This window comes from Litchfieldella qijiaojingensis (genome assembly GCF_014651875.1).
Classification (GTDB): Bacteria; Pseudomonadota; Gammaproteobacteria; order Pseudomonadales; family Halomonadaceae; genus Litchfieldella; species Litchfieldella qijiaojingensis.
This window is the reverse complement of the sequence record NZ_BMXS01000005.1, coordinates 114,566-170,791: the sequence shown is the minus strand read 5'-3', so window position 1 is coordinate 170,791 and position 56,226 is coordinate 114,566. Positions and strand designations below refer to the sequence as shown.

Below are 56,226 nucleotides of genomic sequence, written 5' to 3'. Positions count from 1 at the left end.
CGCGGCTTGAGGGTGTCGTCCTCGCTGAATGCGGCCAGTAACTGGTCGTGAAGAATCTCGACCTCGCGCAGCGCACTATGCGCGACATGGAAGCGCAGCGAGGCATCGCGTGCAGGATCCACTGCCGGCCAGATTTCGCGGGTTTCGTGCAGCGGACGCAGTTCGCGGATGTCCTCCTGCAACTGGTTTAGCAAGCAGTCGTCGCTCTCACCTTCAATATGCGACTCGAAAAGGTCGATACGCAGCGCCTCGCGCTCGAACAGACCTTCGTAGGCTTGGCGCTCGTCGAATTCGTCGAGCAGGCGCAGGTAGTCGCGGCCCTGCTTGCCCCAGGCGGCCAGCAGCGGCTGAGCATGCAGGTGCAGATCGCTGTCGTCCAGGCGCGAAGGCATGCCGGGCTTGGTGCGCTGGCGACGACTCGCGGCTCTCAAAAGCTCCTTGTGTTCGATGATATCGGCCCAGTAGTGCTGGCAGGGGTTGTGCACGCACAGCACCACCTGGCTGACACGCGCCATGGCGGCCAGGGCTTCCAGGGTCTGCTGTGGCAGCGACGAGATGCCGAATACCATCACTCGGCGCGGCAGGCCAGCGGGACGTTGATCCGGTGTCAGCGCCCGGCCGGCGTCGAGAAAGCGCCGATGCACGGCGGCGCGGCTGCTCTCCAGGCCCTGGGTACCGACGTCCTCGCGTAGGGTACGCCACAAGATGGCTTGCCAGCGCTGGTCGTCGGCCAGCTGCGTGGCCTGGCCGCGGGCATCGATCAGTACGTCGCTGCCTTCGGCCCAGGCGTCCAGCCAGTCGGCACGGTAGACCTGGTACTGGTCGAACAGGTCCGCCAGCCGCTCGGCAAGCTGGTGGCGCTTGCGCAGGTCGTCGTCGTCCTCCAGGAAACGCGCTAGCGGGGCGAAGGCATCATTGGCAATCAACTCCGGCAGCAGACGCATCAGGCGCCAGGTCAGATGCGCCTTGTCGAACGGCGAACTGGGCGGCACGGCATCCTCGCCGAGCACGGAACGATAGGCCTGCCAAAGGAAACGTGCCGGCAGAGTCACGTCGAGCGAGGCGGCAATGCCGCAGCCGCCCTGGGCCGGGTCCTCGGCCAGCGCCAGTTTGAGCCACTGGCTGATGCCGTTGCTCTGCACCAGGATCACTTCGTTTTCCAGCGGCGCCAGGGGATGGCGTTTCATCCACTCCACCGCCAGTTCGCGCAGATCCTCCAGGCGGTTGCCATGCACCACCATGAAACCGGGTGGCAGGGCGGTGTCCTGGGCAGCATCGGCAAACAGCGGCATGGCGATTCCTTCGCGGCAGGTAATCGGGGCTTAGGCAAGCAGGCTTACATGGTGCCGTAAAACGCTGGGGGGATAAACGTGATCAGAGCCTCTATATCAACGATGTTAGAGTTCCGTAGACAGACACTGGGCTGGACTGGCGGAATGGCACGATGAGCGTACCGACTTTCGATATCGACACCCCGGTCGGGGTGATTTCCGACACTCACGGCAAGCTGCGTGACGAGGCGCAGGCGATGCTTGGCGATTGCGCGCTGATCGTGCATCTCGGCGATGTGGGCGGCAAGGTCGAGGACGAGGCGATCCTCGAACGCCTCGCTGAGCTGGCGCCGCTCTACAGCGTGCGTGGCAATATCGATACTCAAGAGTGGGCCGAGCGGCTGCCAATGACCCAGGATCTGATCGTCAATGGCTGGCGGCTGCACCTGGTGCACAATATCGCCGACTTCGCGCCCGAGACACCCTGCGATGCCGTGCTGCATGGCCATTCCCACAAGCCGCGCAACGAATGGTGCGACGGGCGCCTGCTGTTCAACCCCGGCAGCGCCGGCAAGCGCCGCTTCAAGCTACCGATCACGCTCGGTAAGTTATGGGTTGGCGAGCGGGGCTTGCGGGGTGCGATTGTTCACTTGCCGCTTTAGGTTCTGTCTGAAAAGACGGCGAGCGAAGTCCAGGCAAGGCAAAAATCAGCGAAAAAGCGGAGTTTACGGGGGTGTAAATGAGCATTTTGAGATGATTTTTAACGCCGCATGGGCAAGCGCAGACAGTTTTCGGACAGAACCTAGGAATGACTCAATCCACTAGCTCATCCAATTTCTTCGCATACCCCAATTCATTGACACAGTCCGCCGCTGCCAGGCGCACGCCGGTTGCCGATTCGGCGGTTGCGTCTTCCAGCGACGAGTCGATACAGGTGGCCAGGGCGATTGCTTCGGGCTTCATCTCGGCTTGCGGCTTATCGAGGGAGAGGTATCCGTCATCGTTCAAGCGCTGCAACCATAGGCCCGCCGTCGCCACCTTTACGTCGAGTGACGACGCCTCCCAACGCGCCTGATCCACATCGTCGTCGAGCGCCGCCTTCATCCACTCGGGCCGTCCATCGCTGCAACCCGCTATCGACAGGGCAAGCAGCACTACCGCAAATCCTTTGAGACGCATAAGGGCTCCCTATTCAGCGCTTCCTTTGATTTTTGTGCCCAATGGTACCGCAGAAGGAAGAAAGTCGCCTGAGCGAGAAGCCGGATGCCTCATTGCTTACCCGCCTGTGCCAGCCGATGGCGCATGACATGATCGAAGGCCGTGTTGTAGGCCAGGGCGTATAGTAGAAAGAACAACATGAAACCGACATCCAGCCAGAAGGCCTCGAGCAGTCCGATGCCGAGCCACCAAGCGACGGCGGGCAATGTCAGGATCACCAGCCCTGCCTCGAAACCGAAGGCCTGGGTTAGGCGCTGTACCAGGGTGCGCTTGCGCGTTGGCACCCAGTGATCGAAGAACCGGTTCCAGATCAGGTTCCAAAGCATGGCGGTAGTCGCCAACCCGACGGCCAGGGCGCCGATCTCGCCGATACCGTGACCGGTAATCTTGCTGGCTAGTGGCGTCACCATGACCAGGCCGCCCAACTCGAAGAGCACGGTATGGGTCAGACGTTCTTTCCAGGAGCGCATCGACACCTCCACGATATGCCGATTCAAGGCCACCTTGGCCTCGACAACACGCCCCAGTCTAGCCAGGATAGAGATGGATGCGAGTTGGATTCCATCAGTTTTTCAGATAGATGGAGAGTGATGTGCGCTGGAGCCTGGATCAGTTGGAGACCCTCATCGCAGTCGCCGAGTGCGGCTCCTTCTCGGCGGCGGCGCGCCATCTGGGTCGGGCCCAGTCCGCGGTCAGCACCGCCATCGCCCATCTCGAGATCGACCTGGGCTGTATCCTCTTCGATCGCTCAGGTCGTCTGCCCCGGCTGACCACGGCGGGGAAGGCCCTGGTTCACGAGGCGCGGGTGGTACTCCACCAGTCCCAGCGGCTGGAATCCCGGGCGAAGTCCATCGTTCAGGGTGAGGAAGCGAGCATGGTGGCGGCAGTCGACGAAGCCCTGATAGAGATGCCGCCGGTGGATGAAACCCTGGAAGCCCTGGCCCATCGCTTCCCGGCCCTGCAGCTTACGCTGCTCTATGGCTCTCAGGACGACATCGCCGGTTGGGTGGAGGAGGGTACCGCTGACCTGGGCATCCTGTTGCGCCAGCCGGGTCAGGGGGCCCAATGGGAGGGAGTGCGCCTCGCCCATCTCCAGCAGTCGCTGGTGGTCGGGCGTGATCATGCCCTTGCTCACCTGGCGGTCCCAGACGCAAGTGACCTTGCCGCCTATCGGCAACTGATGATCGCTTCACGGACTCGCGGTGGCTCCGATGCTCCTCTCGGTGCCCGGTTCTGGCGCCTGAACAGCTTCTATTCCATGGGGGAGTTGGCTGCCCGCGGGCTCGGCTGGGCAATAGTGCCTCGGCACATTGCCCAGTACCCGCCTTTCCGCGACCGGCTGGTCACGCTCTCCGGTGAGGCACTGGGCACGCCACCGATCATCGAGGTGGAAACCATCTCGCGGCGTGACAGCCCACGTGGGCCCATTGCCAACTGGTTGCGCCGAACTCTGGGAGAGCGCTTTCGCGATCGCCGGAGGCCTAAGTCATAGAGAGCATTGGACCCGGAAGACCTGGAACTCGCCTTTGCGATCGAGGCGATGACGAACGACCGGTTGCTCGAGGAGGTCGGCCAGCTTGCCCCGGGTTCCGCTGGATGACCGAATTTCAGGTTCCGGCTCCTCTCCGGTTGGCCATCGCGCTTCACCGATGGCAACCATGGGTCTACTACTGTGCCAGCACCCTGGATGCGGCCATCGCCGAAACCCGTTACCACATGGCCGACTATGGTCTCGGTAGTCAATGGTTTCGGCATCCTGCGAAATCGCCTGTACCACGGGAGATGGGGGCGATGTCAGCGATAGCTACGGATGTCTTGGGCAGGGCGGCAATCAGGCACTGGAAGATGCGCTTGAGTTGGCCCGTGCTTTGGATGACCGCGCCGAGGACGTCACGTCTGCGCTGCATTTGTTTGAAGAGCGTCGCCGCGACCGCGTGGACCCGCTTGTTTCCGCATCACGTGAAAAGGTCGAACTGTTCCGTCCGGCTACGCCGCATGTGCTGGAAAACTGGTATGACGGGATGGACGACATTTCGGCGCCGTCTTCCATGAGTGTATTTGACGACATCATGCAAGGCCAGACGGCGCGCAGCAAAATGCCTGTAGGTCAAGCCCTTGCAAACAATCGTACATTCATGAACGACATTTGAACGACTTGGTGGACTGATGACCGACACGACTATGATCGAAACCACGCTTGCCGCTTTGGCTGACCAGCCGGACTTTGAACTTTTGCGCGTCGGCAACGACATGCAAACCGCAGGCGTTCTTGTAAATCGCGGACGCCAGATCGCTGCCAAGCTGTCTGGCCTTGGTCTGGATCGGGTTTTGGCGGTTACTGCGGTCAGCCCGTTCGACGCGGCGGCGGGACTGTTGGGAGGTCTGCTATCGGGTACGCCCGTATCGCTGATCAACCCTAAACTGACGGATGCAGAGCGTGCGGCGCAGCTTAGCCTTTTGGGATCGGCAACAATCATGGATGACGGTTTAGCACGAGCCTGGCAGGAGGACGATAGCGCCAATTCGCCCTCGGACGGGGACGCTGTCATTCGCCTTACTTCGGACGCACCTGGCGTGATCGTCTTTACTTCGGGCAGTTCTGGCGCACCCAAGGCGATCGTTCACAGTTATAAGTCCATGTCAGCGATCGTCGAGCGGTCTTATGACCTCTACCCAAAAGGGATCGACATCATTTCGATGCCGATGCATTCGCTTGGCGGCATTCAGTCTCTGCTGACCAATCTTGCGATACGTCGCTGTCTGTGCTTGCCGGAAGCCGGAGATCGTCCGGCTTTTATCGCGGCGGTCAAGCGTGAAGACCCGGTGACGATCTTGTGTTTCCCCAGCTATGCGGCAGCGCTACTTTCAGATTCCGATATCAAGGCGAAAAACAGGATTGAGACGATCCACACAGGCGGCGAAAAAATGGATGCCGATCTGCGTCAAGATCTGACTCAGGGCCTGAAATGCGAGGTGTATCCCGCCTATGGCCTTGCGGAATACGGCCCAATTTCAGTGAACCGCTCGACCAAGGCCGACGAACAGGATGTTTTGGGTGACATTCTGCCGGGCGTAGAAATTAAGCTTGAACCTCTGTCCGCCGAGGCGTCCAAGGCGACGGTGGGCGAATTGCTAGTGCGGGGCGCGTCGCGCATGCTGGGCTATCGCCTGCCGCCCAACGGAGAGTTCCAGCCGGCAGACGACTGGTTCGCCACAGGAGACATTCTAAGTGAAACGCACCCCGGCCATTATCGCCACCTTGGCCGTAAGAGTGATTTTGTCCGCCAAGGCGAACATTATGTGTCTCTGGCCGAACTGGAACGGCACCTGACCAAGCTGAACATCGTGCAGACAGCGGCGGCTGTGAAATACTCGAGAACACAGGAGGAAAGTGTCGCGGTGTTTGTGAATGTGTCAGGCGGTTCAGATAATCAGGATGCACTGATTGCTTTGAAATCGCATCTGGATGCGTTCTGCCCCGGTCTCGTGTCGCAAGAGGATCTGGAACTGATGGACGAACTGCCTCTGAATGCGGCAGGTAAAGTGCACAGGACAATGCTGCGGGAACTGGCGCAGGCGCGTAGCTTGGGTGGGGCATGATGGCCTCCTGCAATTCGCACCTGCCGCGTGGACTACGTCTAACCGATGCCGAGGTCCTCAGCTTGGTGCGCGCCGTGGCCGACTATACGGCCTTCTTTGGGCTATCCGAACCGAACCCTGCTGGTGAGATGCCGGTGGGTGATGCGTCACTTTCTCCTATCGCTGTTCGGTCCTGCCCCAGTGATCCATTCTGGCGTCTCGACATCCTGCCTGCTGGCAACGGATCTGAGCATTTTGTCTGTGCCTTCGCCAACACCCTGACTGGTGATCGCTATCCGCTTGAGATCGGTGAGATGGGGCCTGACGCAACCATGCGGCGCGACCACTTATCAGTCATCTTTGCGGCCACAAACGACAAGGGCTTTCGTAACACCGTGAAAGAGGCGCAGTTCGATCCTCAAGCACAGAATTTCGTTCGCGTCAGCATTCTGTACAAAGCCCAAGATCCCCAGTCGCAGATTCGCATCGTTGCGCCGCCCCAAGGGGGTTATCTGCTGGCGCTCTGTGTGACTGCCGAACGGGCCATTGTTCTGCGCATTGCAATACAGGGGCCGGAGGAAGTGCAAACCATCGGCGCGGATTTTCATCCTAGAGTTCTGGCAACAGGCAATGGATCAACCCTGATCCTGGGCGATCTGCGGGATGGCAAGGCGCAGGCCATTACCCATGTATTGGAAGTCGTTGAGCGGTGAATATAGCAACGGGCGATGTGTGTGACACACCGCCCGTATCGGCCTTGGAAGGACCCCCTTATTGCGGCACGTTGGAGCCGCCCATTTGCTGTTGCAGCATGTCCTGCATGGTCATGGCGTTTTCCGGCAGTTCGAACATGGTGGCGTCGGGCGAGGCATCGGCCATCTCGACGATCCTGAACTTGTCGCCGAATTTGAGCATGCCCAGGTCTCGCTCGAGCAGGGCGGTACCGATGGGGTCGGGTTCGTCCATCACGATCTGCACATAGCTCTGGAAGGCCTGCAGCATTTCCCGCCCGAGCGGTTTGTCGCTGAGTACGATTTCATCATCGTGGTTGGTGCCGCCGTGGTCGGTCCACTGGATCCGATAGACGTCTCCCTCGATGCCGGCAATGGTCTCCTTCTCGCCAGTGGCTTCCAGGTTGTCGACGGATTTGGCCTGGTTGGCGTTCACCTCATTGGCCTCGCCCATGGCATCGGCCATTCCTTTCAGCATCGCCATGTCCATGACGATGGTCTGTCCAGCCTGCTCGGTGACCATGTAGCCCTTGCCATCGCGCATCAGCATGTAGCCTTGCTGTTGAGCGGGAAAATCCATGCGCATGCTGTCATCGGTCCAGTGAATGACCATCTGCATGGCGTTCTGCGTGTCGGTGGTGGCGATGGTGGCCTTGCCGTCGGCGAGAGCGGGCAAGGCAGCGGCGAACATCATCCCTGCGGCGAGATATTTCATTGAGTGACTCCTGATTGATGTCTGAGACGGGCGCATTCCGACACGGGGTAAACACACCGTTACCGTGCCTACACTAGCTAAGCCAGCCGCTGCGGCCAAGATGGAATTCAAAGTCAGGACCGGGAGTGCCGTGGAGGCCAGGCTATCGCCGGGCTCAGGTCACGGCAGTGATTTTCTTGAACTGCGGTTGATCCCACTCCTTCTTGGCCATGATATCGGCCAACGCGTGGACCGTGTCCCAGATATCCACATAGCGGGTATAGAGCGGAGTGAAGCCGAAACGCAGTATGTTCGGTGCGCGGAAATCGCCGATGATGTTGCGGGCAATCAAGGCCTGCATGATGGCGAAGCCCTGTTCATGGGTGAGCGATACCTGGCTGCCGCGTCTGTCGGCGTCTCTAGGGGAGGCCAGCTCGAAGCCCTGGCCGGCACAGTGTCGTTCGACAAGCGAGATGAACAGTTCACCCAAGCGTTGGGACTTGGCACGGACCAGTGCCATGTCGGCGGAGGCCATCAGTTCCACTCCAACCTCCAGCACTCCGGTGGCAAGCACACCAGTGGTGCCACATAACCCCCGTTTGATAGAGGGGGCTGGCTGGTACTCGTCGCGCATGGCGAAGGGCTCGGCATGGCCAAACCAGCCGCTCAAGGGTTGGTGGAACTCGGTCTGGTGGCGCTTGGCCACGAACAGGTAGCCGGGAGCGCCGGGGCCACCATTGAGGTATTTGTAGCCACAACCCACGGCGAAGTCGGCATCGACGCCCTTCAGGTCCACCGGCACCGCGCCGGCACTATGGCTGAGATCCCACAGCATCAGCGCACCTACCTTGTGGGCCCTGGCGGTGATGGCCGCCATGTCGAACAGCTCGCCTGACTTGTAGTGCACATGGGTCAGCACCACCAGGGCGGTGTCTTCGTCGATCGCGTTTTCCAACCGCTCGCGGGGTGCCGTTTCCAGGCGGATCTCGCCTGGCAAGAAGGCTTCCAGCCCTTGCAGGATATACAGATCGGTAGGGAAGTTGCCCGGCTCGGAGACGATCTTGCGACGCCCGAGGCGCATGCGCACCGCTGCTGCCGCCAGCTTGAACAGGTTGACCGAGGTGGAATCGGCCACCACCACCTCTCCCGGTGCGGCACCAATGATTGGGGCTATCTTGTCGCCGACCCGCTCGGGAAGGGAAATCCAATCGTGAGTGTTCCAACTGCGGATCAGCCCTTGGCCCCACTCGTGCTCCACCAGCTCGGCCGCCCTGGCCTTGGCGGCCTTGGGCAAGGCGCCAAGGGAGTTGCCGTCGAGGTATATCAGGCCCTCTTCCAATTCGAACTGGTCACGGTAGTGGGCCAGGGGATCGTCCCGATCCAGGCGGGCCAACGCTTCACGGCTCAATGGGGTGTCGTTCATAGGAGGCTCCTTACCTGAGGAAGCGCTGAATAAATCGACGAGCATGCTCAAGCGCAAGGCGCCCGGAGCGCAGCAACCGGAGCATATGGGGTATCTGTGAGGCTTGCGAGCACCGCGTAACGCAGCGATTGAGTAGCGCAGACATTTATTCAGTGTTTCCCTTACATGGCCGTTCTGACCGACCACAGCTCGGGAAAGAACTTCAGATCCAGCGCCTTGGCAAGATATGCAACGCCCGCGGTACCGCCGGTGCCCCGCTTGTAGCCAATGATGCGCTCCACGGTTTTCATATGGCTGAAGCGCCATTTCTGGAAGTTGTATTCCGTGTCGACCAGCTTTTCCGCCAGCTCGTACAGATCCCAGTACTTGTCCGTATGGCGATAGATCTCGGCCCAGGCCTGCTCCACTTTTGCACTCGGCTGGTAGGGTTGGGACCAGTCGCGCTTCACGTAGGCGGCGGGAATGTCGAATCCGCGCCGCTTGAGCAGTTGCAGGCTGATGTCGTAGATGCTGGGCTCGTGCAGCACCTGGGTCAGCCGCTCGTAGTGCTGGCGGTGGTTGCGGTGAACCTCGACCATCCTGGGGTTCTTGTTACCGAGCAGGAATTCCAGCTCCCGGTACTGGTAGGACTGTAATCCCGAGCTTTGCCCCAGGCTATCGCGGAAGCAGGCGTAATCCGACGGTGTCATGGTGACCAGCACTTCCCAGACATGGATCATCTGCTCCTGGATGCGGGCAATGCGTGACAGCATCTTGAAGGCGGGCTTGAGCTCATCCTTACGGATATGGTCAGCGGCGGCATGGGCCTCGTGCAGGCACTGCTTGAGCCACAATTCAGATACTTGGTGGAGCACGATGAATAGCATTTCATCATGCTGTCCGGAGTTCGGGTGCTGACACGCCAGTAACCGTTCCAGGTCCAGGTACTGGCCATAGCTCATCTCTTGATCCCAGTGCACGGTTTCTCCTTCCAGATCCACCGTGTGTGGGGTCATCTTTTCCCAGTCGCGATTGGCCATCCTGTCCACCTCATCGTCACACCTCATACGCAAAGTATGGTCGGCATCGGCGAGGTGGCCCAGCAGCTCAAGCCTGTCCCGTAATGCCTCTCTGATTACAAGACGCAGAGTACCCGCTGGAGGTAAGCGTAGGCCTCGGCATGCTTCTCATCGCTCATTCTGGTCAGGTTATGCAGCTTCCAGCGAACTGCTGGTAGCTGCTCTACACCTTCCAGCCCCAGAAGCGACCACTCTGGCGCTCGGTTCTTGAAAGACAGCAGGAAGTCTCGTTCCTGGTCGGTAAGCGAAGCGTTGATGACTTCGACCAGTTGCTCTCGTGCAGCTTCCAGCTCTTCCAGAGGCACATCCTGTTCCGCCATGCTTTCGAACTCGCCATGATACAGGCCAGAAATGTCCTTGAAGCGGGGGCGCAGCAGCTCGGCAATCGGCCGGTTATGGCTGATCATGTATACGAGCAGGGCTTTGCGCAGTTCGTGTGTCAGCCCTTCGTTATCCAGCAGCCATTTCACGTCGAACAGGTCTCTGGGGTGCTGGCGATCCAGTGCAGCGCAGATCTTTCCAGCGTATAGATCGGCAAAGGCAACGACCGACATTTCCGCAAAACCAAACTCATCCTCAACAGCTTCGCTCACGGCCATTATTTTGGGCTCATAAACCGTACCTCTCAGTACAGGCGAGAGCTCAATTTTGATTTGAACCCCATCCCTACCAACTGTGAGGCGGAGCGCATCATCCTTTTCCTGGAACAATTCCACGACTTCCGCGCCCTTGATGCCGTTCCTGATAGCGGTAGCCAGTTTCTCCAAATTGGTGCGTATCGTGGCCAATGCCTCGATGCGTTCCATCATGGACAGGAACACCAGGTCGATATCCACCGATAATCGGGGAAAGTCTCGAACGAATAAATTAATGGCGGTGCCTCCCTTGAGCGCAAAGCACTCATGGCGGGCGACAAAAGGGATTAGCTGTAACAGTAGCTGGACCTGCCGGTAGAAACCGCTTTTCCTATCCATCCTGATTCTCACATCTCTTTGGGCACGGTGATATGCCACTTCTTGTTCAAGCGACCCCCTTCGGCAACGACCCGCTTACCAGAGCCGATATCGTAATCTTCCGGTTTCAATCGCTTGAACCAGGCATGCCCCTGCCGCTCGGCCAGCCAAAGGAAAAGCCTTTTCACCTTGACGTTGTTACAGGCAGTTAGCAAGGTATCCAGCTTGCGAGGAGACAGGTTGTGCAGTCCTTGCATCAGTTCATCGGCATGCTCAAAGCTCATGGCTTTGGGCACCTCCATCAGAGCTTCCAGGGTGGCCTTTTCAGGGCACGAAAAATAAACCGGTGGCAGCCCTTCCCGCCAAGTATCCTCGCGCAGGAGCCTAGTGTCGTTCATCACCGTTTCAGGCCATAAGCGGCGGGTACCATGCCATACGAACTTTGCCTTTACCGGTACCCTTGTCAGCCACCGGGGCAGTGGGTCTGCGGAGTAGAGCTGGATACGTGGCTCGGAACCCCTGGAGAGGTACTGTCCTAAACCTGCCAGGTTAATGGCCGTCAGCCCACCCACATGCACCGGCTGCTCAGACATCCTCTGTAACGATGCGATAACGCCTTGCCAGCTGACTTTGGCCTCCAACAGGGCATAGACACCAGCGGCAAGAGGCTGCAACGTTCCGCTGCGCACGGCGTTATCCACAAAATGCAGGTTTAACCCCTGGTCAAGCAGCCACTGCTTAGTGGCCACCATCTCCAGTGGCAAGAGCTCTCGAAGCTGTTGTCGGGCGTCTGTGTTCAACATGGTTTATAAATCCAGCTATATACGGCAATTATTGCCGTATATAGCTGGATTATCAAACCTTTCTCGCAGATATGGTTTACGTATTTTTATATATACGGCAGTTGACGCCGTATTTTTATGGACTTATAAACCAAGCTTGCTGAGTCTGTGCATACATGTATCCAGTGTTTTCTCAGGAATTCAGTGAATAAGGGAGATGCTCCTGCTCATGTAGCAGCAGCCAGCGCTTCCTTTCGAGCCCGCCGGCATAGCCGGTGAGCTGGCCGTTTCTGCCGATCACCCGATGGCAGGGAACCACGATCGCCAGCGGATTGCGACCGTTGGCGGCGCCGACGGCGCGCATGGCTGTGAGCTGGCCGATGCGCTCGGCGATCTCCGCATAGCTGCAGGTCTCGCCGAACGGGATCTTGGTCAGTTGTGCCCACACGTTTTGCTGGAACGGCGTGCCTTGCGGTGCCAGCGGCAAGTCGAAGTCCTGGCGTTGGCCCTCGAAGTATTCCGCCAATTGCTCACAGCAGCGCTGGGTGTGGGGATGTGGCCGGGGCGGTTCGTCGCGTGTTTCGACGAAGGTAACCTCGGTCAGGCCTTCCTCGCTGGCGCGAATGCGCAGCAGGCCAAGAGGCGTTTCACCCGGCGGTTGGTAGTAGTCGAGGTACGGGGCGGATGTCGTGTCGTGGGACATGTCGGCGGCTCCTGGAGTGACTTATCGAGACCATAGCTGCAAGGTGAGATAGCTGCGCCACGGGGCGGCGCCAGCAGGGTCGTGGCCGTTCAGCGAGGGCAGGGCCCTCTTGACGCCGAGGTCGCCGGCCAGCCAGATATCGGGGTGGCTGGCGCCGCGCATGGCGGCGTAGTCCGCTGTCCACTGACCGACCCCCTTCAGTGCCGTCCAGGTCGACGGTTCATCGAAGTTTTCAGTTTGCTGCCTATGAAAAGTAGCGAAGCGGTGCAGGGTTTCGCGGCGCGCTTCAGGCATCTTCAGAAAAGCCAGGTCGCTGTCGGCGATTCGGGAGGAGGTGGGAAAGTGGTATCGGACTTGCCCACCCGCTTCGCCTACCGGCTCGCCGAGTGTCGTGACCAGTGTGGTAACCAGCCGACGAGCGGCGACGATCGTGACTTGCTGGCCGAGAATGGCGCGTACGCCAGCCTCGAACAGGCTCCACACACCGGGCAGGCGCAGGCCTTCTATCAGTGACAGGTCGGGTAGCGCATGGCTCAGGTGCGCTTCGATCACTGCGGTATCGGCATCCAGGTCGAGCAGGCGACGGATCCGCCGGACCACCGGTGACAGCATGCGCAGATCGTTGAGTTCCAGCATCACCAGGAAGTCATGCCGGTCGGGTCTGTGCTCGGCGGTAAAATGGCCTCGCGCCTCTCCCCAGGCGACGCAGCGACCGTAATGCTGGTCGCCGACCCACTCCAGGCCTTTGATCTGGCGGCTGATGAAGAAGTCGCGCAGGCTTTCCCAGGCATAGGGCGGACGGTAGGCGAGACGCAGGGTCAGGGCTGAGGAACGCTCGGCCGGTTCGCGGCGCACGTCTCGTGGGGTGAGCCCGATGTGCGACTTGAAGGCATCATTGAAACGGCGCAGGCTGCGAAAGCCGCTGGCGTAGGCGATGTCGGTGATGGGCAGCGTCGTCTGGTGCAGCAACTGCTTGGCGAACAGGCATTGGCGGTAAAGGGCGTAGGTCTTCGGCGCGACGCCGAAGCGTTGCTGGAATAGCCGGCGCAGGTAGCGCTCGCCGATTCCCAGACGCTCGCAGAGGCTGGCCAGGCTACCTTCCTGCAGGGCACCTTCGTCGATCAGGCGCAGGGCACGCTCGAGTGTGGTCTGCGTGCCGCGCCAGGCCGGGGAATCCGGGGCGCTGTCCGGGCGGCAGCGCAGGCAGGGGCGAAAACCCGCCTGCGCTGCTGCCACGGCGCTGTCGAAGTAGACGACATTGCTCTCCAGCGGTGGCGTGGCCGGGCAGATCGGCCGGCAGTAGATGCCGGTGGTCTTCACCGCAGTGAAAAATTGGCCATCGAAGCGAGCATCCCGCGACAGGCGGGCCTGACGGCAGAGTTCGCGATCCAGCATAGTGGCATCCCTCTCATACCCGATTTCCCTTGCTTTCCATTTCACCAGTGTATCCCCGCGGATGGGGAAAACTAGCCGGAATCGGAACCGAAGGAGATGCCGAATAGTGTTCACTTGTAACTTGCCGCGGCAGGGCGACGGTTGTGCACCGCTGGAGCCGGTGCTGCGCGCCAAGCTTGTGCTCGAGTGGCAGGAAGCAAATGACCGTGACCTAGCGGAAAGCCTGCTCGAGGCGATGCATGCCAGTCAGGTGTCGACTATTCGGCTCCTTACCCCGATTCGACCTTCAGGGGCCCGTTGGTTTTGAGGGTATCCATGGCTACCTGGGTCGCGATATCACGGATGCCCGGCATGGGACTGATGGTAGTGGAGAGGAAGCGGGAGAGCGCCGCCAGGTCCTCCACCACCACTCGCAGGATGAAGTCATGGCTGCCGGTGACAGTATGGCAGTCGATTACCTCGTCGCGGGCCAGCAGGGCCGCGACCGCCTCCCGGGGCGAGGCCATGCGCCCCTTGTCCACCGAGAGAAAGACGAAGGCGGTGACCTTGAGCCCGAGGGCCTCCGGATTCAGGCGCAGGGCATAACCCTCGATGACACTCTCCTTTTCCAGCCGGGCGATGCGTCGCGAGCACTGACTGGGCGACAGGTTGACGGTCTCTGCCAAGGCGCCAAGGGTCAGGCGTGCGTCTCGCTGTAGAGCCTGCAGGATCTTGCTGTCGAAGCGGTCTATCTTGTTCATTCGCATGTTTTCTTCATTTGATGCAATGATTTTGCATCAACATCGGTATTCATGACAAATAACGCAAGCCTGTCCCGTGCTGCTCCTCCTAGAATCGTGGCCATGCACTCGCTGCCCGTATTCTCTGGAGGTGTTCCATGCCCATGACCCTTGAGGCCGTTCGCGAACTGGATCGTTGGGATCCCCTGGCGACGTTCAAGGCCCGCTTCGCGCTGCCCGATGGAGAGATCTACCTGGATGGCAACTCGCTCGGCGCCCAACCCCTGGCTTCCCGAGAAGCCGTGGTCAGCACCCTGGATCAGTGGCGTGATGAACTGATCAAGGGTTGGAACCAAGGCTGGTTCGATGCCCCGGAGCGCTTGGGCAATCTGATGGCACCGCTGATCGGGGCGGGGCAGGGGGAGGTGATCGTCACCGACAACATCACCCTCAATCTCTTCAAGCTGCTGGGCTATATCACCGAGTCCCAGGGCCGCCAGCGCCCGGTGATCCTCAGCGAGGGCGGCAACTTCCCCACCGATGGCTATATCGCCCAGGGCCTATGCCGCTTCGCTGGTTACGAGCACCGGGTATTGCCGGAGGGCGCGGCGCTCGTCGACTACCTGGACGACCGGGTGGCGGCGGTAGTGCTGAGTCAGGTCCACTACCGCACCGGACGCCTGCGCGACATGGCCGCCACGACCCAGTTGGTGCACGAGCATGGTGCCGAGATCGTCTGGGACCTGGCCCACTCCGCCGGCGCCCTGCCGGTAGATCTGCATGACTGCGGCGTCCGCTATGCGGTGGGCTGCACCTACAAGTACCTCAATGGCGGCCCTGGGGCCCCGGCCTTCCTCTATGTGCACCGCGACCACCAGGCTGGCGGCTGGCAGCCGCTCTCCGGCTGGCACGGCCATGCCGCGCCTTTCGCCTTCGACGGCGACTATGCCCCGGCGTCGGGCATTACCCGCTTTCGTAGCGGCACTCACTCGGCGCTGATCTATGCCCCCCTGGAGGCCTCGTTACGGCTCTGGCAGGAGGTGGACATGGCGGCGCTACGCGAGAAGAGCCTGAAGATGACCGAGCTGTTCCGCGACTGCTTGGCGGACCTGCTCGAGGCCCATGGCATCGGCGACATCACCCCACCGCCGGCGGAGCGCGGCAGTCAGGTGGCGCTGATCGTGCGCGAGCACGGCTATGCCATCGTCCAGGCACTGATCGCCCGGGGCGTGATCGGCGACTATCGGGAACCGGGTTTGATGCGCTTCGGCTTCACGCCACTGTACCTGAGCTATGAGGACGTCTGGCAGGCGGCGCGACATTTCCGCGAGGTGGTGGAGCGCCGCGAGTACCTAGCGCCGCGCTTCCAGGAGCGGGCTGAGGTCACCTGATGACTGCCGGGGCATCCCCGTAGGCCCGGGAACTGGCCGATTGCAACCACTTCTACATTCTCGAGCGACTCGGCGAGCTGCCCTGCTGAGTCATCAATCCACAGCATGACCTGGTGAGTTGATTCCAATGACAATATCTCAAGCCAAGACCGCCGCCGGGGCGGCAGCGCCTGCACGTGAGGCGCCGGCCCGGGCCCAGTTCTCCACCCGTTTCGGCTTCCTGATGGCCGCCGCCGGTGCGGCTGTGGGGCTCGGTAATGTATGGAGCTTTCCCTCCATGGCCGCCAACAACGGCGGCGGTGCCTTCCTGGTGGTCTATCTGGCCATGGCCGTCATCCTCGCCTACCCGGCGCTTATGGCCGAGCTGACGCTGGGCCGCTATGCCCAGAGCGGCATCATCAATGCCATGGCCCAGGTCGGTGGGCGCGGCCTGCTGCGGTGCTTCGGCCAGGCGGTGGGTGGGCTGGCGCTGCTGGCCGCCTGCCTGGGGCAGGCCTTCTATGCCATTGTCACTGGCTGGCTGATCGGCCATGCCCTGCTGCCTATCAGCGAGTTGCTGGGCCTGAACGGGGCCAGTACCTGGCTTGCCGAAGGGAGCTTCTGGCGCGACTGGACGCTGACCCTGCTAGCCATGTCGGTAACCGCGGCGGTGGTGCTGGCCGGCGTCAACCAGGGCATCGAGCGCTGGTCGCGGCGGCTGATGCCGTTGCTGCTGGTGATGATGCTGGCGCTGATCGCCGTGATCATGACCTTCCCCGGAGCCGGTGAGGGAGTGAAGGCCTACCTGATTCCCGATATCTCGCGTATCGATGGCCAACTGATGCTGGATGCCATGGGTCAGGCGTTCTTCTCGCTGTCCATCGGCGTGGGTGCCATGGTGGTCTACGGTTCCTATCTGAGTCGCCAGGCGCATCTGCCAAGGGTGGGTGCCCAGGTGATGTTCATCGACATGGGAGTGGCCTTCGTCGCCGGTCTGCTGATCGTGCCGGCGATGTTCGTGGCTAGCGGCCTGGGAGTGGAGGTCTTCAACGAGGCCGGCGAGCTGCAGAGTTCCGCGACCCTGCTGTTCTCGGTGATGCCGGCCATGTTTGATGCCATGGGCCAGCTAGGGCAGGGGCTGGAGCTGATTTTCTTTGTCCTGCTGGCCATCGCCGCCCTGACGTCCATGTTCCCGGTGCTGGAAGTGCCGGTGTCAACCATCGAGGAGACCGGCGTGATCCGCCGGCGTCCGGCGACCCTGCTGATGGGTGCCGTGACCCTGGCCGTGGCGACTCTGATCCTGGCCTACTTCGAGGTGCTGTTCGGCCTGGCCATCACCCTGACCATCAATTACAGCATACCCCTGGTGGGTGCCTTGGTATGCATCTATGTGGGCTGGCTGCTGTCGCGCCATGCCAAGCTCCAGGAGCTGCGCCGCGGCGCGCCGGAGATTGAGAAGACCCTCTTCTGGAAGATCTGGCCCTGGTATATCCGCGTCGTCTCCCCGCTGCTGATCCTGGTGGTGATGGAGCGTAGCCTGGCCTGAGTCAGCTCCTGACTGGCGGTGTGAAGTGCACAGGGTCCGGCTCGGCTGTGTCCCTCGGCCATGCATTCGAGACTCACGCTCGTGAATCGTGATCGGTCGCCGAAACTCGCCGGGCCGGCCCTCGTGTCGCTCAGGACGCGGCGTAGATATCCTGATACTGCTGGCGCAACTGGTTCTTCTGCACCTTGCCCATGGTGTTGCTCGGCAGTTGGTCGATGAAGAACACCCGCTTGGGCTCTTGTACTTGGCCAGCGGGCCTGAGCTGACCCGCTGGCTCAGAGCTTGCCGGTCAGGGCCTTCTCGACCAGATCGAGGCGGTCCTGGCCCCAGAAGGGCTCGCCGTCGACGACATACCAGGGCGAGCCGAAGCAACCCGCCGCCAGGGCCTTCTCGCAAGCCTCGTCGAGGCGCTGCTGTCCCTGGTCGCTATCCGACTCGCTCAGCAGCCGCTGGCCATCCAGCCCGCAGGCGTCGGCGACCTCGCGCAGGGTGTCCGGCTCGGCGATGTCGCGCTCCTCGACCCAGCAAGCCCGCATCAGGGCCAGTGACAGGCCGGCGATGTCATGCCCTTGTGCCTTCGCCGTCAGCGCCAGGCGAGCCGCCGGGCGGTCATCCGTCGGGAAGTGCTTCGGTTCCCTGTTGAGGGGGATGCCGAGCAGCTGCGGCCAGCGCTTGAGTTCGTCCATACGATAGGCCTGCCGCTCCGGGGCGCGCTTGGGCAGGGGCAGCCCGCCGGTCTTGGGGAAGATTTCGCTGAGCGTGATCGGCACGTAGTCGATGGTGGCGCCGTGGCGCGCGGCAAGCTCGCCGAGTCGCGAGTGACCCAGATAGCTCCAGGGCGAGACGTGGCTGTAATAGTAGGTGATGACCTTCGCCATGACGATGTCTCCTGCCGGGTGGTTCAATGACGCTGCGTACGTGACTCGATACGACGGGGGCGCTGGGCATCCGCCGCGGCGTCGCCGTCGTGTCGGGCCCGGATTTCCGTGCCGTCGGCGACGGTTCAGCGATAGGTGTCCTGGTACTGCTGGCGCAGCTGGTTCTTCTGCACCTTGCCCATGGTGTTGCGCGGCAGTTGGTCGACAAAGAACACCCGCTTGGGCTGCTTGTACTTGGCCAGTCGGCCCGACAGGGAGGCCAGCACCGTCGATTCATCCAGTCGTGACTGTGCGCGAGGCACGACCACGGCGGTGACCCCTTCGCCGAAGTCGGGGTGGGGCAGTCCGATCACCGCCGATTCCATGACGCCGTCGAGTTCGTCGATCACCTGCTCGACCTCCTTGGGATAGACGTTGTAGCCGCCCGAGATCACCAGGTCCTTGTCGCGACCGACAATATGTACATAGCCGCGTTCATCGACCATTCCCAGGTCGCCAGTGACGAAGAAGCCGTCCTCGAGCAGCTCCTCGCGAGTCTTCTCGGGCATGCGCCAATAGCCGATGAAGACGTTGGGGCCGCGTATCTCGAGCATGCCGATCTCGCCGTTGGGCACCGGCGTGTGGGTCTCGCGGTCGGTGATGCGAATCTCCACCCCAGGCAGCGGCTTGCCCACGGTGCCGGCGATGCGCTGGCCATCGTAGGGGTTGGAGATGTTCATGTTGGTCTCGGTCATGCCGTAGCGCTCGAGGATCGCATGGCCAGTGCGCTGCTCGAAAGCCTGGTGGGTCTCGGCGGTCAGCGGTGCCGAGCCGGAGACGAACAGCCGCATGTTGGCGGTCACTTCCGCTGTCAGGCGGGCATCCTGCACCAGGCGCGTGTAGAAGGTGGGCACGCCCATCATCACAGTGCCGCGCGGCAGCTCCTCGAGGATCACGTCGACATCGAACTTGGGCAAGAACAGCAGGCTCGAGCCGACCGTCAGGGTGACGTTGCAGGCGACGAACAGACCATGGGTATGGAAGATCGGCAGGGCATGGATCAGCCGGTCGCTCTCGGTGAAGTGCCAGGCTTCCGCCAGCGTGGCCGCGTTGGAGCCGAGGTTGCGGTGAGTGAGCATCGCCCCCTTGGAGCGTCCCGTGGTGCCCGAAGTATACAGGATCGCCGCCAAGTCGTTGGCATCGCGGGGTTCGATGTCGTCGTAGGGTGTGGCGCGTTCGGCGGCCTCCATCAGGCTGCCATCGCCCGCAGTGCCCAGTGTCTCGACCGCCGGGCAGCCGCTCTCGGCGGCGATGCTGCGAGCCCCCTCTATATTGGTTGGACGACACACGAACAGTGCCGGTTCGGCATCGCCCAGGAAATAGCGAATTTCTTCGCCGGTATAGCCGGTGTTGAGCGGCAGGTAGACGCCGCCGACCCGCAGACAGGCGAGATACAGCAGAATGGCCTCAGGGCTCTTGTCGACCTGCACCGCGACGCGGTCGCCCGGTTTCACGCCCAGAGCTACCAACGCGCCGCCGAGGCGGGCGCTGGCCGCCAGCGCTTCGGCGTAGGTGTAGCCGCGGCCTTCACGGGTGGTGATGAAATCGGCGTCGCCACGTGCCTGCATGCGCTCGGCGAAGGTGCTGAAGAGGTTATGGCTCATTTGACGGTCTCTCCCTTGGCCTGCTTCCGGGCCCGGCGCTGGAGGTCGCGGACCTCGCTCGAGCAGGCCACGGTGGCGTTGGCGATGTAGTTCTCGTGGTTGCGTTCAATGTCGTCGAGGACGTAGAGGTAGTTGACCATCAGCCCGGCAGCCTGCTTGAGGCCCTTGTTCGAAATGTCGCCGAGCCAGTTGATGCGATGCAGCTCGGCGCCGTTGCCCAGGTGGAAGCGCGCGACAGGATTGGCGGGCAGGCCCTTGGCGTTCTTTTCCTCGACCAGGTAGCGAGCCGCAAGCGGCTTGATCACCGTCTTCAGGCGCTCGGCGCGTTCTGGATCGCTGTGCCAATCCGGTATCTCTAGCTCGGCCAGGGCATTGCGCAGCGATTCCGGCAGGCTTTCGTCGTCGCGACGCTCGTCGAGCCACTGGCGGAATCCGGGCACCGGCGACAGCGTCACGAAATGCTTCAACTGCGGCAGCTCCTGCTTGAGCTCCTGGACCACCTGCTTGATCAGGAAGTTGCCGAAGGAGATGCCGCGCAGCCCTGTCTGGCAGTTACTGATGCCGAAGAAGGCCGCGGTATCCGCCGACTCGGGGTCGTCGATCTCGTGGTGCTCGGCCTCGAGGATCGGCTGGATCCGTTGCGGCAAGCCCTTGTGCAGGGCCACCTCGACGAAGATCAGCGGCTCGTCGCCGATCGCCGGGTGAAAGAAGGCGAAACAACGCCGGTCACGGGCGTCCAGTCGGCGGCGCAGGTCGTTCCAGTCCTGGATCTCGTGAACCGCCTCGTAGCGGATGATCTTCTCGAGGATCGATGCCGGCGTGTTCCAGTCGATGCGCTTGAGTACCAGGAAGCCACGGTTGAACCATGAGCCGAACAGGTGGGCGAAGTCGGCGTCGATGGCGTCGAGTTCCGGCGTGTCACGGCGTATGCGCAGCAGGTCCTCGCGCATGCGTACCAGCGCATGGGTGCCGTCGCTGGCCAGGTTCAAGCGGCGCAGCAATTCCTGGCGGCGTGGCTCGCAGACAGTGAACAGCGCATGCAGGCTGCGATTGTCGCGGGTCTGGTGATAGCTCTCGTAGGCCGCATCGATCTCTTGCGGGTCGGCGGCGAACGCTTCCGCCAGGCGCGTGAAGAATTGCCGCTTCTCGACATCGTCGAGCCGGTTGTACATGTCCAGTGCGCGACTCGCCAGGGCGATGCTGGAGGCCTCGCCGTCGCTCTCCAGCAGCGCATGGCAGGCTTGTGTCAGGCGCGCGTGGTCCAGCGTTTCCGGCGTGTACTGGCGGCGCCTCAGCAGGGCATCACGCTGGGTGATGTTGTTGAACAGCTCCTGCAGGAAGGTCATGTTCATGATCGAGCGTCCTCCTTCAGCCCATGATCAGGTCGGGCAGCCAGGTGGCCAGTCCCGGGAAGAAGCACAGCAACAGGATTCCCAGCACCATGCACAGAGCATAGGGCAGGCTGCCCATCAGCACGTTGCGTAGGGAGATGTCCGGCGCGATGCTGTTGATGATGAACAGGTTGAGCCCCACTGGCGGAGTGATCAGGCCGATCTCCAGGTTGATGGTCAGCACCACCGCGAACCAGTAGGGATCGAAGTTGGCGGCCAGGATGATCGGCATCAGGATCGGCGCGGTCATCACGATCACCGCCACTGGGGGCAGAAAGAAACCAGCCACCAGCAGAAACACGTTGATCACGCCCATCAGTACCCAGCGGTTGACCTCCAGGTCGGCAATGGCGCCGGCCACGGTCTGGGTGATGAACAGCGACGACAGCGCATAGGCGAATACCTCGGCGGCGGCGATGATCAACATGATCATCACGCTCTCGCGCAGCGAGTCGCGCATAATCAGCTTGATGGGCTTCACCTGCCACATGCGGTAGATGATGATGGCCAGCGCCAGGCACAGGAAGGCACCCACCCCGGCCGCCTCGGAGGGCGTAGCTACCCCGCCGTAGAGTGCGAACAGGATGCCGATCACCACGGCCAGGAAGGGCAGTACCCGCACCAGCGCCTTGAGGTTGGCATCGACGTTCTCGCGGATGTTGCGCTTGACCTTCTCCGCGGTCGCGGCCAGGGGATTGTGGTAGCCACCGGCCAGCTTGCAGGCGATCAGTGTCCAGATCATGAACAGGCCGGCGAGCATGAAGCCGGGAATCACGCCAGCAATGAACAGGCGACCGATCGAGGTCTCGGTGGAAATGCCGTAGATGATCATCGTCACCGAGGGCGGAATGAGGATGCCCAGGGTGCCCCCGGCAGCGATGCAGCCGGCGGCGACGCCATCGGGATAGCCACGGCTACGCATCTCGGGAATGCCCATCTTGCCGATCGCCGCGCAGGTAGCCGGCGACGAGCCGGAGAGGGCGGCGAAGATCGAGCAGGCGCCGATATTGGAGATTGCCAGTCCTCCGGGCATTTTGCCCAGCCACAGATCCAGCGAGCGGTAGAGGTCGCGACCAGTGGGCGAGGAGGCCACGGCGGCACCCATCAGGATGAACATGGGGATGGCGACGAAGCCGAATTCGGCGATACGGTCGAAGAAGGTCTCGCCGAAGTAGGTCAGCTCGCTCATGCCGCGGTCGGCGACCAAGGCTATCAACGAGATGCCGCCCAGGGCGAAAGCGATGGGCGTGCCGATGGCCATCAGCACGACCAGGCCGATGGCGACGAGAATGCCGGCGGTAACGGGATCCATGCTCACTCCTCCCCACGCAAAATTTCGGCGATGTACTGCAGCGTCAGCAGCGTGGCGCCCACCGTCATGGGCAATACCGCCGGCCACAGTGGCGGATTCCACACCGTGCCGGTGGTCCAGCCACCGTGCCAGGCCTCGTAGACATAGACCCAGGAGGCATAGGCCAACGCGGCGCAGAAGGCGAGGCCGGCAAGGGAAGCGATCAGGCGCATGATTTTTTGGGGCAACCCGGAGAGGCTATCGGGCAGCACGCTGACCGAAACATGACCGCCGGTCATCAGCACATATGGACTGCCCATCAACATGGCGGCAGTCACGGAAAAGACCGTGAATTCGGTTTGCCAGCTGGTGCTCTCGCCCAGGATATAGCGCACGAAGACCATCTGGCACACCACCACCACCCCGGCGATGAACAGCGCCGCGGCGAGGTAGGCAGTGAAACGCGATAGCCTGTCCATCAGGCGAATGTAGCCGCCGACGAACGCGCCGGGCGTTGCGGCGGAGTGGGTGCGGGAGTGTTCCATGGTGCCCTCCGTCAATGCGTGGTGGCCGCCCTCGAGGGGGCGGCCCAGCGTGTCTGAACGCATTGCTACGGCCTCATTCCACCGCGAGAGCGGCGTCGATCAGGGCTTGGCCGTTGGGCACGTTCTCGGCGAACGACTTGTAGGAACTCTCCTTGGCAATCTGCAACCAGGCGTAGTAGTCCTCCTGCGACATGCTGACCACTTCGACACCGTTCTCACGGAAAACGTCGACCATGGTCTGGTCGAGCGCCCTGGCTTCCTCGACGAAGAAATCCTCGGCGGCTTGTCCAGCTTCCAGCAGTGCCTGTTGTTGCTCCTCGTTGAGGTTGTTCCAGCTCTGTTCGGAAATTAGAATCGGCTCATACATGAACCACAGCGCATTGTCTCCCGGCTCGGTCAGGCAGGTGACCTGCTCGTAGATACGGTAGGACACGAACGAACCTGAAGAGGTGTTGGCACCGTCCAGCACACCGGTCTGCATGGCGGTGTAGATCTCCGAGGAGGGCATCGAAGCGATCGAGGCGCCGGCGGTTTCCAGCATTTCGTCGAAGGCGGGACCGGCGGCGCGCAGGGTTTGGCCTTCGACGGTATCCGGCGCGGTGATGCAACGCTCGCTGGAGGCGAAACCGCCGGCCAGCCAGGCATCGGCCAACACCCGAGCTCCACCCTCCTGGATCACATCCTTGATCATGCCCATGAACTCGGAGTCGTTGAGTCGCCGGGCATGCTCATGGTTGCGCACCAGTCCCGGCATCAACGTGGCGGAGAACTCCGGATGACGACCACTAGCGTAGTCGAGCGGCAGCGCGGTCATGTCCAGGCGACCGCGAACCAGGGCGCCCCACTGTTCTTTTGCCTTGAATAGCGATTGACCCGGATAGACCTCGATCTCCAGGCCGACATCGGCATCGGCCACGTGTTTGGCCATCAATTGCACCATCTCGTCGCGAACGTCCCCTTGGCCACCGGGGAACTGATGCGAGGCACGCAGGACGGTCTGTGCCGAGGCGATGCTGCTGAAGGCGAGGGCTGCCAGGGTGAAGGAGGCGATCGCTGGCGTGATTGAGCGTTTCATGGCGTCTCCAAATGCATTGTTGTTGTGCGTTGAAATGTTTATCAGCGTCGCTGATGTATACATCAATAGACCCTTTGCTATACTAGTGTCAATCCCGTGACGCTAGACAAAAGTGGTAGTGGCATAGCGTTGTGGAGAAGCGTCACGTAGGAGCGCCCGTGGGCGCGATGGAAGGGGCCGCCAATGACCGGCCTGCGGCCGGATCGCGCAGAAAATCTGCGCTCCCACGAGAGTGTGGCCAGCCCGGCCCCAGACACGAATGCCTTGTAGGAGGTGGCCGTGAACGGCGTAAAACGATCGAATGCCCAGCGACTCAGGGATTCGCTGGAAGACGATATCATCAACGGTCGTCGAGCCCCGGGAGAGCGGCTCGATCCGGAAACATTGGGCAAGGAGTTCCAGGTGTCGCGCACGCCGGTGCGCGAGGCGATCCAGCAACTGGTGGCCAGTGGCCTGGTGACGGTGTCTCCGAAGAAAGGCACGTTCGTGGCCAAGGTCGGTATCGACCAGTTGATCGAGATGTTCGAGGTCATGGCCGAACTGGAAGGCATGTGTGGGCGCTTGGCGGCGCGTCGAATCACCCAGTTGGAAATGCTCGAACTGCGTCAGGCTCTGGAGCGTTGCGAAGCCGCTGCCGAGGCCGGCAACCCCGACGAGTATTACTACGAGAACGAAGCCTTCCATCATTGCATCTATGCCGCCAGCCACAACGGCTTTCTGGCCGAGGAAGCCCGTCAGTTGAAACAGAGGCTGAAGCCCTACCGCCGCTTGCAATTGCAGGTACGCCATCGCATGGGCACCTCGCTGGCCGAGCATCGTGACATCGTGGCGGCGATCGAGGCGGGTGATGCGCAGGCCGCCGAAGACGCGCTACGCCAGCACGTGCTGATCCAGGGCGAGCGCTTCAGCGATTTCGTCGCCAGCGTGAGGGAGCTTAGCGGCACGACGCTGGCCGGCACCGGCTGAGGAATAATAATGGAGCCTGTGCGCACCTTCTGCGGAACGTGACGTCTCTGGCTGCCGTCTCGCCAGGCGGTGGGCCGTGGGAGTCATTGTAGTGGGATGGTACTGCGGCGTTTGAGGGTCTCCGAAGGCAGCTCCCCGAAGCGCGCCTTGTATTCCTGAGAGAAACGGCCTAGTTGCTGGAAGCCGCAGTCCATGGCGATGCTCGAGACGCTTTCCATCGGTGTGGCTTGTTCCAGGCGCTGGCGCACATGCTCGAAGCGGCGCTGGCGGAAGTAGGCGATGGGGGAGACCCCGAAGTGGGTGTGGAAGTCGCGATAGAGGCGCTCCCGGGAGACGCCGGTGGCGCGCTCCAGGTCGGCCAGTCCCAACGGCTGGTCCAGGGAGTCTCGGAACAGGGCATCGAGCCGGGAGAGATAGGCCGGGCGGCCCTGCTGGCGGTCCAGTAGCTCGCTTGAGTAGTTATGGGGCTGGGTGTAGAGCAGGCTAGTGATCAGCGAATTCTCGAAGTTGCTCCACACCTCGGGCAGGTCACAGAGCGACCCCTCGGCATCGAGCATCTCCTGCAGGTTGGCGACCATGCGCCACCACTCCTGCACCGTGCCGCTCAGCGGCATTCGTGGGTCGAAGATTACCGGGCGGGGCAGTTCATGGCTGAGCAACTGGGAGAGCTTGCGTTCGATGGCCTGGCGTGACAGCCGTACCAGGCGCTTCCGGCAACTCTCGTCCATGCTCAGCTGCAGCGGCTGACTGGGGGAGATGATGGCGGCCACGCCGCTATCGGAGCCGAAGGCGTCGCCCCGGAGCTCGAAGCTTTGGGTGCCGTGCAAGGGCAGGCTGATGCTGTAGCTATGGGTCAGGTCGGCGATGTCGATATGGACGGGGGTCGAGTATTCGATGATGCCGATGGAGACGTTGCCCAGGCTGGTGCCCTGGTGGCGAAAGCTGAGCTCTTTGGGGTGCGGCACCTCGAGGCGATGAGGGCCGTTGATGCCACACATCCAGCGGCAGGCCGAGTCGGGGCTATGGAACTCGGCGGTGATCTGCTGTCGCGTCAGGGAAGCGGATACAGTCATGGTTCCTCCTGGTCTCACCGCCAGGTGTCGTTGTCATCGGGCCTCGGCTGAAGCCGTGATGGGCGGTCGAGACGACTGTTCGCATCTCGCCCATAGGTGCGTAGTGCGAACTTTGTAAGTGTCATTCTGCCACTCAACGGGAGTAGGTGCCAGTGGCGTGGCCATGATGACTGGCTACCGAGACTAAGGTCTAAGAGCCTGAAATCCCCATGCCTGGTGGAAGGTTACCATGCCTGAAAAAAGTGTATAGCGTTGCCCCAATAACTGCATAGTGGGTTCCTGGGGGGAGTCCCTAAGGTTGGTCGTACCCGACAAGCAACAAGACGGTAACGACCGATGACAGCACACCGCTCCCTCCCCCAATGGCAGGCGTTCATCGAGAACTGCCTCGATTTCCGCCCCGATGACGGCGTCTATCGCATCGCGCGTGACATGTTCACCGACGAGGCGCTGTTCGATCTCGAGATGGAACTGATCTTCGAGAAGCAATGGATCTTCGCCTGTCACGAAAGCCAGATTCCCAACCCCAACGACTTCATCACCATGCAGGCCGGTCGCCAGCCGATGATCATCACCCGCGACGGCAAGGGTGAACTGCATGCGCTGGCCAATACATGTCAACACCGCGGCGCCACCCTGACCCGGGTCTGCAAGGGCAACCAGTCCACCTTCACCTGCCCGTTCCACGCCTGGTGCTACAAGTCCGACGGCCGCCTGGTCAAGGTCAAGGCGCCGAGCGAGTATCCGGCGGATTTCGACAAGTCGAGCCGCGGCCTGCAGCAGGCGCGCATCGCCAGCTATCGGGGCTTCGTGTTCATCAGCCTGGACACAGAATCCACCGAGAGCCTCGAAGACTTCCTGGGTGATACCCGCCTGTTCTTCGACATGATGGTCGAGCAGGCCGAGGACGGCGAGCTGGAGGTGCTGCCGGGTGAGTCCCGCTACACCTTCAACGGCAACTGGAAGCTGCAGAACGAGAACGGCCTCGACGGCTATCACGTCAGCACCGTGCACTACAACTACGTCTCCACTGTGCAGCATCGCCGCGAACTCGAAGTGCAGAAGAACGGCGGCGGGGACACCCTCGATTACAGCAAGCTGGGTGCCGGCGACAAGGACACCGACGACGGCTGGTTCTCGTTCAAGAATGGCCACAGCCTGCTGTTCAGTGACATGCCCAATCCTCAGGTGCGTCCCGGCTACGCCACGGTGATGCCGCGCCTGATCGAGAAACATCCCCAGGAGCGAGCTGAGTGGACCATGCACCGCCTGCGCAACCTGAACATCTACCCGAGCCTGTTCTTCATGGACCAGATCAGCTCGCAGCTGCGCATTGTGCGTCCCATTGCCTGGAACAAGACCGAGGTCATCAGCCTGTGTCTGGGTGTGAAGGGCGAGTCGGATGCTGACCGCGAAAACCGTATCCGCCAGTTCGAGGACTTCTTCAACGTCTCCGGCATGGGCACTCCCGACGACCTGGTGGAGTTCCGTGAGCAGCAGCGCGGCTTCCAGGCTCGCGCCTCCCGCTGGAGTGACATCTCCCGGGGTCACCCGGACTGGCAGAACGGCGAAACCCACAACAGCAAGGTGCTCGGCATCCGGCCGGTGATCACCGGCACCGAGTTCACCCACGAAGGGCTCTATGTCAACCAGCACGGGACTTGGCAGCGGCTGCTGCTCGAGGGGCTCGAAAAGAAATCACTCAAGCTCCAGGAGGTGTAAGCCATGAGTCTCCAGCAATCCATCGAGCAGTTCCTGTACCGCGTGGCCGAACTCTGCGACGACCAGGACTGGGACGGTTACCTGGCGCAGTTCGCCCCCGAGTGCGAGTTCCATATCCCGCAGTGGAAGAACGAGCACGAGGTCACCAGCGATCCCAAGCGCGAGATGTCGCTGATGTACTACGCCGACCGCACCGGCCTCGAGGATCGGGTGTTCCGTCTGCGCACCGGCCAGTCAGCGGCTTCCACGCCGATGCCGCGGACCCTGCACCTGATCGACAACGTGCGCTACGTGGAGCAGGGCGACGGCATCGTCTGGGTGCGGGTCAACTGGGTGACTCACTTCCATCGCTTCGGCGAGAGCAACCACTTCTTCGGCACCGCCGACTACACCCTGCGTGGCGAGGGGGACAGCTGGAAGATCACGCGCAAGCACACCGTGCTGCACAACGACAAGATCGACTCCGTGCTGGATTTCTACCACGTCTGAGTTTCGCTGGAGGGCGAGTCATGCATAACACAGCCGCCATCGTCTTTCGGGACGGCATCACACGCTTCGTCAAGGTCGACAAGAACGAGCTGCTGATGGACGCCGCCCAGCGTCACGGCGTCAACCTGCCGGTGGACTGCCGGGAAGGGGTCTGCGGGACCTGCCGCTGCCTGCGAGAGTCCGGCAAGGTCGACGTCGAATACATCGACGAGGAGGCGCTGACCGAGGAGGAGATCGCGGAGGGCCATGTGTTGGCCTGCCAGACTCGCCTCCTGTCCACCAATGGTTCCTTCTACTTCGATGTGGATTCCAGTGTGTGCAGTGTGGCCACCGAGGTTCACGACGCCACTGTTAGCGAGGTGAAGCAGGTCTCCGACGCGGCCGCCATCCTCGAGATCACCCTCGATGATCCCACCCAGGCGCTGCAGTACTTGCCCGGGCAGTACGCTCGCATCGAAGTGCCGGGCACCGACGAATGGCGGGCCTACTCCTTCGCCACCTCATCGGTGAAGGACGGCAAGCTGCGCTTCCTGATTCGCCTGCTGCCCAGCGGGGTGATGAGCGACTACCTGCGCGATCGTGTCGCCGTCGGCGATGCGATCTCCCTGGAGGCCCCATTGGGTGCCTTCTACCTGCGCGAGGTCCAGCGTCCCCTGCTGATGGTGGCGGGTGGCACCGGGCTTTCGGCCTTCCTCGGCATGCTCGAGCAGCTCGAGGAGGAGGGCGATTGCCAGAAGCCAATCCGCCTATGCTACGGCGTGACTCAGGAGACCGACCTGAGCGAACTCGATCGTCTGGACCGCTTTACCGACACGCTGCCGGACTTCGCCTACGAGAGCATCGTGATGAATGCCTCGGAGGCATGGAAGGGCAAGCGAGGCGTGGTCTGCGACCTGTTCGACCTCGACTTCCTGGCCCAGCCCTTCGATGCCTATCTGTGCGGCCCGCCGCCGATGATCGAGGCCTCGAAGCACTGGCTCGAGGCGCGCGACGTCGGCGATCACCAGTTGTTCTTCGAGAAGTTCGTCTCGAGCTGATCGGTATCCGCTCGGTGTGGTGAGTCCCGCCGGCCGGATATCCCCCGACCATTACCCTGTGAGCGGTGCCCTGAGGCGTGCCGCATGGAGCCCCGATGCACGACATTCTGATCAAGGAGATCGAGACGCTGTTGGTCGACCTGCCGACCATCCGTCCGCACAAGTTGTCGATGACCACCATGGCCTGCCAGACCCTGGTCATCATCCGCCTGCGGTTGTCCGACGGCACCGAGGGCCTGGGCGAAGCCACCACCATCGGTGGCCTGAGCTATGGCCCGGAAAGCCCCGAGGGCATCAAGCAGACCATCGACACCTACCTGGCGCCGCTGCTGATCGGCCAGCCGGCTTACAACCTCAACGCTCTGCGGGCGCGCATGAACCGCCATGTGCGCGGTAACAGCTTCGCCAAGTCTGGGCTCGAGACCGCACTGCTCGACGCCGAGGGCAAGCGCCGCGGCCTGTCGGTGGCGGAACTGCTGGGCGGTGCCCAGCACGATCACTTGCCAGTGCTCTGGACGCTCGCCAGCGGCGACACGCAAAAGGACATCGACGAGGCCTTCCAGCGCCTCGAGGAACGCCGTCACTGCGACTTCAAGCTCAAGATCGGCGCCAACCCGGTGGATCAGGATGTACGCCACGTCGGTGCCATCAAGGCGGCGCTGGGCGACCGGGCCAGCGTGCGGGTCGACGTCAACCAGGCCTGGGACGAGGCCACCGCGGCCCGCGGCATCGATGCTCTGGAGGCCGCCGGCATCGACCTGATCGAGCAGCCGATCCCTGCCCGGGAGTTCGCCGGCCTGGTGCGGCTGGCCAACCGCTTCGTGGTGCCGATGCTGGCCGACGAGGCGGTTCACGACGCCCGCGACGGTTTCACCCTGGCCTCCTGCGGCTTCGGCGATGCCTTCGCGCTGAAGATCGCCAAGGCCGGCGGGCCGCGCAGCGTGCTGGAGTTGGCCCATGTGGCCCAGGCCGCCGGCATCAGCCTCTACGGCGGCACCATGCTGGAGGGCACCATCGGCACCGCCGCTTCCCTGCATGCCTGGTCGACGCTCGGCGAGCTGACCTGGGGTACTGAGATGTTCGGCCCCCTGCTGCTCAAGGACGACATCGTCGCCGCGCCGCTCCACTACCACGAGTTCGGCGTCGACCTGCCGGTCGGCCCAGGCCTCGGCATCACCCTCGACGAGGACAAGCTCAACCATTACCGGCGCCGCGACTGAGACGCCCCCCGCATCCCAAGGAGACGCTCATGCTCTTCCAGGTGGAAATGACCGTGAAGCTGCCACCGGACATGCCGTCCGAGCAGGCCGCCGAGATCAAGGCGAGCGAGAAGGCCTACGCCCAGGAACTGCAGCGTGCCGGCAAGTGGCGGCATCTGTGGCGGGTGGCTGGCAACTACGCCAACGTCAGCATCTTCGACGTGGAGGACAACGCCGAGTTGCAGGAGCTGATCAGCCACCTGCCGTTGTTCCCCTTCATGGAGATCCGCGTCAAGCCGCTGTGCCGCCATCCGTCCTCGATCCGCGAGGACGATTCCTGAATCACGGATGACGCCGGCCACCGTCGCCGGCTGCAAACAGACGATAACAACCGAGGACACGACCATGACCGTGAAGATCTTCGATACCCCAGAGGTGCAGGACTTCCTGAAGACCGTCAGCGGCTTCGACCAGGACGGTGGCAGCGAGCGCGCCAAGCGGATCCTGCATCGCCTGCTGTCCGACCTCTACCGCCTGATCGACGACTTCGACGTCACCCCCGAGGAGTTCTGGGGCGCCGTCAGCCAGCTCAACGCCCTGGGCAAGGAGAATCAGTTCGGCCTGCTGGCGCCGGGGCTCGGCTTCGACCACTACCTGGACATGCGCATGGACGCTACCGACGCCGAGCGCGGCCTGACAGGTGGCACCCCACGCACCATAGAGGGGCCGCTCTACGTGGCCGGCGCCCCTGAGGCCGAGGGCTTCGCCCGCCTGGACGATGGCTCGGACAATGAGGCCGAGGTGATGTGGTTGACTGGCCAGGTGCGCGACGTGAACGGCAACCCCGTTCCTGGCGCCAAGGTCGAGATCTGGCACGCTGACACCAAGGGCAACTACTCCTTCTTCGATCCCACTCAGTCGGAGTATCACCTGCGCCGCACCATCCATGCCGACGCCGACGGCCGCTACCGTGCCCGCAGCATCATCCCGTCCGGCTACGGCTGCCCGCCGGACAGCCCGACCCAGCAGGTGCTCGACCTGCTCGGCCGCCATGGCCAGCGTCCGGCGCACATCCACTTCTTCATCTCGGCGCCGGGTCACAAGCACCTGACCACCCAGATCAACCTGGCCGGCGATCCCTACACCTACGACGACTTCGCCTTCGCCACCCGCGAGGAACTGGTGATCGACGCCAACCGCATCGAGGACGCCGCCGAGTCGGAGTTGCGCGGCCTGACTGGTCCCTTCACCGAGGTGGTCTTTGACGTGGAACTGGCCAGGACCGATGCCGCCGAGCTGCAGAGCCGTCACAAGCGCCCGCGCGCCCTGGAAGACGCCTGAGCGCCCTTGCGGGAAAGCCGGCCCTTCGGGGCCGGTTGCATCAGCGAAGACTACAACAAGAGAGACCAACCCCATGAACAAGCTCAAGACCCTGATGACGGCCGCCGTGGCGGCTTCCCTGTCCGTGACCGCCTGGACCGCCCAGGCCCGCGACTTCCGGCTCGGACTGATCACCCCTCAGCCACATATCTGGACCCAGGAGGCCGAGGGCTTCGCCGAGACTCTCGAGGAGCGATCCGGTGGGGAGCACAGCGTCAGCATCTTCCCCGCCCAGCAGTTAGGCACCGAGGCCCAGATGGTCCAGCAGCTCCAGGCCGGCTCTCTGGACATGGCCTTCCTCACCATTGCCGAGATCTCCAACCGCATTCCGGACTTCGGTGCCCTCTACGCGCCCTTCCTGGTGAAGGACATCGACCACGCTGCCGCCCTGCTGCGCTCGGATGCGGCCGGTGACCTGCTCGAGAAGATGCCGGCCCAAACCGGCCTGGTGGGCGTGGGGTACGGCATGGCCGGCATGCGTCAGATCCTCAGCCGCGAGCCCATCGAGTCCGCCGAGGACCTGAGCGGGCTCAAGGTACGCATCACGCCCTTCGATCCGATCCGCGACTTCTATGCCGCCGCCGGCGCGGCGCCCACGCCGCTGCCGCTGCCCGCCGTCTACGACGCGCTGGCCAACGGCCAGGTCGATGCCATCGACATGGATTACGACGCCATCCGCTTGCTCAAATTCTACGAGCAGGCTGACAACCTGGTGGTCTCCAACCACATGATATTCCCCATGGTGGCGGTGATTTCCGGGCGCGTCTGGCAGCAGCTCGACGGCGAGGATCGCGAGATGATCCGCACCGCCATGGCCGAGCATGCCGACAACGTCATGACCCGCTTCCAGGAAAACCATGCCGTTTGGGGCGAAGACCTGCGCAGTCAGGACATCACCGTCACCGAGGTGGGCCCCGACTTCTTCCAGGACGCCATCGCCAAGTGGGAGGGGCTCTGGGTGCCCAAGGCGCCGTCGCTCGGCGCCCTGCGCGAGACGGCCGCCGAACTCGCCGAGTAATGGTTCGCTCTTCCTCATCATCGCCCCGGCCTCGCGCCGGGGCTCCTGGAGGCTGTCATGCTCAAACGAATCTCGTCCGGCATCGCCCGGTGTGAGGGGACGATCGCCGCGGGCCTGGCCGCGGTGATCAGCCTGCTGATCCTGCTCAACATCGCCACCCGCTCGCTGGGCCATGCCCTCTACTGGACCGATGAACTGGCCATCCATGCCATGATCTGGATGACCTTCTTCACCACCTCGGCGGTGCTCAAGCGTCGCGAAGGCGTCGCCGTGACCCTGCTGGTCGATGCCCTGCCGAGCGGCGCCCGGCAACTGCTGCACCTGTCAGTCGACGCCATGGTGCTGTTCTTCGCGCTCTTCCTGGCCGTATTGTCCTGGCGCTGGTACGACCCGGCGACCCTGTGGGCCAGCGGCTTCGACATCCAGGCCTTCCAGGGGGAAACCTTCAACTTCATTTATTCCGAAACCTCGCGCACGCTGGGCATTCCCAAGTTCTGGGTCTGGCTGTGCCTGCCGATCTTCGCGGTGTCGCTGAGCCTGCATGCCGTCGTCAACCTGGTCGACGGCCTGAAGGGATTGGTGACCGCGGAAAGGAGGCTTGCATGACGCTCGTCGTCTTCGCCGTTCTGCTGCTTGGCGCGGTGCCCATCGCCCTGGTGCTGGCGCTCACTGCCGCCTGGTACATCGTCGATTCGGGCAACACCTTGTTGTTCGCGTCCTATCCCCAGCAGCTCTATGGGGCCATCGAAAACTACGGCCTGCTGGCCATCCCGCTGTTCATGCTCGCCGGTGAGCTGATGAACGAGGGCGGCCTGACCCGGCGGCTGATCGACCTGGCACGGATCCTGGTTGGTGGCTTCCGTGGCGGCCTGGTCTATATCAATCTAGTGGCCAACATGATGATGGCGGCCATCGTCGGCTCGGCGGCCTCGCAGATCGCCATCATGTCACGGGCCATGGTGCCGGCCATGGAAGAGGACGGCTACGACAAGCCCTATGCCGCGGCCATCACCGCCGCCGGCGGGCTGCTGTCGCCGATCATCCCCCCTTCCATGCTGTTCGTGCTCTACGGGGTGATGGCCCAAGTGCCGATCGCCGACATGTTCATCGCCGGCATTCTGCCGGGGCTGATGATGGGCGGACTGTTCTTCCTGGCCATCGCCGCGGTGGGGCTGGTCCAGCAGTACCCGAGCGGCCAATGGCCGACCCGTGATCAAGCCAAGCGCTTCCTGATGATGGGCCTGCCGGCCATGAGCATCCCGGTGATCATCATCGGCGGCATCCTGGCGGGGGTGGCCACGCCCACCGAATCGGCGGCGCTGGCCTCGCTGGCGGCCCTGCTGATTGGCCGCTATATCTATCGCGACCTGACCTTCGCCAAACTGCCGGAGATCCTCAAACGCACCGCCTTCAACGCCGGCCTGGTGATCATGCTGATCGCCGCTGCCGGGGTGTTCGGCTGGGTGATCGTCTACGAGCAACTGCCACAGATGGCCGCAACCTGGATTGCCGACCTGACCGACGATCCCTTCGCTTTCCTGATGCTGGTGGTGGGGATCCTGCTGTTGGTGGGTATGGTCGTCGACGGCATCGCCGCGTTGATCTTGGTGGTGCCTATCCTGCTGCCTATCGCCCAGAATCAGTTCGACATCACCGCATACCAATTCGGGGTGGTGGTGTGCCTGACGCTGGTGCTGGGGCTGCTGACGCCGCCGGTGGGCGCGGGGCTGTTCATCAGTTCATCGATGACGGGTGTGCCGCCACTACGGATCTTCCGCTCGCTGCTACCCTTCCTGCTGATGAGCCTGTTGGCCCTGGTACTGCTGGCCTGGCAGCCCTGGCTCACCCTGGCGCTGCTCTAGCGGCGGCCTTCCGCAGGAGCAGGGCGTGCCGCCGATCCCGAACCAGGGATCGGCGGCGCTTCAGTGATTTCGTTGCCAGCGTGAGGGATTTTGGCGCGCTTCGCTCGAGCGGGGCGGGTTAGTCCAGGTATCCCTCGTGGCGCAGCAGCCACTGCTTCCTCTGCAGCCGCCAGCATAGCCGGTGAGCCGTCCATCCGTCCGATCACTCGATGACAGGGCACCACGATCGTGGCCGTTCAGCGATGCCGGTCTGACGGCACAGCTCGGGATCCAGCATGACGGCATACCTCGACGACTGACTCGACTCACCCTCGCAGTGTATCGCGAATGCGGGCAAGAACTCGCCGGAATCGGAACTCGGAGCGGACGCGAAGGGCGTCTCGCCCGACGAGCAGGACGCCCCACGCATGCTGCATCAACCGGAACTGTGTTGGCATTTTCTTGACCAACTCGAGTGTTACCACCACTGATAGATAGAGCCCCCTGGTATGACCAGGGTTGATAGTTAGCATATTTCAACGATGCGAGGTGAATCTGTCATGACTGACCGCTATGACCCCTATCCCACGCGTCTGAAGGAGTATCACCCCCCCTTCCTGCGCCGAGACCCGGTCGTCCATTCGCGCAATCAGCGGCGCTGGGAGGGCCCGCTGGACGAGGTGGCGCTCTCGCGTTACGAGCGGGACGGATTCCTGTGGTTCGAGGGGTTCTTCTCGCATGATCGCATCACGCCCTTCTTGGAAGAACTCAAGGAGATGGCCCAGGATGAAGAGTTGATGCGCTCGGAACAGGTCATCCTGGACCCCAACAGCGGGGCGATTCGCTCCGTGTTCGGCATGCACGAGATCTCGGAGAACTTCGACAAGTTGACGCGGGACCTCCGCATCCTGGGCATGGTCCGGCAGCTGCTGGGTAGCGAGGTCTATATCCACCAGTCACGGATCAACGACAAGTTCGGCTTCCAGGGCAGCGGTTTTGACTGGCATTCGGACTTCGAGACCTGGCATTCCGAGGATGGCATGCCGCGCATGCGGGCCGTCAGCGCGTCGCTGATGCTGACCGACAACAACGAGTTCAATGGCCCGCTGATGCTGATCCCCGGCTCCCATATCGAGTTCGTGCCGTGCGTCGGTGAGACGCCGGAAATGAACTGGAAGGACTCGCTCAAGGCGCAGCGGCTGGGCGTTCCCGATCGGGATGCCCTGGCCAGGCTGGCCGACCGGGGCGGCATCCAGGCACCCAAGGGGCCGGCCGGGTCGCTGCTGCTGTTCGAGTGCAACACCCTGCATGCCTCGAACGAGAACATGTCGCCCTGGCCACGCTCCAACCTGTTCTTCGTCTACAACAGCGTGGACAATGCCCTGGAGGAGCCCTATGCCGCGCCGTCCCGGCGCCCGGAGTTCCTGGGCGCGCGCCGCAATGTGGAGCCGCTGACGATGCATGATGACTTCCCGGAGCTGGCGGGACAGGGCGTCGGCCCGTTGCGCTGAGTCGGGCGTCACCGTGGTTCCCTCGGGGTCGGAGAACAATCCCGCACGCCGGGTCTATAGTAAGGAACAGCCGAGCTCTCATGTCTCTTTCTCCAGGCCCGCCAAGGAGTCGCTACCATGTCAGTCAGAGAAATCCCACTTTATATCGACGGCCAAGCCGTGCCATCCCAGAGTGGTGAATGGCGCGACGTGGTCAACCCCGCCACCCAGGAAGTCGTGGCCCGGGTACCGTTTGCCAGTGTCGAAGAGGTCGACCGCGCCGTGGCCAGTGCCAAGGAGGCCTTCAAGACCTGGCGCAAGACACCGCTGGCCAAGCGGCAGCGCATCATGCTCAAGTTCCAGGCGCTGATTCGCGAACACACTGCCGAGTTGGCCGCCTTGATCACCGAGGAGCACGGCAAGACCCTGCCCGATGCCGAAGGGGAAGTGGGGCGAGGGCTGGAAGTGGTCGAGCACGCCTGCTCGATTCCCACCCTGCAGCTTGGCGATATCGCCGAGAACGCCGCCAGCGACGTCAACGTTTATTCATTGCGCCAGCCGCTCGGTGTGGGCGCCGGAATCACCGCCTTCAACTTCCCGGTGATGCTGCCATGCTTCATGTTCCCGCTGGCCATCGCCACCGGCAACACCTTCGTATTGAAGCCTTCCGAGCAGGATCCGTCTTCCACCATTCGCCTGGTCGAGTTGGCCCATGAGGCGGGGCTGCCCGCCGGGGTGCTCAACGTGGTGCATGGCGGACCGGACGTCGCCAACCGGCTTTGCGATCACCCGGATATCAAGGCGGTCTCCTTCATCGGCTCGACGCCGGTCGGCACCCATATCTACGAGCGTGCCGGCAAGGCTGGCAAGCGCGTCCAGTCGATGATGGGCGCCAAGAACCACTGCGTGATCATGCCTGATGCCAACCGCAGCCAGGCCATCAACAACGTGCTCGGTTCCGCCTTCGGCGCCGCCGGCCAGCGTTGCATGGCCAACTCGGTGGTGGTGCTGGTAGGCGAGGCACGGCAGTGGCTCGACGATCTCGTCGAGGGAGCACGGGCAATGAAGGTCGGCCCCGGCACCCAGCGTGATGCCGATCTCGGCCCGCTGGTTTCCAAGGCCGCCCGCGAACGCGTGTTGCGCCTGATCGAGGCTGGCGTTCAGGAGGGCGCGACGCTGTCGCTCGACGGGCGCAACATCAAGGTAGAAGACTATCCGGATGGCAACTTCGTCGGACCGACGCTGTTCAGTGGCGTCAAGCCCGAGATGAGCATCTACCGCGAGGAGATCTTCGGTCCGGTACTGTGCGTGGTCGATGTCGATACGCTGGATGAGGCCATCGACTTCATCAACGCCAATCCCAACGGCAATGGAACGGCGATCTTCACCAACTCCGGTTGGGTAGCCAAGCGTTTCGAGGCCGATATCGACGTCGGCCAGGTCGGGATCAACGTGCCGATCCCGGTACCGGTCGCCTACTTCAGCTTCACCGGTTCGCGTGGCTCCAAGCTCGGCGACCTGGGCCCCAACGGTCAGCAGGCGATCCTGTTCTGGACCCAGACCAAGACCGTGACCGAGCGCTGGTTCGAACCGGAGAACATCTCCAGCGGCATCAACAGCACCATTTCGTTGCATTGAGGCCGACGAGCTAAGCGTGGCGCCGTCTCGCCAGAGGCGGGGTCGCGCTCGGCCCCTAATGCCGATGCGGGGATTCGCTATTCGCTTTCGAAAGCGCTGGAGTTATGCCGCTTTGGGAAGATGCAACCCCAAACACTCCACCAGTGGGTCGAGTTCGCCTTCATGGACGATCAGCAGGCTGGTATGGGGGCTGTCGGGAGCCGGTGGGGTGCAGATCGCGAATTCGCATTCGTCGAGGTGGAACTCGTGGATCTCGCGAGGGCCTTCGGGGGTCTGGCACTGGATCGAGCGGTAGCTTTCGTCCTCGCCGTAGGTCAGGCGGTGATAGACCTTGAAGAAGGTGTAGAGATAGAGCCCGTTTTCAAAGGCGGGCCAGCGGGCCGGGTTGCGGCGGGTCTCGTCGTCGATTTCCTGGCCTTGATCATGTGCCCTGGCGATGGCCGCGTCGCGGGGGCCGGCCAGCAGGGAGCGGGATTCGCGGGGAAGGGGTAGCTCCTGCTCGATTGCGGCGCGATATTCTTCCTTGACTCGCTCGACGTCAGCCAGGGAGGCGATGGGATGGTCGCTGTATTCCAGCGCTTCGGGGGTGTCGTCGCCGTTCTCCCAGCCATGGATGACCCGCAGCACCAAGTTGCCATTTCGCAACGGCCGGTCGAGTAGCGCCTGAAAGGCGATATCCAGATGCAGCTTGCGTTCGAGTACTCCATTTTCGAAGGCTTCATAGGGTGCAGCGAAGATATCGTGCAACCGCCCCGGGGCGTGCTCCTTGGCTTCGATGTATGACATGGTATTTCCCCTGCACCTTTCTACATTAGAATCTTTTAGCCATTATGGCAGCTTAGGCGATAGATATCAGTTTCGTCCTACGACGTACAATTGAACCATCACTCACTGTCGCCAGGGGAGTCCCGGTTCGGACTGAGAGTGCATGCCTCACCGTGTGCAGACCCTGGAACCTGATCCGGTTGATACCGGCGGAGGAAGCGCGACATGCCTTACCTGACACCCGCCGCGCTGGGCGCGGCACTTCTGCTGTTCGCCGTTCTGGGCCTGCGCGCGCGGCGCGTAGGTGGCCAGCTCGATGACTATATCACCGCACGTAACTCCCAGACCGCCTCGACCCTGGGCCTGTCGTTCCTTGCCTCGGGCATGGGGGCCTGGATCCTGTTCGCCCCGCCGGAAGTCGGTGCCTTCGTTGGTCCGATAGCGCTGGCCGGCTATGCGATCGGCGCGGCCATGCCGTTCCTAGTCTTCGCCGCCTGCGGGCCGTCGATTCGTCGTTACCTGCCCGAGGGGCGCAGCATCGGCGAGTTCGCCCAGCGTCGCTACGGCATGGGCGTGCGCCGTTATGTCTCCCTGCTCTCGGTACTTTATATGGCGGTGTTCCTGGCCGCCGAGCTTACCGCAATCAACGGTATCACCGCGCTGCTTTCCGACATGTCGGGGAGCGTGGTGGTGATCGGTGTGGCCCTGTCCACCCTGGTCTATACCGCGCTGGGCGGGCTCAGGGCGAGCCTGGCTACCGACCGCTGGCAGGCCTGGCTGTTGATCGCCTTGCTGGTGGTAGTCGGTTGGGTGGGCTGGCAGCGCCTGCCGACGTTGCCCACCGACGCTGAGCTACCTTCGGTTCCCGTCGGCAGCGCGTTGAGTGTGGCGCTGACCCTGGTGATCGCGGTCACCGCAGCGAACTTGTTCCACCAAGGCTACTGGCAGCGTGTATGGGCCGCCCGGAACGGCCAGGCGCTGGGACGTGGCGCCATTCTGGGCGGGCTGATCACCGTGGTTGTGGTGGCCGTGGTCGGCGGCTTGGGGATCCTCGCCGCGATGTCGGGTACGTCGCTTGGCGAGCCGCCGATGCCGTTCTTCGCGCTGCTGACCGAGGCGCCGCAGTGGCTGATGCTGCTGGCGCTGGTGCTGGCGGTGACGCTGGTGGCGTCCAGCGTGGATACGCTGCAGAACGGCATCGCCTCGCTGGCAGTCAGCGAGGGGGAGGGCGGCAGCCGGCGAGTATCGCTGGCCACGGCCCGCTGGATCACCGTGGTGTTGATGGTGCCGGTGGTGATCGTGGCGCTGCAGAATCTCTCGGTGCTGAGGCTGTTCCTGATCGCCGACCTGCTGTGCGCCACCGCGGTGGTGCCGGTGCTGCTGGGTCTATGGTCGCGCATGACGACACGCGCAGCGGTGCTCGGTGGCCTGGCCGGCCTGCTCGGGGCGGTATTGCCAGGCTGGATTACCGGGGGCAGCCTGAGTGCCGGCCTGCTGGCAGCGAGCTTTCCCGGTGGCGTACCGACCTTGGGCCCCTTCCTGGGGGCGCTGGTTGCCTCGACGTTGATCAGCCTGCTGGTGGCCGGGCTGTCTCGAATACGCTGAGTGCGGTTTGCAAGGAAGCGCTTCGATGCCCACTCTATAAAGCGGGTTTACGACCAAAGGCGAACCGCGAGAGGGGGAGCGCTCCATGAGCGATGAACGACAACAAGATCCACGACGCCGTTATTCCAGCCCGGTTGTGGATGGTGTGGGCAAGTCGGCGAGCCGCGCGATGTTGCGTGCGGTGGGCTTTACCGATTCGGATTTCACCAAGCCGCAGGTCGGTATCGCCTCGACCTGGAGCCAGGTGACGCCTTGCAACAGTCATATCGACGGCTTGGCCGAGGAGGCCCGCGACGGTGCCGACGATGCCGGCGGCAAGGGGGTGATATTCAACACCATCACCATCTCCGATGGTATTGCCAACGGCACCGAGGGCATGAAGTACTCGCTGGTCTCGCGCGAGGTGATCGCCGACTCCATCGAGACCGTGGCCGGCTGCGAGGGCTTCGACGGCCTGGTGGCGATCGGTGGCTGCGACAAGAACATGCCGGGCTGCATGATGGGCCTGGCACGGCTCGATCGGCCCAGCGTGTTCGTTTATGGCGGCACCATCCTGCCGGGCAAGGGCCACACCGACATCGTCTCGGTGTTCGAGGCCATGGGCGCTCACAGCCGTGGCGATCTCGACCTGATCGAGCTGAAGCAGATCGAGGAGACGGCGATCCCCGGGCCGGGCTCCTGCGGCGGCATGTACACCGCCAATACCATGGCTTCGGCGATCGAGGCGTTGGGCATGAGCCTGCCGGGCAGCTCGGCACAGAACGCCGTGTCGCAGGCCAAGCGCGACGATTGCCGTGCCGCCGGGGCTGCGGTGCTCGAATTGCTCGAGCACGATATCAAGCCTTCCGACATCATGACCCGCGAGGCTTTCGAGAACGCCATCACCGTGGTCATCGCACTTGGTGGCTCCACCAACGCGGTGCTGCACCTGGTCGCCATGGCCAACACTATCGGCGTGCCGCTATCGATCGAGGAGTTCACACGTATCGGCAAGCGGGTACCGGTGGTCGCCGATTTACGTCCCAGCGGTCATTACATGATGAGCGAGTTGGTGGAGATCGGCGGCATTCAGCCACTGATGAAGACCCTGCTCGATGCTGGCCTGCTGCATGGCGACTGCTTGACGGTGACCGGCCGCACGCTTGCCGAGAACCTGGCAGGGGTGGCGCCCTATCCCGAAGGGCAGAAGATCATCGCGCCGCTGGATGCCCCGCACAAGGCCGAGAGCCACCTGCGCATCCTCTACGGCAACCTGGCACCGGAAGGCGCGGTGGCCAAGATCACCGGCAAGGAGGGTACGCGCTTTACCGGTAGTGCGCGGGTATTCGGTTCCGAGGAAGAAGCTCAGGCACGCATCAACGACGGCACCGTGGTGGCCGGCGATGTCATCGTGATCCGCTATGAAGGGCCGAAGGGCGGTCCCGGCATGCGTGAGATGCTGACCCCCACCTCGGCGATCATGGGCCGGGGGTTGGGCAGCGAGGTGGCGCTGATCACCGACGGCCGCTTCTCCGGTGGCAGCCACGGCTTCGTGGTCGGGCATATCACGCCGGAAGCTTTCGATGGCGGCCCCATCGCCCTGGTACAGGACGGCGACAAGATCACCATCGATGCCGAGGCCGACACCATCGACGTGCATATCAGCGACGAGGAACTGATGCGCCGCCGCGCCGCCTGGCGCCAGCCCGAACCGCGCTATACCCGCGGTGTGCTGTCCAAGTATGCGAAGACGGTGAGCTCGGCTTCCACCGGCGCGGTGACCGATATGCCCGATAGAGCATGAAGGAGGGAGGGGGCAGACATGTTTGCTGGAGGCAGCTGGCGCGGGGCCCTGGGGCTGATCCTTGGGGGGCTGTTGCTGGCTGGCTGTGCTGCAAGGCTCGATTGGCGTGACGACCTCGCCCAACTGGGTAGTGATGAGCGTTCCTGCTTGCTGCTGCTGTCCTCGATCGACGCGTCGGTGGCAGAGGCGGACGTCGCCGACGCCGCTGCCGCACGCGTCGATGGCTTTCCCTATCTTCGCATCAACCGCTTTCTGGCCAGCTTCCGCCATGACTTGCACTCGCCCGAGGCCTTCGAGGACTGGGTCTGGCGCCTGCGTGATCTTGATGCCGAGGCCCGTGGCGTCGAGATTTCCAACTTGCCGGCCGAGAAGCGCTTAGCGATTGCCAGGCGTTTTGCCGAGCCCGACCTGGCCGGCGCCGCCAATGCCTGTGGCGATCGGCTCGTGCGCCATGAGTTGCTGAATGGCTCGGCGCCACCGCGCGAGGCACTGCTGAGTGCTGCCGAGGCGCCCAGCCACTACCGTACTTCGGCCCGGGTCATGGGCCTATATCCGTTGACCGGTATCGGCATAGCGATCGGCTATGCTCACTGGCAAGGCAAGCATCTGGACACCTTTGCCTTAGACTATTCTGACACCCTGAACCACGCCGACACGCCCCTGCGGCGTTATGTGCCGGCGCTGGACGATGCGCCCGAGGCCGAGGCGGTGGCGGAAATCGTGCGTTCGGCGCCCCGTAGTCCGCTCGGCATCCCTGAATTGGACGATGCGGCACTGATGCAGTTGGCCGAGCACTTCGCACCGGTCTTCGATATCGAAACCCGCAGCCGCGACGATCGTCCCGGAACGCCTTATTGGCGAGCCGGCGCGCACGGCGTGTTGCCGGCAGTCGATGTCGAGCGCCCTCTCGCTCATGTGCGGCTGGCCTATACCCGCTTCGACGGCGCGGTGCTGCCGCAGATCGTCTACACCATCTGGTTCCCTGCCCGACCACGACCGCATGCTCTCGATCTGCTCGGTGGGCGCATCGACGGCGTCGTGTGGCGGATCACGCTGGGGGAGAACGGTGAACCCCTGATCCACGATAGCATCCATGCCTGCGGCTGTTACCACATGTTCTTCCCGGTACCCCCGGTCAGGCGTGTCGCCGTGCCGGCGGACGAGGACATTCGTGAAGAACCCTTGGTGCCGGCCCAGGCACCTCGGCTGGCACCGGGGCAACGCCTGCACGTGTCTCTGGCGGCCGGCAGCCACTATGTGACGAATCTGGGGGTCGATGAGGGTGAGCTGCCGATGTCTCGGCGCTATGCGCTGCGTCCGGTCACCCAGCCTCCTGAATATGGAACTCGTTCCCTGGAACTGCCCAATGGCGAAAGGCGTAGCCTGTTCGACTCCTCCGGCATCGTGCCGCATTCCGAGCGCCTAGAGCGTTTTCTGCTGTGGCCGGCGGGTATCAAGAGTCCGGGAGCGATGCGTCAATGGGGCACCCATGCCACGGCTTTTGTCGGCAGGCGCCATTTCGACGATCCCTATCTGTTCGAGCAGGCCTTCGAACGCTAGCCGTTCACGGCTCGCAGTTGACGTTGTGGCGTAGCCGCAGGCGCGCACGCAGGCGGCGGGCCAGGACGTCGACGCCGATGTTGAGCAGGGCGGTGATCAGGATCAGTACCAGGGCGCGGTCGAAGCGGATCTCCTGGATGGCACTGTCGACGTAGAAGCCCAGGGTGGCGATGCCGAGAATGCCGAGGATGGCGGTCTCGCGCATGATGATCTCCCAGCGGTAGAAAAGCAGCGCCAGGAAGGGGCCGTAGACGCGTGGCGTGACCTCGTAGACATAGCGGTCGAGCCCGTGTGGAGCGTCCTGGCGCAGTGTCAGTTGATTGCTGCGTTGGCCAAGGAGGTGAGCGATGATGCCGCCGTTGTGCAGTGCCAGCGCCACCACCGCCGGCAACATTGAAGGCCCCCAGAGCTGCAACAGGATGAAGGCGAGCAGGTACTCGGGAGTCGAGCGCATCACCACCAGCGTTATGTGTCCGAGCGTGCCGCCGACGCGTCCGGTGAAATGGCGCGAGATCAGCGGAAACAGCACCATGGCCAGCGCTCCGGTGATCACCAAGGCGATCTGCGTCAGCAGCAAGGTGTTCCAGATCCCGGGCAGTGCCTGGGTGGCCAGCAGGTCCAGCAGCCAAGCCCCGAAGCCGCCGATTCCTTCGCCGTTGCGCAGTGGGGCGGGCACGATGTCCTGCGTGAAGAAGCGCGAGACGTTGCTCCACACGATCGGCAGGCCGCTGCCGAGCAGGAACGGGGCGGCCAGCAGATAGAAGGGCAGCAGGCGTGGCCGCACCCATAACCTGAGGGTGGCGATCAGCACATAGAACAGGATCAGCAGCGCGCCAACCGAACCGTATAGCCCTTGGGCGAAAGCGGACTCCAGGTAGTAGCCCAGCGTTGGCATGCCGACGAAGCCCAGCACGGCGCTGGAGCGCAGGCCGCATTCCAGGCGGTAGGAGGTGTAGTTGACCAGGTGGGGCCAGGCCTGGCTAAGTCGCGTGAAGGCCAGCCCTGCAGCTCGTCCACTGCCCTGGGGTAGCACCCTGGAGGGTTGGGGATCCGTCTCGTCGAAAATCTCGGCATAGACCTTGGCGAAGATGCCGGCATAGGGAATGGCGATGGCCAACACGCCGGTCAGCGGATGCAAGCCGAAGAACTGCAAGAAGATCAGCGCCCAGAACAGTTCGTGAATGGCTCGCACGAACGCGCAACCAGTACGTACCCAGGTACTGTGAAAGGCCAGTGCCAACAGCAAACCCACAAAGGCCCCTAGCCCCACACCGACAAAGGCGAAGGCCAACGTTCGCAGCAGAGCTTCTCCCAGGAAGTCCACGGCCAGGAAGTCGGGTATCACCAGCCCCATCATCAGCCGTCCCAGTTCCTGCCAGGGGTCATGGGTACTGATCTGGAAATCGGCGAAGAAGGCGCACACGATGGCTAGGGCGATGAAGCCCAGGCTGGTGCGAACCGTTGCGGATTGCCACATGGAAAACATCCCGTTCAATACAGTGGCAGCAGGTCTTGGGCAGTCAGCCGGTGGCTGGGTTCGTCAAGCGCGATGCAGCCGTCGGCGATGCCGACCACCCGGTCGGTGAAGCGCAGCGCCAGTTCGACATCGTGCATGGCCAGCACTGCTGTGGGATAGGCCGTGGTCAGCGCCGTCATGAGCTGTTCGGCAAGCGGGCCGTCGAGCGCCGACACCGGCTCGTCGGCCAACAGCAGATCGCCGCCTTGGTGGATGGCCCGGGCGGCTGCCACCCGTTGACGCTCCCCGCCGGATAGCTCGCCAACGGGCGTCCAGCACTTGTCGGCGATGTCCAGGCGCTCCAGCAGTGGCAGGATGACCCGGACATCGCGTCCGAAGGGGCGAACCAGGGTCACCAGGTTGTACCAGCCACGGCGACGGGACAACCCTCCCATGTAGACGTTATGGAAGACCGAAAGGGTGGGGACCAGGCCCAAGTCCTGGGGCATCAGCGCGGGATGCCGGTCGCGCCAGTGGTCGAACATCACCGACAACAACGTCGACTTGCCGGCACCGCTCTTGCCCACCAGCGCGACATGCTCACCGATGGCCAGCGTCAGGCTGAGTGGACCGAGGACACGGATGGTGCCGTATTCGGCGACGGCATCCCGCAGGGCCAAGGCGTTCATCAGTCAAGTAGCCCCAGTTCCTGGCCGACTTCGCGAATCACGGCATAGTCCTCGTTACTGGCCGGAATGAAGCCGGAGCGCGGAAAGCTGGCCAACAGCTCGGGGTCGTTCATGTCGAGCAGGGCCTGTTGGACACGGTCGGCGAAGCCGTCACCGAAACGCTCGTCGACATCGCCACGGATGGTCCACTGATAGTCGGGGTACTGTGGCGTCTCCCAGACCACAGTCACTTGGTCGGTGTCGATATTGCCGGCGGCAACCTCGTTTTCCCAGACGGTATAGTTCAGGGCTCCCAATTGGTAGGCGCCGGAGGCGACCAGCGAGGCGGTGCGGCTGTGGTTGCCGCTGAAGCCGACACGCGAGAACGTGTCCTCGGGCGGTTCGCCGAAGTGCTCCCGCAGGTAGTATTCAGGCATCAGGCGACCCGAGGTCGAGCCCTTGGAGCCGAAGGTGAAGGTCATGCCTCGCATGGCATCGCTGAAGCCCTCTCCGGCTTTCAGGCCGGTGCTTTCATGGGCGATGAAGTAGGTCACGAATTCAGCATCCTCGACGCCTTGGGCCAGGGCCCGTGAGCCGGGCACGTGTTCGCGGGCCTGTACCCCCGAGAACCCGCCGAACCAAGCCAATTGTACCTGGTTGTTGCGGAACGCCGTTACGGCGGCGGCGTAGGACTTCACTGGGACGAAGTGCACGTCCACCTCGAGCTCTTCGGAGAGATAGTCGGCGACTTTCTGGAAACGCTGCTGCAGGCGGGTTTCATCCTCGTCGGGAATGGCGGTGAACACGAAGGTTTCGGCGCTGGCCAGGGAGGGGGCCAGCAACACCGCGAGAGCGAGCATCAAACCTCTGATCATGAGGATTCCTTGTCCAATGACGTTAACCGTCCTAGGGTACTGAAAATCGTGTGGCCTTGCCGCCTTCACCGTGCGCAGGTACGAAAACCGGCGAGGATATCCTGGCGCTCGGGAGTGAAGAAGTTGCGATAGGCGTTGTGGATCAACCGGCCTCGGGTGGCCCAGGCACCGCCACGCAGCACATAACGCCCTTCCTGGAACCAGGGAGCCGAGTAATCGCGATAGAGCTCGGGCTGAAACCCTGGGAAGGGGGCGAAGGGCGATGCCGTCCACTCCCAGACGTTGCCCAGCATCTGTCGGCAGCCGAAGGCGCTGTCACCGGCGGGAAATGCCGCCACGTCGACCCGGTCCAGGCGCGAGCCGTCCAAGTTGGCGAGCGTGGCATCCGATGGCGTCGTGCCCCATGGATAGCGTCGCTTGCCTGGTGCCAGGGAACGGCCATCGCTGCTCGGCTCCCGGCTGGCGGCGACTTCCCATTCGGCTTCCGTGGGCAGGCGGCGCCCTGCCCAGCGACACCAGGCATCAGCTTCATACCAACTGACATGCGCCACCGGTTGATGGGGCGGCAGCGACCGCCAATGGTCGAAGTAGCGCTCCTCCCAGCTCCCGTCGGTCGCCTTGCGCCAGTAGACGGGGGCATGCAGGTCCTGGCCTTCCCGCCACCGCCAACTAGCGTCACTCCACAGTTCGCGCCGCTCATAACCGCGATCGTCGACGAAGGCGGCGAACTCGGCATTGGTCACCGGTGCGCGGGCGATGGAGAAGGGGGCCACTTCGACCTCCATGGGCGGCTTTTCGTTATCGAAGCGGAACGCCACCTCGTCCTCTGTTGAACCCAGCCGATGCCGGCCACCGGGTACAGCGACATCGCCGCTCAGGGGGCCGGCAGGCTCGGCTAGCGGGGGCACAGGGCCGAGTGTCGGTGGCGGGTCGCCCAGCGTCTGGCGGGTGTAGAGAAAGGCTTCGCCGTGCATGTCCTCGTGCAGGCTGGTGAGCTGATAGACGTAGCTCTGGGCGGAGCTCGCCTTGCCATCGGGCAGGCGCTCGAGCATTGACTGCTGCACGCGTGCCAGATAGTCCAGGGTTTCGTCGAGGGACGGCAAGGGTAGCGTCCAACGCGCATCATGGGCGATGCTGCTGGAGTCATACAGTCGGTCGGCATCCGCCAGTTGGTAGTCGGGCAGGCCATAGAGGCCGCGCAGGGCGAAATGATCGTGGAAATAGCCCACGTGGCCCAGCTCCCACAGCGGCGGATTGACGATCGCCAGGCAGGGACCCAGCCGGCGTGCCTCCAGGATGTCTCGCATCAGTGACAGACTGCGCTCGCGGGCATCGACGAGCATCGCTGCCAGGTCGTCGGCGGATTGCGGTGGCGTTGCGGGTATCTCGATCATGCCGACCTCATCAAGGAGTGTGGACTGTGTTGAAGGTAGCGTTGATTACCCCGGCCGGTCGAGGTTCGCGGGCCGGTAATAGAGCCACGGCGACGCGCTGGGCGAGATTGTTGCGCGAACTGGGCTGCAGCGTGCGGCTCGCAGCGCCGGACGAGGACTTCCGGCAGCCACACTTGGCGAATCCGCCGCCGGACCTCGTGATTGCCCTGCATGCCTGGCGCAGTCACGCAGCAATCCGGGCCAGCCGGCAAGTCTTTCCCGAGTGCCCGCTGGTCGTGGTCCTGACCGGCACGGACGTCTATCGCTTTCAGCATAGTCATCCCATGACGTTCCTCGACAGCCTGGAATATGCCACGGCATTGGTTGGCCTGCATGCCGCTATCGCCGACGATATTCCGCCGCGCTTTCGTTCGCGCCTGCATACGGTGCTGCAATCGGCGTTGCCTCTGCCGCCTGGTGCGCCGGGGCCCGGCAGGCGGTACTTCGAGATTCTGGTCGCCGGCCATCTGCGCGAGGAGAAGGACTCGCTGCGAGCGGCGCTGGCCGTACGCGACTTGCCCTCTGACTCGCGGTTGCGTGTGGTTCAAATGGGTCGTGCCTACAGTGTCGAGTGGGCACATGCGGCTCGCGAGGAGATGGCATGCAACTCCCGCTATCGGTGGTATGGCGACCTGCCCCACTGGCGGGTGCGCCAATGGATGGCACGGGCGCGGCTGATGGTGATCAGTTCGCGGATGGAAGGTGGCGCCAATGTGGTCAGCGAGGCCTGCGTGGCCGGCTTGCCCGTCATAGCCTCGGATATCCCCGGCAACCGAGGGCTACTGGGCGACGACTATCCGGGCTATTTCCCCGTCGCTGACACCGAGGCCCTGCGCCGTTGCCTGTTGCGTGTCGAGCGCGACCCAGCCTTCGTTGCCGCCTTGCGCGAACAGGTTCTGGCGCGAGCGCCCTCGTTTCGTCCCGAGGCCGAGCGCGATGCCCTGGCGCGTGTCATGGCCGCCTGTGGGCTCAACTGTCAAGCACGGATTGCCCAAGTACGGATGACTTGAGAATGATGGGTTCCAGTGCCTCGCTCTCCTCACATACCCGGCCGATGATCGCTGCCCGGGTATAGCCCAGCGCTCGCAGGGCGTTCAGGCAGTCCGTGGCGCGGTCCGCCGGCACGCTGGCCAGCAGGCCGCCCGCGGTCTGGGGGTCGAACAGCAGCGGGTAGCGCGGATGATCGATCCATTGCGCCTGATTGCGCAGGGCTCGGCGTAGCCGCACGTTGGCCGGTTGCAGAGAGCTCAGGATACCGGCGGCGACGGTTTCCTCTGCGCCCTCGAGCAACGGCAGTGCGGCAAGGTCGAGTTCGGCGTCGACGTTCGAGGGTCGGGTCATTTCAACCAGATGCCCCAGCAAACCGAAACCAGTGAGATCGGTACAGGCGGTGGCGCCGTGTTCGCGCAGGCACTGGGCAGCGAGGCGATTGGACTGACACATCGCGGCGAGCGCCGCGTCGATCCAGCGACCCCGGGCGGCCAGGCGAGCGTGGGCAGCGAACAGGGTGCCGGTACCGATGGGCTTGGTGAGGATGAGCATGTCACCGGGGCGCATGCCCCCCTTGCGCAGCGCGGTATCGCCATCGGCCTCGATCAAGCCATTGACGGCAAAACCCAGCGCCAGCTCCCGGCCTTCGCCGGTATGGCCGCCGACCAGGGTACAGTCGGCCTCGTTGAGTACTTCCAGCGCGCCGCTCATCATCTGGAAGACAGTGTCCTCGACCTTGGCTTCCAGCCCCTGGGGTACCGTGGCCACGGCCGTGGCGGTCTGTGCCTCGGCACCCATGGCGAAGATATCGCCCAAGGCGTGGTTGGCGGCGACCTTGCCAAACACATAAGGGTCATCGATGAAGGCGCGGAAGAAATCCACGCTATGCACCATGGCCTTGCCAGGAGGGACCCGTACCACCGCCGCATCGTCGGGGGCATGCAGGCCGACAAGCACTTCGTCGCGCGAGGTGGGTTCGAGCGTCGACAGGGCACGCGACAGCACCGAGGCACCGACCTTGGCGCCACAGCCGCCGCAGCGCATGGCCAGCGCCGAGATCGCCTGCGCGCTTTCCTCGTCGTTCAATGTTATCCGGCTCGCGGTGGCGGCCTTCTTGCCCGCGTCTTCCTCCATCGCGGGCAGATCGTTGAACTTGGCCATGAAACGACGGTCGATCCAGTCCTTCCAGCGCCATACCCAGTCGCCGGCGAGGAATAGGGTGCCTCGCGAGGCCACGGCATGGCGGTCGCCGGTGCTGATCAGCGCCAGCCAGCGCTTTTGCGGGCGATAAGGCTTGAGGGCGCGGCCGGTAACGGCCGCACGCAGATTGTCGGCGAGCGGGCGGCCTTGACGGACGGCGAAAACCCCGGCCTTCTCGCGGGGATGGTCGACCTGGTTGGCGATGTCGCCGGCGGCGAAGATATTGGGGTCGCTCACCGAGCGAAGAGTCTCGTCGACCTGGATGAAGCCCTCCGCATCGAGGGCCAGGCGGGTATCGCGCAGCCAGGCGGCACCACCGGCATCGGTCACCCAGACGATCTCGTCGACGCCATGCCATCGACCCTGGGAGCAGCGGAGCCGCCCCGTGGCTACCCTGTCCACTTCGGTCGCGGTATGCACCTCGATGCCGCGTCGGCTCAGAACTCGCTCGAAATATGCCCGCACGCGGGCATTGTGGGTCGGCAGGATTTGCGTGCTGCGCGTGAATAACTGGAAAACCAGTTCCTCCGGGTCACGCCCCAGTGCCACCAGCTCCTTGCGAAGGCGGTAGTGCATGGCCAGCAGCAGTTCGACGCCTCCCGCGCCACCGCCGACCACCGCGATGCGGGTGGTACCGAGGTGGCACTTGACTCGCTCGAGCAGTGTCCGCCAGCGGTCGTTGAAGCGGTGGATCGGCTTGACCGGCACCGCATGCTCGTCCGCGCCCTCGACCTGGCCGACCCGGGGCGTCGAGCCGATATTGATCGACAGCCGGTCATAAGGCACCGGGGGACGTGAACGGCACAGCACTTTTTGCCCTGCATGGTCGATCCCCACCGCTTCGTCGCCAAAGAAGCGGGCGCCAGCGAATTCCGCCAGTCGGCGCAGGTCGATGTGCACCTCATCGAAGGTGTAATGGCCGGCGATATAACCTGGCAGCATGCCGGAATAGGGCGTATGGGTATCGCGACAGATCAGGGTCAGCCTCACGCCGGGTTCGGGATGCATGGCGAAGCGCTTGAGCACTCCGACATGGCTATGGCCGCCACCGACAAGCACGATATCTCTCAATACCGGCGAATCCGGTTGCTGCATGAGGAAACTCTCTCTAGGTTGAATGGAAGTGCACTCCGTCACCCATGAGGATATGCCATGAACCAGGCGGTCCGCTTTCACGACCAGCATGTGGCCGATTCGCATACGTCGTTTCGCGATGCCGTGGTCGCTGGCCTAAGTGCTCGGCCCAAGTCGCTGTCACCGAAATTCTTCTATGACCGCCCCGGCTCACTGCTATTCGAACGTATCTGCCAACAGCCAGAGTACTACCTGACATGCACCGAGGAACATATCCTGGCCGACGCCAGCGACGAGATCGCCGCCTTGGTGGGCCCCGACTCGCTGCTGGTCGAGCTCGGTAGCGGTGCCAGCCGCAAGGTCCGGTTGCTGCTCGAAGCGATGCGGCCCAGCCGTTACCTGGGTGTCGATATCTCGCGCGAGTTCCTGCTCGAGAGCACGCGCCGGCTGGCCGCCGACTACCCTTGGCTCGAGGTGCATGCTGCGTGGGCCGATTTCTCGCGCCGCCTGGCCTTGCCCGAAGGCGTTGCCGGGCAACGTAGCGTGGCCTTCTTCCCCGGCTCCAGTATCGGCAACTTCGAGCCATCCGCGGCACAGGCCTTTCTTGCCCACTTGCGCCAGATACTGCCGCCCGACAGCGGAGTGCTGATCGGGGTCGACCTGATCAAGGACCGAGCCGTGCTCGAGGCTGCCTACAACGATGCCGCCGGGATCACGGCCGCCTTCAATCTGAATCTGCTGCAGCGCCTGCGTCATGAGTTGGGAGTCGAGGTAGAGCCGGCGAACTTCGACCATCTGGCCTTCTACAACGAGGCCGAGTCACGCATCGAAATGCATCTGGTCAGTCGCTGCCGGCAGACCCTCCGGCTGAAGGAATGGCGTTTCCCCCTGGAGGAGGGGGAAAGGCTGCATACCGAGAATTCCTGCAAATACAGCATCGAGGGATTCCAGGCGCTGGCACGGCGGGCCGGTTATATGCCCACGGCAGTATGGACCGACCCACGGCAGCTATTCAGTGTGCATTACCTGTCGACTCCCTGAGGCTCGACCTCAAGGCGGCGTGGAGGAGTCGTCTTCTACGCTGTCTCGCAATGCCTGTAGTTCATCGACCGAAAATTGTTCGATCTTGCCGGCCAGCAAGTCGCTGAGCCGTTGTGGGGGGATGCCGGCGCGTTGGGCGATTTCTCGATTGCCCAGTTCCGAAAGGGCAATGCGCCGGGCCACGACGCGCATCAGGCGGCTGCGCTTTTCCAGTTCCCTTACGTCCAGGTCGGGTGCCATGCGGGCAGATTCTCGGGCATCCCAACCGGTCGTTAATCGTGCCGTGCTCATGAGGCTCCATTGGCTTGGCTTGCGATAACGACAGCATGCAAGGTTTTTGCACGTTCTGCCAGTGTCGAGTCGAGGAAATTTTTGTGACCGTCGAGCGTCTCGGATTCGACGGCATTCATCCAGTGTTTCCCAGGATATCGTTCCGCTACGCTGGTCAGGGTAGACTGCGACTTCTCCCTCTGGACTAGGATGCCATCATGGCTCTCAGCGCGACGCCCTACAAGGTCGAACTCAACCTCACCGATCTGGACCGGGATATCTATGAAACCCTGCGCTTTACCATGGCGCGTCATCCGTCGGAAACCGAAGAGCGTCTGGCGGCTCGCCTGTTGGCGCTTGTCCTATGGTACGACGAGTCGCTGGTCTTCGGGCGCGGTCTTTCCAATGTCGACGAGGCGGCATTATGGCAAAAGAGCCTCGACGGTCGGGTGCTGCATTGGGTCGAGGTCGGCCAGCCGGACAGCGATCGGTTGGTCTGGTGTTCGCGGCGTGCCGAGCGAGTGTCGCTGCTGGTGTACGGCGATAGACGAATGTGGGAAACCAAGGTGTTTCCCGCGCTAGGTACCCTGGACAACGTGAATGTCGTGGCGTTGCCGGCGCAAGAACTGTCCGAGCTATCTCGGGAATTGCCGCGCAGTATCGACTGGGCGGTGATGATCAGTGAGGACAGCGTGTTCGTCACCGATGCCGAGGGGCAGCATGAGCTGGCCCTCACATGGCTCAAGGGCGATCGATAAGTACTGTAAGTCCTTAAGACGAAAGTCTTTGTTGAAGATGTTTTGGCAAAATGTAGAAATTGGTCCAGTCATTGGAATTCGAATTGGCATGCTAGTTTTCAACGGGGGCATGCTGCAGGGTAGTCGAGGACGCAATAACAACGTCAGATAACTGACCGGAGGAACGTAGATGCGAATGCTCAAGTACGCCATAGCGGCATCCCTGATCGCCGCGGCTCCCGCCACCATGGCTCAGCAACAGCTCTCCATCGCCACGGGCGGCACCGGTGGCACCTATTATCCCTACGGGGGCGGTCTGGCCGAACTGATCAACAACCATATCGAAGGTTACAGTGCCGTGGCCGAAGTGACCGGTGCCTCGGTCGAAAACATGGGGCTGATCTATCGCGGCGACTCCGACATCGCCCTGGCCCTGGCCGATACGGTCCACCAGGCCTATTCCGGTACCGGCGACTTCGAAGGGCGCCAGCTCCCCGATACTCGTGCTCTCGCTTCCATCTACCCCAATGCGGTGCAGATCGTCACTCTGGCCGATTCGGGCATCGAATCCCTTCAGGACCTCAAGGGCAAGCGCGTTTCGGTGGGGGCTCCGGGCAGCGGTACCGAACTCAATGCCCGCGCGCTGCTCGAAGCCAACGGTATCACCTACGATGACTTCACTCCCCAACGCCTCAACTTCAACGAGACGGCGGACGCCATTCGCGATGGCGATATCGACGCCGGCTTCTGGAGCGTGGGCCCGCCCACCAGTTCGATCCTCAACCTGGCCACTACGCGTGACATTCGCATGATCGGCCTGACCGACGAGGAAGTCGCCAATGCCAGGGAAGTGGAACCGGTGTTCGCTGCCTATGAGCTGCGTGCCGGCCTTTACGAGGGCATGGACGAGCCGGCGCAAACCATCAGTGTTCCCAATGTGCTGGTGGTCGATGCCAGCATGGATGAGGAACTGGCCTATCAGGTCACCAAGGTCCTGTTCGAACAGACCGATGAACTGATCGCCATCCATCCCGCCGCCAACGACACCACCGTGGAATTCAGCGTCAACTCCACGCCGGTCCCCTTCCATCCCGGTGCCCTGCGTTACTATGAAGAAGTCGGGGCCGAAGTGGCCGATCACCAGCGTCCGTGATTGCGGAATGTCTCTTGTCAATCCGTGGACAGGGCGGGCCTTGCTGCTCGCCCTGTCGTCGTTTCTAGCGATGGGGCCCTTCTCCGGGGCAGCGGTCAGTGCCGACGCCATGGCAAGCCAGCCTTCCCATGGCGCGGAGCAAACCAGGCTGGAGGTATATACTGCCGACCATCGGCGGATCGTGTCCTTGCCAATGCCAACCGGGCAAAGCTGGTGTCTGGTGTGGAACCACTCGGTGGAGGGGTTTCCTGTCCACGACTGTTATCGTAATCGCGATGGTCGAATGGTGCTCGAGCGTAGTCACCAGCCGGATTACGCCGCCGGTCTGGGGCCGGTGCTGGGGCGTGGCGAAGCACGTTCCGATGGTGCGGGAGGCTATTGGATCGAAGACATCGACGAACCCGTCTCCGATAATCGTTACCTGCTTCGGGTCGGCTCGCCTGCAGTGAATCACCGGCTGGAGAGTGGCGATACCCTGATCAGCCTGAGTGAGCTGGCCGCTGGAGAACGGGTGCAGATCAGTTTGCGTATCGAACAAGAAAGTTCTCAATGAGGCCTGTATGAGCGAGCCAGCAGCGTCGCCTATCATTCCCGGGAGTCAAGCCAAGCATTCCCGCCCCATTCTTTGGTTGATCACCCTGGTAGCGGTGGGGTTATCGCTGTTCCAACTCTACTCGGCCGGTATCCAGCCGCTGGGTCTGTTCTATCAGCGCAGCATTCACCTGGCGCTGATCATGATGCTGGCTTTCCTGATGTTTCCGGTGTTCGGGCCGCATCGAAAACGTGGCCTGGTCGGCGGCGTCATCGATCTCTTGTTCTTCGCCGGAGCGGTGACCACCGGCGGCTACATGGTGGTCTTCCTCGATGACATCATCGGCCGGGCCGGGTTCTGGAGTCAGACCGACATCGTGATCGGTTGCATCGCCACGGCCACGGTACTGGAAGCCAGTCGTCGCGCCGTGGGGCTGGGGATGACGGTGATCGGTGTCCTGGCCATCCTGTATGCCTTCGCTGGACCGCGTGGCGAATTGCCTTGGCTGGGCAATTTCATGCCGGGGATCATGGAGCATCGCGGTTACAACCTCGACCGTCTGGTAGGACAGTTGTATCTGGGGCAGGAAGGTATTTTCGGCTTGCCGATGGGCGTGGCGGCCACCTATATCTTCGTCTTCGTGCTGTTCGGTGCCTTCCTGGAGAGTACCGGTGCCGGCAAGTTCTTCATCGACCTGGCATATGCCGCCACCGGGCGTCAGCGTGGCGGACCGGCAAAGGCCGCGGTACTCGCTTCCGCGGGCATGGGCTCGATCTCCGGCAGTGCCATCGCCAACGTGGTGACCACCGGGGCCTTCACCATTCCGTTGATGAAGCGCTTGGGTTACAAGCCCCATCAGGCCGGTGGCATCGAAGCGGCAGCCTCCACCGGGGGGCAGATCACCCCACCGTTGATGGGTGCCGGTGCCTTCCTGATCGCCGAGTACACCAACACGCCATACCTGGA

General features: G+C 62.9%; 54 protein-coding genes and 1 riboswitch (2 of these 55 only partly in view). Of the genes, 28 read left to right on the top strand and 26 right to left on the bottom strand.

What is annotated here, in order from left to right; all coding sequences use genetic code 11:
• Positions 1–1,292 carry the 5' portion of an exodeoxyribonuclease V subunit gamma gene (gene recC / locus IE093_RS07715; RefSeq protein WP_189467825.1) on the bottom strand. It extends 2,332 nt beyond the left edge of the window, so the window shows 1,292 of its 3,624 coding nt (coding positions 1–1,292); the start codon lies at positions 1,290–1,292; its stop codon lies off the left edge, out of view.
• 152 nt (positions 1,293–1,444) lie between these two features.
• Between recC and IE093_RS07710 the strand changes: the two genes are divergently transcribed.
• Complete coding sequence (locus IE093_RS07710) at positions 1,445–1,933, top strand: metallophosphoesterase family protein (RefSeq protein WP_189467823.1); 489 nt, start codon at positions 1,445–1,447, stop codon at positions 1,931–1,933.
• 151 nt (positions 1,934–2,084) lie between these two features.
• On the opposite strand, the gene IE093_RS07705 is transcribed toward IE093_RS07710, so the two are convergent.
• Positions 2,085–2,450, bottom strand: a complete 366-nt coding sequence (locus IE093_RS07705) for a hypothetical protein (RefSeq protein WP_189467821.1) — start codon at positions 2,448–2,450, stop codon at positions 2,085–2,087.
• 89 nt (positions 2,451–2,539) lie between these two features.
• Positions 2,540–2,959, bottom strand: coding sequence for a PACE efflux transporter (locus IE093_RS07700; protein ID WP_189467820.1), 420 nt, complete (start codon positions 2,957–2,959; stop codon positions 2,540–2,542).
• 122 nt (positions 2,960–3,081) lie between these two features.
• On the opposite strand from IE093_RS07700, the gene IE093_RS07695 reads away from it, so the two are divergent.
• The 4 genes from IE093_RS07695 (at position 3,082) to IE093_RS07680 (ending at position 6,781) form a co-directional block, all read left to right on the top strand.
• On the top strand, positions 3,082–3,981 hold the full coding sequence (locus tag IE093_RS07695; protein WP_189467818.1) for a LysR family transcriptional regulator: 900 nt from the start codon (positions 3,082–3,084) through the stop codon (positions 3,979–3,981).
• A gap of 104 nt (positions 3,982–4,085) precedes the next feature.
• Complete coding sequence (locus IE093_RS07690; RefSeq protein ID WP_189467816.1) at positions 4,086–4,541, top strand: RES domain-containing protein; 456 nt, start codon at positions 4,086–4,088, stop codon at positions 4,539–4,541.
• Positions 4,542–4,655: 114 nt separating this feature from the next.
• Positions 4,656–6,089 (top strand): class I adenylate-forming enzyme family protein, encoded by a 1,434-nt coding sequence (locus tag IE093_RS07685; protein ID WP_189467814.1) that lies wholly within the window; start codon positions 4,656–4,658, stop codon positions 6,087–6,089.
• Positions 6,090–6,163: 74 nt separating this feature from the next.
• Positions 6,164–6,781 (top strand): hypothetical protein, encoded by a 618-nt coding sequence (locus IE093_RS07680; RefSeq protein ID WP_189467812.1) that lies wholly within the window; start codon positions 6,164–6,166, stop codon positions 6,779–6,781.
• 58 nt (positions 6,782–6,839) lie between these two features.
• On the opposite strand, the gene IE093_RS07675 is transcribed toward IE093_RS07680, so the two are convergent.
• The 8 genes from IE093_RS07675 to IE093_RS07640 all read right to left on the bottom strand — a co-directional run bounded on the left by IE093_RS07675 (position 6,840) and on the right by IE093_RS07640 (position 14,547).
• Positions 6,840–7,514 carry a hypothetical protein gene (locus tag IE093_RS07675; protein WP_189467810.1) on the bottom strand — a complete coding sequence of 225 codons (675 nt, stop codon included), beginning with the start codon at positions 7,512–7,514 and terminating at the stop codon, positions 6,840–6,842.
• 154 nt (positions 7,515–7,668) lie between these two features.
• The gene (gene kynU / locus IE093_RS07670; protein WP_189467808.1) at positions 7,669–8,916 is read right to left on the bottom strand and encodes a kynureninase; all 1,248 of its coding nucleotides are present in this window, start codon (positions 8,914–8,916) and stop codon (positions 7,669–7,671) included.
• Between the two features lie 161 nt (positions 8,917–9,077).
• Positions 9,078–9,935, bottom strand: a complete 858-nt coding sequence (kynA, locus tag IE093_RS07665; protein WP_189467806.1) for a tryptophan 2,3-dioxygenase — start codon at positions 9,933–9,935, stop codon at positions 9,078–9,080.
• Between the two features lie 95 nt (positions 9,936–10,030).
• Positions 10,031–10,948: a nucleotidyl transferase AbiEii/AbiGii toxin family protein gene (locus IE093_RS07660; RefSeq protein ID WP_189467804.1), complete on the bottom strand. Its 918-nt coding sequence runs from the start codon at positions 10,946–10,948 to the stop codon at positions 10,031–10,033.
• A gap of 8 nt (positions 10,949–10,956) precedes the next feature.
• Complete coding sequence (locus IE093_RS07655) at positions 10,957–11,730, bottom strand: type IV toxin-antitoxin system AbiEi family antitoxin (RefSeq protein WP_189467802.1); 774 nt, start codon at positions 11,728–11,730, stop codon at positions 10,957–10,959.
• 172 nt (positions 11,731–11,902) lie between these two features.
• Positions 11,903–12,412 carry a methylated-DNA--[protein]-cysteine S-methyltransferase gene (locus IE093_RS07650; protein ID WP_189467800.1) on the bottom strand — a complete coding sequence of 170 codons (510 nt, stop codon included), beginning with the start codon at positions 12,410–12,412 and terminating at the stop codon, positions 11,903–11,905.
• Positions 12,413–12,433: 21 nt separating this feature from the next.
• Entirely contained in the window at positions 12,434–13,807 is a 1,374-nt protein-coding gene (locus IE093_RS07645) for an AlkA N-terminal domain-containing protein (RefSeq protein ID WP_189467798.1), read from the bottom strand.
• 269 nt (positions 13,808–14,076) lie between these two features.
• The gene (locus tag IE093_RS07640; RefSeq protein WP_189467796.1) at positions 14,077–14,547 is read right to left on the bottom strand and encodes an Lrp/AsnC family transcriptional regulator; all 471 of its coding nucleotides are present in this window, start codon (positions 14,545–14,547) and stop codon (positions 14,077–14,079) included.
• A 137-nt stretch (positions 14,548–14,684) separates the two neighbouring features.
• Here IE093_RS07640 and kynU (IE093_RS07635) point away from each other — a divergent pair, with 137 nt between their 5' ends.
• Positions 14,685–15,917 (top strand): kynureninase, encoded by a 1,233-nt coding sequence (gene kynU / locus IE093_RS07635; protein ID WP_189467794.1) that lies wholly within the window; start codon positions 14,685–14,687, stop codon positions 15,915–15,917.
• A 127-nt stretch (positions 15,918–16,044) separates the two neighbouring features.
• Positions 16,045–17,442 carry a sodium-dependent transporter gene (locus IE093_RS07630; protein WP_189467792.1) on the top strand — a complete coding sequence of 466 codons (1,398 nt, stop codon included), beginning with the start codon at positions 16,045–16,047 and terminating at the stop codon, positions 17,440–17,442.
• A 275-nt stretch (positions 17,443–17,717) separates the two neighbouring features.
• Here the strand turns inward: IE093_RS07630 and IE093_RS07625 are convergent, their stop codons facing one another.
• From IE093_RS07625 to IE093_RS07600, 6 genes are all read right to left on the bottom strand, one after another.
• Positions 17,718–18,320, bottom strand: coding sequence for a 2-hydroxychromene-2-carboxylate isomerase (locus tag IE093_RS07625; RefSeq protein WP_189467790.1), 603 nt, complete (start codon positions 18,318–18,320; stop codon positions 17,718–17,720).
• 125 nt (positions 18,321–18,445) lie between these two features.
• A complete protein-coding gene (locus IE093_RS07620; protein WP_189467788.1) occupies positions 18,446–19,963 on the bottom strand; it encodes a malonate--CoA ligase in 1,518 nt (505 codons plus the stop codon).
• A complete protein-coding gene (locus IE093_RS07615; protein WP_189467786.1) occupies positions 19,960–21,315 on the bottom strand; it encodes a malonyl-CoA decarboxylase in 1,356 nt (451 codons plus the stop codon). The genes IE093_RS07620 and IE093_RS07615 overlap by 4 nt, the downstream gene beginning before the upstream one ends.
• Positions 21,316–21,331: 16 nt before the next feature.
• Positions 21,332–22,666, bottom strand: coding sequence for a TRAP transporter large permease (locus tag IE093_RS07610; RefSeq protein ID WP_189467784.1), 1,335 nt, complete (start codon positions 22,664–22,666; stop codon positions 21,332–21,334).
• Positions 22,667–22,668: 2 nt separating this feature from the next.
• Positions 22,669–23,190: a TRAP transporter small permease subunit gene (locus IE093_RS07605; RefSeq protein WP_229803360.1), complete on the bottom strand. Its 522-nt coding sequence runs from the start codon at positions 23,188–23,190 to the stop codon at positions 22,669–22,671.
• A gap of 73 nt (positions 23,191–23,263) precedes the next feature.
• Positions 23,264–24,265 carry a TRAP transporter substrate-binding protein gene (locus IE093_RS07600; RefSeq protein ID WP_189467782.1) on the bottom strand — a complete coding sequence of 334 codons (1,002 nt, stop codon included), beginning with the start codon at positions 24,263–24,265 and terminating at the stop codon, positions 23,264–23,266.
• Between the two features lie 279 nt (positions 24,266–24,544).
• Here IE093_RS07600 and IE093_RS07595 point away from each other — a divergent pair, with 279 nt between their 5' ends.
• The gene (locus IE093_RS07595; RefSeq protein WP_189467780.1) at positions 24,545–25,231 is read left to right on the top strand and encodes a GntR family transcriptional regulator; all 687 of its coding nucleotides are present in this window, start codon (positions 24,545–24,547) and stop codon (positions 25,229–25,231) included.
• A gap of 83 nt (positions 25,232–25,314) precedes the next feature.
• Here IE093_RS07595 and IE093_RS07590 read toward each other — a convergent pair whose 3' ends face one another.
• Positions 25,315–26,304 carry an AraC family transcriptional regulator gene (locus tag IE093_RS07590; RefSeq protein WP_189467778.1) on the bottom strand — a complete coding sequence of 330 codons (990 nt, stop codon included), beginning with the start codon at positions 26,302–26,304 and terminating at the stop codon, positions 25,315–25,317.
• Between the two features lie 336 nt (positions 26,305–26,640).
• On the opposite strand from IE093_RS07590, the gene antA reads away from it, so the two are divergent.
• The 11 genes from antA to IE093_RS07535 all read left to right on the top strand — a co-directional run bounded on the left by antA (position 26,641) and on the right by IE093_RS07535 (position 38,118).
• Positions 26,641–28,026 (top strand): anthranilate 1,2-dioxygenase large subunit, encoded by a 1,386-nt coding sequence (gene antA / locus IE093_RS07585; RefSeq protein WP_189467777.1) that lies wholly within the window; start codon positions 26,641–26,643, stop codon positions 28,024–28,026.
• Positions 28,027–28,029: 3 nt separating this feature from the next.
• Positions 28,030–28,515, top strand: coding sequence for an anthranilate 1,2-dioxygenase small subunit (antB, locus tag IE093_RS07580; RefSeq protein ID WP_189467774.1), 486 nt, complete (start codon positions 28,030–28,032; stop codon positions 28,513–28,515).
• Positions 28,516–28,535: 20 nt separating this feature from the next.
• Complete coding sequence (gene antC / locus IE093_RS07575; RefSeq protein ID WP_189467772.1) at positions 28,536–29,552, top strand: anthranilate 1,2-dioxygenase electron transfer component AntC; 1,017 nt, start codon at positions 28,536–28,538, stop codon at positions 29,550–29,552.
• A gap of 95 nt (positions 29,553–29,647) precedes the next feature.
• Complete coding sequence (locus IE093_RS07570; protein ID WP_189467770.1) at positions 29,648–30,772, top strand: muconate cycloisomerase family protein; 1,125 nt, start codon at positions 29,648–29,650, stop codon at positions 30,770–30,772.
• Positions 30,773–30,801: 29 nt separating this feature from the next.
• Positions 30,802–31,092, top strand: a complete 291-nt coding sequence (gene catC / locus IE093_RS07565; RefSeq protein WP_189467768.1) for a muconolactone Delta-isomerase — start codon at positions 30,802–30,804, stop codon at positions 31,090–31,092.
• Between the two features lie 64 nt (positions 31,093–31,156).
• Positions 31,157–32,092 carry a catechol 1,2-dioxygenase gene (gene catA / locus IE093_RS07560; RefSeq protein WP_189467766.1) on the top strand — a complete coding sequence of 312 codons (936 nt, stop codon included), beginning with the start codon at positions 31,157–31,159 and terminating at the stop codon, positions 32,090–32,092.
• Positions 32,093–32,165: 73 nt separating this feature from the next.
• Positions 32,166–33,149 carry a TRAP transporter substrate-binding protein gene (locus IE093_RS07555; protein WP_189467764.1) on the top strand — a complete coding sequence of 328 codons (984 nt, stop codon included), beginning with the start codon at positions 32,166–32,168 and terminating at the stop codon, positions 33,147–33,149.
• Positions 33,150–33,206: 57 nt separating this feature from the next.
• Positions 33,207–33,755, top strand: a complete 549-nt coding sequence (locus IE093_RS07550) for a TRAP transporter small permease (protein WP_189467762.1) — start codon at positions 33,207–33,209, stop codon at positions 33,753–33,755.
• Complete coding sequence (locus tag IE093_RS07545; RefSeq protein WP_189467760.1) at positions 33,752–35,011, top strand: TRAP transporter large permease; 1,260 nt, start codon at positions 33,752–33,754, stop codon at positions 35,009–35,011. Before IE093_RS07550 ends, IE093_RS07545 begins: the two co-directional genes overlap by 4 nt.
• Positions 35,012–35,550: 539 nt before the next feature.
• On the top strand, positions 35,551–36,501 hold the full coding sequence (gene thpD, locus IE093_RS07540) for an ectoine hydroxylase (RefSeq protein ID WP_189467758.1): 951 nt from the start codon (positions 35,551–35,553) through the stop codon (positions 36,499–36,501).
• Between the two features lie 117 nt (positions 36,502–36,618).
• Complete coding sequence (locus IE093_RS07535) at positions 36,619–38,118, top strand: CoA-acylating methylmalonate-semialdehyde dehydrogenase (RefSeq protein WP_189467756.1); 1,500 nt, start codon at positions 36,619–36,621, stop codon at positions 38,116–38,118.
• Positions 38,119–38,220: 102 nt separating this feature from the next.
• Here IE093_RS07535 and IE093_RS07530 read toward each other — a convergent pair whose 3' ends face one another.
• Positions 38,221–38,904, bottom strand: a complete 684-nt coding sequence (locus IE093_RS07530; RefSeq protein ID WP_189467754.1) for a hypothetical protein — start codon at positions 38,902–38,904, stop codon at positions 38,221–38,223.
• A 103-nt stretch (positions 38,905–39,007) separates the two neighbouring features.
• A riboswitch (TPP riboswitch) is annotated at positions 39,008–39,119 on the top strand.
• Between IE093_RS07530 and IE093_RS07525 the strand changes: the two genes are divergently transcribed.
• The 3 genes from IE093_RS07525 (at position 39,109) to IE093_RS07515 (ending at position 43,831) form a co-directional block, all read left to right on the top strand.
• Positions 39,109–40,488, top strand: a complete 1,380-nt coding sequence (locus tag IE093_RS07525) for a sodium:solute symporter family transporter (RefSeq protein ID WP_189467752.1) — start codon at positions 39,109–39,111, stop codon at positions 40,486–40,488. Its footprint overlaps the riboswitch before it by 11 nt.
• A gap of 85 nt (positions 40,489–40,573) precedes the next feature.
• Complete coding sequence (gene ilvD, locus IE093_RS07520) at positions 40,574–42,271, top strand: dihydroxy-acid dehydratase (RefSeq protein WP_189467750.1); 1,698 nt, start codon at positions 40,574–40,576, stop codon at positions 42,269–42,271.
• 18 nt (positions 42,272–42,289) lie between these two features.
• Positions 42,290–43,831, top strand: coding sequence for a hypothetical protein (locus tag IE093_RS07515; RefSeq protein WP_189467748.1), 1,542 nt, complete (start codon positions 42,290–42,292; stop codon positions 43,829–43,831).
• A gap of 4 nt (positions 43,832–43,835) precedes the next feature.
• On the opposite strand, the gene IE093_RS07510 is transcribed toward IE093_RS07515, so the two are convergent.
• The 4 genes from IE093_RS07510 to senA form a co-directional block, all read right to left on the bottom strand.
• On the bottom strand, positions 43,836–45,308 hold the full coding sequence (locus IE093_RS07510) for a PhnE/PtxC family ABC transporter permease (RefSeq protein WP_189467746.1): 1,473 nt from the start codon (positions 45,306–45,308) through the stop codon (positions 43,836–43,838).
• A 14-nt stretch (positions 45,309–45,322) separates the two neighbouring features.
• Complete coding sequence (locus IE093_RS07505; protein ID WP_189467744.1) at positions 45,323–45,976, bottom strand: ATP-binding cassette domain-containing protein; 654 nt, start codon at positions 45,974–45,976, stop codon at positions 45,323–45,325.
• Positions 45,976–46,830 (bottom strand): putative selenate ABC transporter substrate-binding protein, encoded by an 855-nt coding sequence (locus tag IE093_RS07500; RefSeq protein ID WP_189467742.1) that lies wholly within the window; start codon positions 46,828–46,830, stop codon positions 45,976–45,978. The genes IE093_RS07505 and IE093_RS07500 overlap by 1 nt, the downstream gene beginning before the upstream one ends.
• Positions 46,831–46,895: 65 nt before the next feature.
• Entirely contained in the window at positions 46,896–48,224 is a 1,329-nt protein-coding gene (senA, locus tag IE093_RS07495) for a selenoneine synthase SenA (protein ID WP_189467740.1), read from the bottom strand.
• Positions 48,225–48,250: 26 nt separating this feature from the next.
• On the opposite strand from senA, the gene senB reads away from it, so the two are divergent.
• Entirely contained in the window at positions 48,251–49,273 is a 1,023-nt protein-coding gene (gene senB / locus IE093_RS07490; protein WP_229803359.1) for a selenoneine biosynthesis selenosugar synthase SenB, read from the top strand.
• Here senB and selD read toward each other — a convergent pair.
• Positions 49,233–51,548, bottom strand: a complete 2,316-nt coding sequence (selD, locus tag IE093_RS07485) for a selenide, water dikinase SelD (protein ID WP_189467738.1) — start codon at positions 51,546–51,548, stop codon at positions 49,233–49,235. The genes senB and selD overlap by 41 nt on opposite strands.
• 57 nt (positions 51,549–51,605) lie before the next feature.
• On the opposite strand from selD, the gene egtD reads away from it, so the two are divergent.
• A complete protein-coding gene (egtD, locus tag IE093_RS07480; protein WP_189467736.1) occupies positions 51,606–52,568 on the top strand; it encodes an L-histidine N(alpha)-methyltransferase in 963 nt (320 codons plus the stop codon).
• Positions 52,569–52,577: 9 nt separating this feature from the next.
• Here egtD and IE093_RS07475 read toward each other — a convergent pair whose 3' ends face one another.
• Together IE093_RS07475 and IE093_RS22640 are read right to left on the bottom strand one after the other, a co-directional pair.
• Entirely contained in the window at positions 52,578–52,859 is a 282-nt protein-coding gene (locus IE093_RS07475) for an XRE family transcriptional regulator (RefSeq protein ID WP_189467734.1), read from the bottom strand.
• Positions 52,856–52,978, bottom strand: a complete 123-nt coding sequence (locus tag IE093_RS22640; RefSeq protein WP_268247391.1) for a hypothetical protein — start codon at positions 52,976–52,978, stop codon at positions 52,856–52,858. Before IE093_RS22640 ends, IE093_RS07475 begins: the two co-directional genes overlap by 4 nt.
• A 78-nt stretch (positions 52,979–53,056) precedes the next feature.
• Here IE093_RS22640 and IE093_RS07470 point away from each other — a divergent pair, with 78 nt between their 5' ends.
• The 4 genes from IE093_RS07470 to IE093_RS07455 form a co-directional block, all read left to right on the top strand.
• Positions 53,057–53,596 (top strand): YaeQ family protein, encoded by a 540-nt coding sequence (locus IE093_RS07470; protein ID WP_189467732.1) that lies wholly within the window; start codon positions 53,057–53,059, stop codon positions 53,594–53,596.
• Positions 53,597–53,765: 169 nt separating this feature from the next.
• Positions 53,766–54,728 carry a TAXI family TRAP transporter solute-binding subunit gene (locus tag IE093_RS07465; protein ID WP_189467730.1) on the top strand — a complete coding sequence of 321 codons (963 nt, stop codon included), beginning with the start codon at positions 53,766–53,768 and terminating at the stop codon, positions 54,726–54,728.
• 7 nt (positions 54,729–54,735) lie between these two features.
• The gene (locus IE093_RS07460; protein WP_229803357.1) at positions 54,736–55,281 is read left to right on the top strand and encodes a DUF1850 domain-containing protein; all 546 of its coding nucleotides are present in this window, start codon (positions 54,736–54,738) and stop codon (positions 55,279–55,281) included.
• Between the two features lie 7 nt (positions 55,282–55,288).
• A protein-coding gene (locus tag IE093_RS07455; protein ID WP_189467728.1) for a TRAP transporter permease crosses the window boundary here: on the top strand, positions 55,289–56,226 show its 5' portion. Its footprint extends 1,078 nt past the window's final position; 938 of the gene's 2,016 nt are visible here — the first part of the coding sequence; its start codon is at positions 55,289–55,291; its stop codon lies beyond the right edge, outside the window.

Bases quoted from the DNA above. Each gene is read 5' to 3' on its own strand.
- IE093_RS07710 (WP_189467823.1), top strand. From the start codon at position 1,445: ATGAGCGTACCGACTTTCGATATCGACACCCCGGTCGGGGTGATTTCC.
- IE093_RS07705 (WP_189467821.1), bottom strand. From the start codon at position 2,450: ATGCGTCTCAAAGGATTTGCGGTAGTGCTGCTTGCCCTGTCGATAGCG.
- IE093_RS07700 (WP_189467820.1), bottom strand. From the start codon at position 2,959: ATGCGCTCCTGGAAAGAACGTCTGACCCATACCGTGCTCTTCGAGTTG.
- IE093_RS07690 (WP_189467816.1), top strand. From the start codon at position 4,086: ATGACCGAATTTCAGGTTCCGGCTCCTCTCCGGTTGGCCATCGCGCTT.
- IE093_RS07685 (WP_189467814.1), top strand. From the start codon at position 4,656: ATGACCGACACGACTATGATCGAAACCACGCTTGCCGCTTTGGCTGAC.
- IE093_RS07675 (WP_189467810.1), bottom strand. From the start codon at position 7,514: ATGAAATATCTCGCCGCAGGGATGATGTTCGCCGCTGCCTTGCCCGCT.
- kynU (WP_189467808.1), bottom strand. From the start codon at position 8,916: ATGAACGACACCCCATTGAGCCGTGAAGCGTTGGCCCGCCTGGATCGG.
- kynA (WP_189467806.1), bottom strand. From the start codon at position 9,935: ATGGCCAATCGCGACTGGGAAAAGATGACCCCACACACGGTGGATCTG.
- IE093_RS07660 (WP_189467804.1), bottom strand. From the start codon at position 10,948: ATGGATAGGAAAAGCGGTTTCTACCGGCAGGTCCAGCTACTGTTACAG.
- IE093_RS07655 (WP_189467802.1), bottom strand. From the start codon at position 11,730: ATGTTGAACACAGACGCCCGACAACAGCTTCGAGAGCTCTTGCCACTG.
- IE093_RS07650 (WP_189467800.1), bottom strand. From the start codon at position 12,412: ATGTCCCACGACACGACATCCGCCCCGTACCTCGACTACTACCAACCG.
- IE093_RS07645 (WP_189467798.1), bottom strand. From the start codon at position 13,807: ATGCTGGATCGCGAACTCTGCCGTCAGGCCCGCCTGTCGCGGGATGCT.
- IE093_RS07640 (WP_189467796.1), bottom strand. From the start codon at position 14,547: ATGAACAAGATAGACCGCTTCGACAGCAAGATCCTGCAGGCTCTACAG.
- kynU (WP_189467794.1), top strand. From the start codon at position 14,685: ATGCCCATGACCCTTGAGGCCGTTCGCGAACTGGATCGTTGGGATCCC.
- IE093_RS07630 (WP_189467792.1), top strand. From the start codon at position 16,045: ATGACAATATCTCAAGCCAAGACCGCCGCCGGGGCGGCAGCGCCTGCA.
- IE093_RS07625 (WP_189467790.1), bottom strand. From the start codon at position 18,320: ATGGCGAAGGTCATCACCTACTATTACAGCCACGTCTCGCCCTGGAGC.
- IE093_RS07620 (WP_189467788.1), bottom strand. From the start codon at position 19,963: ATGAGCCATAACCTCTTCAGCACCTTCGCCGAGCGCATGCAGGCACGT.
- IE093_RS07615 (WP_189467786.1), bottom strand. From the start codon at position 21,315: ATGAACATGACCTTCCTGCAGGAGCTGTTCAACAACATCACCCAGCGT.
- IE093_RS07610 (WP_189467784.1), bottom strand. From the start codon at position 22,666: ATGGATCCCGTTACCGCCGGCATTCTCGTCGCCATCGGCCTGGTCGTG.
- IE093_RS07605 (WP_229803360.1), bottom strand. From the start codon at position 23,190: ATGGAACACTCCCGCACCCACTCCGCCGCAACGCCCGGCGCGTTCGTC.
- IE093_RS07600 (WP_189467782.1), bottom strand. From the start codon at position 24,265: ATGAAACGCTCAATCACGCCAGCGATCGCCTCCTTCACCCTGGCAGCC.
- IE093_RS07590 (WP_189467778.1), bottom strand. From the start codon at position 26,304: ATGACTGTATCCGCTTCCCTGACGCGACAGCAGATCACCGCCGAGTTC.
- antA (WP_189467777.1), top strand. From the start codon at position 26,641: ATGACAGCACACCGCTCCCTCCCCCAATGGCAGGCGTTCATCGAGAAC.
- antB (WP_189467774.1), top strand. From the start codon at position 28,030: ATGAGTCTCCAGCAATCCATCGAGCAGTTCCTGTACCGCGTGGCCGAA.
- antC (WP_189467772.1), top strand. From the start codon at position 28,536: ATGCATAACACAGCCGCCATCGTCTTTCGGGACGGCATCACACGCTTC.
- IE093_RS07570 (WP_189467770.1), top strand. From the start codon at position 29,648: ATGCACGACATTCTGATCAAGGAGATCGAGACGCTGTTGGTCGACCTG.
- catC (WP_189467768.1), top strand. From the start codon at position 30,802: ATGCTCTTCCAGGTGGAAATGACCGTGAAGCTGCCACCGGACATGCCG.
- catA (WP_189467766.1), top strand. From the start codon at position 31,157: ATGACCGTGAAGATCTTCGATACCCCAGAGGTGCAGGACTTCCTGAAG.
- IE093_RS07555 (WP_189467764.1), top strand. From the start codon at position 32,166: ATGAACAAGCTCAAGACCCTGATGACGGCCGCCGTGGCGGCTTCCCTG.
- IE093_RS07550 (WP_189467762.1), top strand. From the start codon at position 33,207: ATGCTCAAACGAATCTCGTCCGGCATCGCCCGGTGTGAGGGGACGATC.
- IE093_RS07545 (WP_189467760.1), top strand. From the start codon at position 33,752: ATGACGCTCGTCGTCTTCGCCGTTCTGCTGCTTGGCGCGGTGCCCATC.
- thpD (WP_189467758.1), top strand. From the start codon at position 35,551: ATGACTGACCGCTATGACCCCTATCCCACGCGTCTGAAGGAGTATCAC.
- IE093_RS07535 (WP_189467756.1), top strand. From the start codon at position 36,619: ATGTCAGTCAGAGAAATCCCACTTTATATCGACGGCCAAGCCGTGCCA.
- IE093_RS07530 (WP_189467754.1), bottom strand. From the start codon at position 38,904: ATGTCATACATCGAAGCCAAGGAGCACGCCCCGGGGCGGTTGCACGAT.
- IE093_RS07525 (WP_189467752.1), top strand. From the start codon at position 39,109: ATGCCTTACCTGACACCCGCCGCGCTGGGCGCGGCACTTCTGCTGTTC.
- ilvD (WP_189467750.1), top strand. From the start codon at position 40,574: ATGAGCGATGAACGACAACAAGATCCACGACGCCGTTATTCCAGCCCG.
- IE093_RS07515 (WP_189467748.1), top strand. From the start codon at position 42,290: ATGTTTGCTGGAGGCAGCTGGCGCGGGGCCCTGGGGCTGATCCTTGGG.
- IE093_RS07510 (WP_189467746.1), bottom strand. From the start codon at position 45,308: ATGTGGCAATCCGCAACGGTTCGCACCAGCCTGGGCTTCATCGCCCTA.
- IE093_RS07505 (WP_189467744.1), bottom strand. From the start codon at position 45,976: ATGAACGCCTTGGCCCTGCGGGATGCCGTCGCCGAATACGGCACCATC.
- IE093_RS07500 (WP_189467742.1), bottom strand. From the start codon at position 46,830: ATGATCAGAGGTTTGATGCTCGCTCTCGCGGTGTTGCTGGCCCCCTCC.
- senA (WP_189467740.1), bottom strand. From the start codon at position 48,224: ATGATCGAGATACCCGCAACGCCACCGCAATCCGCCGACGACCTGGCA.
- selD (WP_189467738.1), bottom strand. From the start codon at position 51,548: ATGCAGCAACCGGATTCGCCGGTATTGAGAGATATCGTGCTTGTCGGT.
- egtD (WP_189467736.1), top strand. From the start codon at position 51,606: ATGAACCAGGCGGTCCGCTTTCACGACCAGCATGTGGCCGATTCGCAT.
- IE093_RS07475 (WP_189467734.1), bottom strand. From the start codon at position 52,859: ATGAGCACGGCACGATTAACGACCGGTTGGGATGCCCGAGAATCTGCC.
- IE093_RS22640 (WP_268247391.1), bottom strand. From the start codon at position 52,978: ATGAATGCCGTCGAATCCGAGACGCTCGACGGTCACAAAAATTTCCTC.
- IE093_RS07470 (WP_189467732.1), top strand. From the start codon at position 53,057: ATGGCTCTCAGCGCGACGCCCTACAAGGTCGAACTCAACCTCACCGAT.
- IE093_RS07465 (WP_189467730.1), top strand. From the start codon at position 53,766: ATGCGAATGCTCAAGTACGCCATAGCGGCATCCCTGATCGCCGCGGCT.
- IE093_RS07460 (WP_229803357.1), top strand. From the start codon at position 54,736: ATGTCTCTTGTCAATCCGTGGACAGGGCGGGCCTTGCTGCTCGCCCTG.